Here is a 55,179-nt window from a genome sequence, read left to right on the forward strand (position 1 = left end):
GCATAGTCCAAGTCAAAAGGATCTTGACTTAATTGATATTTGTTTAAAGCCGCTTGAGCCAGTTTTTCCAAATAGTCTTTGTCGTGGTTACTCCAAGACTCTTCTAAAATTTGGGCAATATGATCCTGTGGGTCGAGTTTAGCAAGTGCAATATATTTAGTTGCTGATAAATTAAGCTTTTCACACAGTTTGAGAACGCGGTTAAAATCCATGTGTCCTTGATTATTTTCCCAGCGGGAAAGCATTTGAATGGAACAAATGCCTGCGGCAGCTTCTTTAAGGGTAATATGCTGCATTTTTCTTAACTGTTTAAATTCATTCCCTGATTGCATGATGTTTTTGTCCTTTTAAAGATATTATGGCACTTTTTTCTCATATATGAGAAGTAAAAAAATCTCAAAAATAATTCATGCTTTAATATGCTTAATTTAAAACATTACAATCGTTTTTAATAGTAAAAAAGGAGTAACAAAATGCAATCTTCGTTAAAATTTGCACCTAAATGGAAACTTAGTGCCTACACACTTTTAGCAATAATCAGTGCATTTGGCAATGTGGTAATTGCGTATGTTACTAAGATCATGCTAAATGCAGCGCAGTACCGTCAGGGTAATAGTACTAATTTAATTAAAATTGCCGGTATTGGTGCTGCAACCATCTTAATCATTATGCTGTCCAACTTTGTATACCGCTATATCAAATGCGCTATTATTCAAGATGTTAATGTTTATCTTAAAGAGAAAACGATGAGCTATCTGATTGAACAGCGTAGTGACTCACAAAAGGATGGTTTAAGTCTGATGACCAACGATCTAAAACAAATTGAGACGTCTAAGACTACAAATGAACTAATGATTATTGCAGAATTAGCTTCTTTTCTACTGTCAGTTGTGGTTGGTCTAATCAATTCTTGGATTTTAACTTTAATTTTTATGGTAACTACTTTGATTCCTGGACTAGTGCAAAGAGCATTTACCAAAACAATTCAAGCTAAAGCAAAAGTTTGGGAAACGAACAACGTCGCATACACCCAAAGTGTGAATGACGGATTAAACGGGGCGCAAACTGTCGGCTTATACGATGCCCAAAGTTCGACTATTGTTAAAGTCGTTAATAGTGCCAAGAGAATGGAAGAAGCATTAAAGAACTTAAACTTCACACAAGCCGCTGCGGGAGAAGTTATTATGGCTTTTGCGGATATTTTTAGCTTTATATTACCATTTCTAGTAGGTGCCATTTTAATGCTGAAAGGTCAAATTGGTGTTGGTACTTTAATTATGATAGTGCAATTATCCAATGAATTTATTAACCCGATAGTTAATATTTTTGAACAATTGAACGCAATCAAGTCTACTAAGCCGATGTGGGATAAGGTAGAGCAAGCCTTATCTTTTTCAACCAGTAAAGTTAAAAGCACCAAAGTTGGTCAGTTTACTGGTTTGAAAGTAGAGGATGCCTCTTATAGTCAGGGTGGTAAAGCAATTTTTACTCACCTTAATTTGACAGTTGCTCCGAACGAAAAAATCTTACTTATGGCACCTAGTGGTTGGGGCAAAACCACGCTGTTAAATTTAATGTTAGGAAAAATAAAGCCTAATGCGGGTCATGTCTTTATTGATGATGAAGACGTCACCGGTAATTGGGCCGCAGCCCACGATAATTTCAGTTACGTTAACCAAAAGCCGTTTATTTTTGATGATACAATCAAATTTAATATTCTATTAGGTCGAAAGGTTTCCCCAGAAAGTTTGGCTGAAGCAGTTGAATCGGCGGGACTAACTGAACTCGTGGATGAAAAAGGCTGGGATTATCAGGTTGGTGAAAAGGGGGCAAATTTATCTGGAGGACAAATCCAAAGAATTGAAATTGCACGTGCTTTTTTGTCTGAACGTCCTGTATTGCTCGCTGATGAAGCTACTAGCGCGCTTGACCCAGAACTGTCACTTGCAATTCATAAAACGTTATTAAAAAAGCCTAATTTAGCGGTAATTGAAGTGGCTCATAAAATTTCTGCTACTGAAAAGTCGTTGTTTGATCGAATAATTAATTTGAATGAAAAAAATGGAGAATAAAGAATTATTAATGCGTTATATTGACGCTGATGGTGTTGTTAAAGTATGGCCTGGTAAAGCCAAAAATCGGTTGTTAATTTTAAAGTATTTGGCAACTAAATTTGAACCAACAAAAAAATATTCTGAGCAGGAAGTGAACCTGACTTTAATGCACTTTGTGTCAGACTATGTTACTAGAAGACGAGACCTAATTGAGAATCATTTTTTGAACAGAACGGATGACGGCAGAATTTACTGGCTGAATGAAGCAAATAGAGTAAAGGATTAGGATATAATTGATACTGAAAAGCTGGTATATAAAAAGGATATTAAGACCATAGTTGATGACTATCAAACTAAATAATAAACAGTTTAAAAGGACAAATGGCTGCATGTCGTTTGTCCTTTTTTGGTGAAAAGCTAAAAGCTGATGTAGCAGCCTCTTATGAAGATAGACAACAAGATGGCAAGGCTTAAAATTTATATTTAATTTGATATTATGATACATTCCTAAAAAATAATAATTAAATTTATTGGTTGAAAAATGATTGAGACCGCAACTTTAAAAATTGTTATTTTACTTTTTAAACATATTTTACCTTTTAATTGGGAGTGTCAATAATTATGTGTAAATGGAATTCTCTTCCGCTGTCTTCACTTAATCAAAGTAAGACTCGATTGTATCAAGAATCAATTATTCAATTGAAGCAATGGATTGATAACAAAGTTTTTGCTAATATTCCTACTCTTTTAATCGGTAATTTTTAGTTGTCTGATTGTAAATAAGGCTAAAATTTAGCCTTGTGGATCTAGAGCATGTTTAAGCAACTTATGCTAAAATATAAATGTATAAATAGTTTAGCGATTCCACTGGAATCACAGAAAAAATTTTATCCCAATTGATATGACCCCCAAATTTAAAACAAATTTGGGGGTATTTTTGTGACTAAATTATCTAAGCAAGATACTGTCAGCTTTAGTATGATTATCAAATTTGTCCTGGTGAATTAAATTGGCATTATCAGGTTGGACTACCTAATATTATTATGCGGCCTTTTTAGCAAGTTTTTTAGAACCTTAAATAATAAAAATATGAGATTTAATTGACAATTATGGTAAAATAACATATAATTTTCATAATTTATCGTACAGTGAAGGCTAATAGTAAACTGACTATTGCTGCTAGATTGAGAATCTATTTCAAATGAAAATTATCTGAGTTTTGATTCTTAGCTAAATTGGGGTTAAATCTTTTAGGCGATAAGTTTAAACTGTTTCAAAAATGTTAGGTAATATTCACGGAGATTTCTATGAAAAAAAAGTTTTATGCGCTCTACAAGATTTTTCTTATTAATGCTTTTAGCAACAAAATTGCATTAATGTTTAACATTGTCTTTCCAGTTATATATTTTGCTATATCTAATGCTCCGGTCTTGATTAATAATTATACTGTCAGTAAGGATAAACTAATTAGCGCAAGTGCTTACTATTTTGCCTATATTGCCTTAACAACTACTCTAAATTCAGTGATTCTGGCAATGGTTGAGTATCGTGATTATGGTTATTATAAAGTTATTTACATGGTGACCAATTCAAAGTATCTAGTACTGATTAGTCAATTTTTATCGCAATGGACGTTTTTAATAATAGAATTATTCCTTTTTAACTTAATCACCACACTAATGTTTAAGTCCCTTGCTTATCTGGGCTATTTACTATTGACCACAATAATAGCTGCGATTGTATTTGTTTTACCTTTAACTATGGGCTTATATTTTTTACTTACAGTGAAATTAAGGTTGCAAACTTACAATATTGTGATTACGTTAATTATTTTGCTCTCTTTCATGGTGTCAGCTTTTGAAGCAAAAAACGAAATATTAAATTTATTATTGCTATGTACGCCTGTTAAATACCTAATGACTGGGTATGAAGTAATAATGCAAATGATGTTTTCTAGAGTAAATTGGGCAAATCTTATTAATTTATTGCTCGTTATTTTAATTTATGTCCTATTTGGAATGATTTTTATTGCAAAACAAAATATTTCTACAATTTTTGAAAAAAAATAGTTGGAAGGTGACAATATGGAAATTAAGCATTTGAACTTCTCTTATAAAAAGAAAGAAATCTTTGCCGATTTTAACGCAAAATTTATTGGCGATCAGTTAAATGTGATCATTGGTAGTAATGGTGCTGGTAAAACGACTTTACTTAACCTAATTTATGGCTTTATTGACCGTCCTGCTTCAGCTATGATAGATTTTCCTTCTATGTCTAATATTATTTATAAATTTCAAAACATGTCTTTCTTTGATGAACTGACAGTAAAACAAGTAATAAATTTTTTTAAATCGATGAATGATCATACTGTTGCAGTCACTAATGCACAAGTTAGTTTTTATAATGAGATCATAAAGGAATTAATAAATACTAAACTAAGGTCTTTATCCGGTGGAGAATATCAATCTGTCATGGTTTATTGTACTAGTATAATGGAGCGGGAATTATATTTGTTCGATGAACCTCTTAGTGGAATTGATAGTTATATTGAAAATTTGATTTTAGACTTAGTTGAATCTTTAGTTGTTGAGAAAAAGAAAAAAGTAATTATGACTTTGCACCAGTTGGCTAAATTAAACTCTTTGCAGGCGCACATTGTATTCGTTGGCAACAAAAAGTGTGTTTTTCAAGGTAATCTTAGCCAAATGCTGCAGGCGGCAGATACAGATGATATTGATATTGCATTTAAGAGAATGCGTCAGGCAGTATCTTGTTAAATCAAGAGTAACTATACTTTTAATTTATAAGAGATATAAAATTGATTGAGCTAAACAAACTATTTTGGTTAGGTTTGCTTGGCGTATCAAGCAGAAGCGTATTACTTATATATAAAATGAGGTGACTTAAATAGTATTTTTAAGTCACCTCATTTTTATTCAAATTAATAATAGTGCTACATGAGCAATTCATCTTAAATTCTGATGGTAATTTTTCGACTGCAGTATTTTCTAAGTTAGATTTTCATAGCAAAAGAAGTCATTCTTTTAGCTATATTAACAAAGCCAGCGATTCATAAGGCTGTAAAGCCAAAGTCTTTGGTACTGCGCTTAAATTTCTGTCATAGTTGCTAATTAAAGTTTGCGTTTTTTGTCCTTGATAAGAACCGGGTAAATCGTAGGTTACTTTTTGCCCATAAAAATTATTTATTACTAGTAAGGTTTGTCCCTGATAAAGTCTGCAATAAGCAAAAATTTGCGGATGATCCAAATCAATGGGTTCATAGCTCCCCTTAGCGATAATGGGATAATGTTTTCTCAAGTAAATCAACTTTTGATAATAGGGGAAAATTTCACCATGATCAAGTTCAGCCGCCACGTTAATTTGTTCTTGATCTCTGGGCTTCAGCCAGGGAGTACCAGTAGTGAAGCCGGCATTAACACTATCATCCCAGTGCATTGGCGTTCTGCTGTTATCACGAGACTTCGCTTGAATAATTGTCAGAGCTTTGGCGTCACTTAAGCCTTGTTTTTTAAGGTCATCATAGGCATTAAGTGTTTCTACATCCACATAATCGGTTATCTTCTGGTAGTTAGGATTAATCATGCCGATTTCTTCGCCTTGATAAATATACGGAGTACCGCGTAAAAGGTGCAGCGCAGTAGCCAGCATTTCAGCCGATTTTTCCCGAAAATGTACGGGATCACCAAAACGGCTCAGAGCCCAGGGCTGGTCATGATTATTCCAGAACAAGGCGTTCCAGCCGCCGCCTTGACTCATTCCTACTTGCCAGTCATTTAGGGCCTTCTTTAAAGCAGAAAAATCAAAGGGAATCTTGGTCCATTTTTGTCCATCTTGATAATCAACTTTTAGATGATGAAAAGTGAAAACCATTGAAAGTTCGTGGCTGTCTTTTTTAGTATAAGCAACAGAATTAGCAATGGTCGTTGATGACATTTCACCCACTGTAATGGTATCGGGTTCCTGACCAAAAGTCTTCTGATTTAATTCTTTTAGATATTGGTGGACTATTGGTTGATCCGTATACATTAACTTGCTGGCAGTGTTTTTAGGTGCATCAGTAAGCTGTTCATCTTTGCCAATAACGTTAATCACGTCAAAGCGAAAGCCTTTAACCCCTTTATCACGCCAGAAATTAACTACTTTAAAAAGCTCTGTTCTAACTGCTGGATTATGCCAGTCAAGATCGGCTTGAGTCTTATCATATAAATGAAGGTAGTATTTGCCGGTTTTACCAAACGGTGCCCAAGCGGAACCACCAAATTTAGATGTCCAGTTGTTAGGCAAACTGCCATCTGCTTTAGGCTTTCTAATGTAGAAAAATTTTTGATAATATTCGTCCCCGGCTAAAGCTTTTTTAAACCAAATATGATCAGTGGAGCAGTGATTTAACACCATATCAAGCATCACACCAATATGGTTTTGCACAAGCTTAGCAACTAATTCTTCAAAATCAGCCATTGTGCCAAATAACGGATCAATACCATAATAATTGGCAATATCATAACCATTATCATTTTGGGGAGATACAAAAAAAGGATTGAACCAAATCATATCAATATTTAGTTTCTTTAAATAAGGAATTTTTTGGATGATCCCCCTTAAGTCCCCGATACCGTCACCATTACTGTCATAAAACGATTTGGGATAAATTTGATAAATAACTTTATCTGCCAAACTCATAGAATAAGACCCCCATTTTTGTTTTTCCTGTGTGCAAAGTCTACAAACTTAAATTTATCAGGCCGATGTTGCGAAATAGTGTACTGAAAAAAAGATGTGTCTTTTAAGTAAGTTAAACTGCGTACTACTACGACTAAATTGGTATTGGTAAGCTGCAACTGTTTGATTACACTTGCACTAGCTGGCTCTACCGTAATAGTTTTAGTGGCATAATCAATTTCAAGCCCTAAATCATGCTCAAAATAGTGGTATAACGAGCTTTGTGCCTGCTGCGGCGAAATTTGGGGCACGTATTTTTTTAAAATATAATCTTCGTCAACTACTATTGGTTCATGATTGATCAAGCGCAAACGTTTTACATAAGTCGCAGCAGTTTCTGTTAAGGATAAATGTTTACTGATGGTAAACGGCACACGTGCATCTGTTAACTCAATAATTTTAGTTGCCGCGTGCATTTGTTTTTGCTTGTTGAGTTCGTCAAAAGATTCAATATTAGAAACTGGGAAGGCAATACGAGCGGCATTAATAACCACTGAACCTTTACCCTGTATTTTTTGAATTAAACCGGCATCTGCCAGTTCAGTCAAAGCTTTCCTAATTGTTTCACGTGAAACATTATATAACTGTGATAATGTCGGTTCGCTTGGTAAAAAATCACCGGCTGCATATTGCTCGTGTTTAATTTTATTCGCTAAATCAGCTGCAATTTGGATATACTTAACTGCCATTATTAAAGATCCACCTTTTTTTATTTAATCATACCACCTTGCTTAAAATTATAACCTGTCTAGTATAGTTAATAAATATAAAAAATACTATTACAACAGTATAATAATCAAAATGTTGACACTTGTCTATACAAGAACTATAATTTTTAGGAAAGCGTTATCAATATATGACGACCCATTATGCAGTAATTTCATGGAGGTTTAATTATGAGTAATACGATTAAAATACTGGCACCTGTTGCCGGTCAGGTCATTAATCTTGAAGATGTTAATGATCCGGTTTTTTCTCAGAAAAAATTGGGGGAAGGCTTTGCTGTTAAACCTAGCGCAGGAGAAATAGTTTCGCCTGTAACCGGTAAGGTGGTAATGGTTGCCAAAACAAAGCACGCACTTGGTTTGCAAACTGCAGATGGTGTGGAAGTGATGATTCACTTAGGTATAGATACCGTTGAACTTGACGGCAAACCGTTTGATTTGCAAGTGGCAGCCGGCTCTGAAGTAAAAGCAGGGCAGCAATTAGGGACAATGGATCTGCAGGCAATTAAAGATGCCCAAAAAGATGATACCGTCATTCTGGCGATTACTAATACCGCTGATATTTTAGCTGGTATCGATCTTGCTCTGGGCACTAAGTCTGCCGGTGAATCGGCAGCCACTATTACATTGAAACAGACTAAGTCAGCACCAGTTGCCACTAACAAAAAAGAAAATAAATACCAAACTACAGCTCGCGAAATTGTTAAGGCAGTTGGTGGCGCTGATAATGTTAAAAGTGTTATGCACTGCTTTACTCGTCTGCGCTTTACCTTAAATGATAATAGTATTCCGCAGGATGACGAGGTTAACAACATTAAAGGAGTAATAGATGTTACCCGTGCAAATAACCAATATCAGATAGTAATTGGTCAAACGGTAGAAGACGTTTACGATGAATTAATCAAACTACTTGGACCAAAATACGCTGGGCAGGGTGAGACTACAGCTGCTGCTCCTGCTCCAGAGACTAATCAATCTATTGGTGGCAAGATTAAAAATGGTTTCTTCCAGTTAATAGGTGTAATTACCGGCTCTATGATGCCTGTAATTGGCTTGCTGGCCGCTAGCGGTATGTTAAAAGGTATTCTTAACATTTTAACTAACTTTTGCCACATGTCTACGGCTTCGCCAACTTACACAATTATCAATGCGATGGGGGATGCATCGTTTTACTTTCTGCCTTTAATTGTTGGTTTTACAGCTGCTCAAAGATTAGGTTCTAATCCAGTAGTTGTTTCTATTATTGGCGGTTTTCTGATTTACCCTGATTTAGTAAAAATTTATGCCAGCGGCAAATTCAGTTACTACTTAGCTGGCGTTGGTATTAATGCTAACTTCTTCGGTATTCCAATTCATATTCCACAATATACTTATTCAATTTTCCCAATGATTTTTGCGGCTTGGATGGCTGCTAAAATTGAACCGTGGATTAAAAAATGGATGCCAGTTACATTAAGGCAAATTTTTACTCCACTAGTAGAAATCTTTTTGGTAGGGATGACAGTCTTAATTATTGTAGGGCCCGTAATTTCGTTTATTTCTACGGGAATTGCCAAAGTATTGCAATGGCTCTTAACTGTCAACACTGCACTTTCCGGCTTAATCATCGGTGGTCTTTACCAGATACTCGTTATCTTCGGACTGCACTGGGCAGTAGTGCCAATTATTGCCAATGATATTGCTGCAACGGGACATAGTATTTTAAACGGTATTGTTTCAGTAACTATGATTGCACAAGGTGCTGGTGCCCTGGCCGTTTGGTTTAAGACTAAGCATAATCCCGACTTAAAGGGATTATCTTTAAGTGCTGCTATTTCCGCTGCTGTTGGTATCACTGAGCCGGCAATGTACGGTGTTAACTTAAAGTATGGTCGTGTATTCATGACTTCAAGTCTTGGTGCTGCCATTGGTGGTCTGGTAAACGGTCTGCTTAAAGTTGATATGTATGGCTTTACTGGCAGTTTAATCGGATTTCCATCCTTTGTGCCTAAAGCTGGGCAAGGCAATCCTAATAACCTGCTGAACTTCTGGATTGCCTCCATTGTGACAATTGTTGCTGCATTTGCTTTGACCTACTTCTTTGGTTATAAAGAGCAGGACGCTAATAGTCCTAAGGATGCTCCTAAGAAAAAGAATTTAGCTGATTTATAATTGCTAACAGTTTTTTAAGTACAAAATATTAAAGGGCTCCAAAAGCATGGTCGCTTTCGGAGCCCTTTTTGTCTAATAAATTATTGTACCAACTTAATTGGCACCTTGATAACCGCCTTTTTACATGGCTTTTCATTAACGTCTAAATCTAAGCAAGCTTCATGAGCATCTTCAGGAAATAAAATAATATAATCTCCAGGATGTAAGCAAATTGAAGTTGCCGGACCAGTGAAGCGCTGATAATGCGCCACGTCATCCGGGCTTGCAAGTGCATTATCTATTTCAGTCAGGCCGTCAGGTTTAGTTACCCTTGTTATTTCTGCACCCTTAATTAAATAATGAAAATCAAGGTGGGTTTGATGATTTTCAAAGCGACCCTTTTTTTCGTCTTTCGTATTATATTCCTGAATTTTAACAAAAATGCCATCACTGATATCGTATCTGCCAACAGCTAAATTGGTCAAATCGGTTTTTTGCAGCCATTTAAAAGCCTTATCCAGATACTGATTTTGACGAATGAAAGTAGTAGTTGAATCATTAATATTAGCGTAAATCATATCATTTTCCTTTCTTAAATTCTGAGTTAATTATCTAGCATTTGCTTTGAATTAAGTTGCTGGATCTTATCCACCATTTCATCAAACGAAAGACTGCTCAATTTTTTATTGGCAGTAAACTGAGTATCTTCAAGAGTGTTGAAATCACCTATTAAGTAGTATGCGGTCAGATAGCTTAACAAGAATTTTTTGGCCTCAGGTATTAAGTCTTGTTGAGAATAATTCATCTGACTGGCAACTGTCGCAAAATGATATGCGAATTTTTCTGGATCAATCTGAGTATTTTCGTTAACAGTCATAAAAAACCTTCTTTCATAAAAATACTTTTAATCCTATTCTATATTGCCCAATTAAATTGTTTTAGTGTTTATTGTTTAAAAATAAGACAAAAAATATTCATTTACGAGTGATTTCTTTTTATCCAGTAAATAATGTTTAAAAATAAGACGATATTCAATGTAGTTTAGCTATGATTTTTATTAGCATAAACAATGTAAGCGATTAACCGGTATGTTTTATTTGAGAGAGGTCATTAAAATGTCACAAGCGTACATTGTTTTAATTGTAATGGCTGTAATGATCGTAGCAATGGTTTCTGATAAGTTTGATTTTGGATTTGCGCCAGTTGCCGCCTGTACAATCTTGGTTTTAACTGGAACAGCCACCGTACAACAAGCATACGGTGGCTTTATTAACAATAACACTATCTTAACTGCAGGATATGTAATTATCAGTTCACTTTTTGCGCGGACACGTGCCATTCATAAATTACAGGCATTTTTGTTAAAAATTCAAAAAGGTAAAAGTGGGCTGACACTATTTGTAGTTTTGCTATTATTCACTGTTATTCTGATGACAGTAATGGAACCGGGACCTGCAACCTTATTAATTTGTCTGGTTTTGTCAACTTTACCGGCAGGTGGCGGCATACCGTCGGGACAAATGCTGTTGCCGCTGGCTTCAATGGTCGATATTAGCGCTCGTAAAATTCCTATGGGTATGACCATGGTTTATGTATTAGCGTTAAATAATTTTATTACTAACGCTGGCTTCAGCCATACAGTAAGTATGGGCACTTGGATTATTGCCGGTGCAGTGCCACTTTTAGTTGCATTCGTTTATTCCTTAATTGCGTATCGTGTTTTACCCAAAAAGGAATTAAAAATTGATGCGGGGCAGGATCAAAAAGAACAGGAAGAAGAAGCGACTGATAACTTAAAATCATGGCAGGAAAATTTGATTTACATTTCTTTTGTTGTAACTACAATTGCCATGTTTTTTACCAATCAATTAGGAAATATTGTCTACGTTATTCCATTAGTAGGAATTGGCTTGATGTACTTTTGCAATATTATCAGTTTTAAAGAAATTCGTGAGGGCATGTCCAGTCCCATTATCTATCTTTTAGGCGGAATGTTTGGTCTTGCTGATATCATGGCTGCTAAAGGCGTAACCAAAATGATTGGTTCAGCATTACAAGGAGTTCTGGGCAATAATTCCAGCATTTGGGTCATTACCTTTGTCTTTGCTTTTGCTGCGACAGTCATGGCCAACTTGACCGGCTCGAACATGGGAACAACCATGATTTTAACGCCAATCGCTATTGCAGTGGCTGTTGCTTCCGGACTTGATCCCCGTGCTGCAGGTTTAGCAACCGTAATTGCGTCTAATGCTGCAGTTATTATGCCGATGGATACTGCCATAGGTATTGCTGTTGCCCAAGGACACTATAAAATTGGCAGAACATTTGTCTATACTATCCCGTTAACAATAATTTATATCACCGTCGTTGCCGTGATGTGCTGTGTATTATTCCCAGCATAATTTGGCAGCAGTTTGATAATAACCCAGTTTTTACCGTTTTAAATAGCGCCATAAAGTTGCGCGACTAATGTTTAATTCTTTAGCGGTTTTGGTTTTATTGCCATTATTTTCTTTGAGCGCCTGTTTAATGTCTTGGACGATAATATCATGCAAAGAAAGTCCTCGATGTGCGGGGCTGGCTACCTTTAAAGCCGCTTGTTCTGGCTGTGATTTTTCACTCACAGCCAGCTGAGTTAAGATCAGATCAATATCTTTGCCCTTTAAAATCGGGGCGTCAGCTACTGCTAGGGCAGTAGTCAAAACGTGAATAAATTCGCGGTAGTTGTGGGGCCACGGGTAACTCGATAGATGGTCTAATGCTGTGTCAGAAATTCCTGAAAAAGTTTTACCCGTCTTTAAATTAAAATCGTTGAGAATGGAGTGTACCAACTGATTAAAAACGTCATAAGACATTGCGTTTAAAGGTTTTAAAAAGAGTTCGTTAACTGTGAGGTAATCAGGAAAAGAAATGTTCAACTTTGTTCCATAAGGCTGGGTAATTAAGAAAATCAACTTATTTCTGCCGTCCAAATTCGATTTACGGATAAATTCAAAAAAGTCATTTTGGTCAGAGGCTGGCAATTTCTCTAAGCCGGTGATCTGAATAAGATGGTGATTATCAAAGAATATCGAGTCATTATCAGCAAGAGCTTTGCTTAAGCTTTCATGATCTGACAGAGAAATCTGTATTGGAGCCGCAGCGTCTGTTTCTTTAAAGATTAGGCTGCCTAAATATTCTTTTTCAAGTCCATCCGCTCCGATTATGGCGACGGGGGCTTGGAGGTGAGAATAGTGTCTGAGTAATTTGAAAAACTGGTTATCATAGCAGGTCGAATAGACTGAGGAGATATAGTCCGCATCAAAGTGTGTTTGACTGCTTGATGGAGCTTTTCCTAAATAATCAAGTGTGGCAATTGAAAAGTTGGTTGTCTGCGTTACTACTACGTGCCAGGAGGAATTAGCCCAAGTTACGATCGGTGTGGCGTCACTGAGCGCTTTACGCACCTTTTTTGCCAAAAATGCGGCTTTTTTCTTATTAGTGCTGAACAGAACGTTAAAATAATTATCTTTTTCAAAAAAGAGTGTGTAATTATGAAATGCTGCGAGGGTTTCGGAAAGCAGATTGAAGTAATTAATATTTGTTTCCTTTTCCCTAAGTAAGAGAAAACAGGTTTTAAGTGCTTGATAGACAACTTCGTCTCCCGATTCAATCAGATAAGAATTGAGGTGGTAGATATTGTTGGAAGCGACAATTATGCCTGAATCACAAATTATATTGTGATAACCGCTTGCTGCAAGCTTTGCCATTGCATTTTTAATATCCATTTTTTTCTGTACTACATATTTGGTCATTTTAATATTAAATTGAGCCAAAGTTTGGGAGATAGCTTGATCGAAGGCGTCATAGCAGATGATAGCGGACTTACTCAAGTCGGGAATGCTTTTGATCGTCCGAATAATATCGTACTGGGAAATACCAATATCTATTACAGGTACATTGGTTTGTTTTTCCAAAAAAGCGACAGTTCCACCACGGGAAAGTAATAAGTCAAAATCATTATTCTTAACTAAAGCGGCTAAATTGTTTTTATTCGCTAAATTAGCTAGTTCAATTTGAATTTGAATGTCCAGATCAGCATTTTCTGTTGTTAATTGCTTAAAAAAGTGTTGGACTTTGTTTCTCAAACCGGGATAGGGAACGATGCAGAGAATTTTAGCAGTCATAATAACCTCCGTTTCAATTTTGAACGTATTTTTAGAGTTAGTATACTTCATTTTTAATTCCCTGATAAGTGTTTAAAAGTGAAACAAAAAATATTACAGCTTTGTTCTTAATCATTTTAAGATTATCTATGTAAAGAATATCTGATGGCGGGTGGAAAAATGGCTAAATTTTTGATAATTGCTGATGACTTTACTGGTGCTAATGATACCGGTGTTAAGCTTACAGAAGAAGGTATGCCAGTAAATGTTTTTTTCTCAGCAATTAATATTGTTCCCCACACTTCTTGTGTAATTGATACGGAAACACGAAATGACTCAGAAAAAACGGCTTATGAAAAAACAAAAACAATCTTAAATTCAATTGATATGAACCAGTTCGATTTTGTTTATAAAAAAGTTGATTCGACTTTGAGGGGTAATATTGTTACTGAATTGAGAGCGATTAACGACCGTTTTGCACCAGATTACGTTGTTTTTGCACCAGCCTTGCCGGCGCTAGGCAGGCAGGTAATTAATAAGAAAGTTCTGGTTAGTGGCAAAGAACTGCGCAAAACGGAATTTGCCTGCGATCCCGTTAAACCGGTATTGCAGGATAATGTTGAAACAATCTTGGCCCAAAGCTTTGGCGTTAATAGCGTGCAATATTATTCTTTAAAAGATCTACGGTCTAACAAAGACTTGGATTTGAGCAAAAAGTGCTTTGGCTTTGATACCGAAAATGATGAGGACTTTTGCAAGATTGTTTCTCTATTTCAGGGATTAAAAGGCAAAATCCTCTGGGTTGGCTCCTCTGGTCTAATTGAAGGAATGGTCAAAAAGAGCAGTGTAGCAATACCGGCAATTGCCTTGGTTGGCAGCGTCAGCAGTAAAACTAGAAAACAGATTCTTTATGCCAAAGAAAATGGGCTGGCTATCATTGCCTTGCCGATTTATGAAATTTATAAAACAGAAAATTATTCTGAATACGTTGACCAGGCTGTACGCATTTTAAAAAAAGGCAGAAATTTGGCCCTGGTATCTTCCGCATCACTAAAAAGGGCAGATTTAATAAAAACCAAGACCAGTTTTAATGAGGCTGGCATAGTTGGTACGGAAATGGAGAACACCATTCAAATGATACTGGCAGGTATTTGCCGCCGCGTGATTAAAGAGTTTCCCGTTTCTGGCTTATTTGTTACTGGCGGTACAACTGCACAAAGTATTTTAAGAATTGTGAAGGCGCAGGGAACGGTAATTAGAGAAGAAGTTGCTTTGGGGATGCCGCTATTAACCGTTGTTGGCGGTGAGTTTGACGGCATTAATATGATTTCTAAAGCTGGTGCTTTTGGAGATTCGAGTTTGATTATGTTTGGTTTAAATAAATTACGTTCTTTAGGAAAGAAGGCAGAAATATCATGGAATTACAAGAAAGCTTAACTGCTAAATTTGACAGAACTATGTTGTTGCCAGATTCGGGAATTCAAAGTCATGCTTCCAACTTATTGATATTACCTGATGGTGATACCTTGTGTACTTGGTTTTCAGGTACTGAAGAAGGCACAGACGACATTACCATTTTTATGGCTGAATTGAGAGCAGGAACAGATAGCTGGTCAAAGCCGGTTCCAATGTCGAACAATCCCGGTCGTTCCGATCAAAATCCAGTTTTATTTGCGGCACCTGATGGCGATATTTGGCTACTTTATACTTCTCAAGTTGGTGGAAATGAAGATACGGCGATAATTCAATATCGTGTTTCACATGATAATGGGAAAACATGGAGCCTGCAAAGTAATCTATTTCCAGGTGAAAGTGGTCTGTTTATTCGTCATCCGCTAGTTGTAACTGCTAATGGAGAGTGGCTTTTGCCCCTTTATCATTGTGTGGTTAAAAATGACGGCAAACCGTGGGATGGCAGTTATGATTACAGTTGCGTCCGGGTTTCGCAGGATAGCGGACAAACTTGGAAAGAATACGAAGTCCCTGATAGTCAGGGCTGCGTTCAAATGAGTATTGTCAAGCTACAAAATAACGCAGGATATGTAGGCTTTTTTAGAAGTCGCTGGGCTGATAACATCTACCGTTCTTTTTCTAATGATGGCAGCAGTTGGACGCCACCTAAGGCAATTGACTTGCCGAATAATAACTCATCTATTCAAGCAGCACTGCTGCCTTACGGCAACATAATTTTAGCTTTTAATAAGTCCAGTGCTGAAGATGCAACAGTGAGAAGACTATCATTATTTTCCGAAAAAACCACGGCAAAGGATACGTCCAACAAAAAAGCTGCTAAAACTGCTTTTTGGGGTGCGCCCCGGGCACCATTAACCGTAGCAATTTCAGAAGATAACGGTAAAACTTGGCCCTATGTAAGAAATATTGCCGAAGGCAGCGGTTATGCCCTCACTAATAATTCTAAAGATAAAAAGAATAAGGAATTTTCGTATCCCTCAGTTAAACCGACAATAAACGGCAAAATTGCTTTGACGTTTACCTATTTCAGACAAAATATTGCTTTTGTCGAGTTTACAGAAGACTGGGTCAAAGAAGAAAAGGAGTAAGACTGTGATGAAAGAAGCTTTTTTAAAGTTACCCCAGAGGGTATATCTGGGTGAAAATTTACTGGACAAACTAGGTGAATTTTTGCAAACCAGAAAAAATACGAATGTTTTACTTTTCACGGATCAAGGACTGTTAAAAGCGGGTTTGGTTCAACCGCTAGAAGATTACCTGCAAGCACATGGTATTGCTTATCAAATTGAATCCGAAATTAAACCTGAACCAAGCTATACCCAAGTCGATGCTCTTTTTAAGAAGGTTAGCCAGTTTAACTTCAATACGATTGTAGCTATCGGGGGCGGCTCCGTAATGGATGCTGCCAAACTGATTTCACTATTGCTTCATACCGATTTGAGCGTTAAAGATCTGATTAATGATCCGACCAAAGCACAAAAACACTGTGCCACCGTTTTTATTCCGACTACTGCGGGTACAGGTTCAGAAGCCACAATTAATGCGATAGTCAGCATTCCGGAAAAACAGGTTAAGTTCGGTATTGTAGCAGATGCAATGCTCCCGGATTTAGTTCTGCTTGATGGTAATAATGTTAAAAACCTGCCGAAGTCAATTCTTGCCTCGTCAGCAATTGACGCCCTCAGTCACTGCGTTGAATGTTATACGGCTAAAAACGCCACTGTAATGAGTGACGGTGTGGCACTTCTTGGTGCTAAATTGATTTTTAAGAATATTATTAAGGCCTATCAAGATACAAAGGATATTCAGGCACGTGAAGCGCTGCAACTGGGTGCCTTTTATGGTGGTGTAGCAATCACCGCTTCCGGAACCAACATAGTTCATGCCTTGTCGTATCCGCTTGGTGGCAAATTCCATATTGCTCATGGCGTAGCTAATGCCATTTTATTTAAAGCATGCATGGAAACTAACAAGCCGGCGATTGAAGATCGTTTAGCAGCACTTTGCACTAATATTTGGCCGGAAGAAGGCAGTAAAAGTACTAGTGCAAAAGCCGATTTTGTAATTGCTAAGATTGCAGAAATTGTTGCAAAAACCGAAATACCAACTGATCTTAAAAAATTTGGTGTACAGGAAACAGACTTGGACTTTTTAGTTGATTCAGCACTAGAGCAAAAGCGCTTGCTCAGTCACAATCTGAAAAAATTAACGCGCTCAGAAATTGCTCAAATTTATAAAGCAGTAATGTAGTTTAAAAGGAGGAGTTTTTAAAATGTGTCAGACAAAGATTGCTCAGGGTATTATTGCAGCAATGGTGACCCCGATGGATGAAAATGGTCAAATAAATTATGCAGAGTTGAAAAATCAGGTTGAGCGGCAGATTAATGCTGGCATCAGCGGAGTTTTTACGCTAGGCACAAACGGTGAAGGATATATTCTTAGTCATGATGAAAAATTAAAAGTGATGGAAACGGTAATTAAACAGGCAAATCACCGGGTTCCAGTATATGTGGGCACAGGTTGTGTTTCTACAGCAGAAACAATTCAGTTGTCGCAGCAAGCTGAGGAGCTAGGGGCAGACGCATTATCAGTTATTACTCCGTGGTTTGCGCAAGCTTCACAGGAAGATTTATTTAAGCATTATCAGGCTTTAAATGATGCTGTTCATATTCCAATTTTGCTTTATAACATACCTGCAAGGACGGGCAATGCTCTCGCACCTAAAACTGTGGCTCGTCTGGCCGACTTGCCGCATATTGCTGGTATTAAGGATTCAAGCGGTAATTTCGACAATATTTTACAGTACATTGAATTAACCAGAAATAAGGACTTTGCAGTCATATCAGGTAACGATTCTCTCATTTTGTGGACTTTAAAAGCCGGAGGTACCGGTGGTATTGCCGCTTGTGCGAATGTATTACCGGAAATTATGGTATCAATCTACCGCTACTATCAAGCTGGTAAATGGGAAGAAGCTAGGAAAGCGCAAGATTCTATCCGTCCGTTTAGAAACTGTTTCAAGTTAGGAAATCCTAATACAATTGTTAAGAAAGCAACTAATGTCATGGGCTATCCTGTGGGGATGCCACGTGCACCATTTAATGGTTTAACTAAAGAAGCAGTGACGACCATTCAAAATACTATAGATGAGTATTACAGTGAATATAAAAAGTAGTTGAAAAGGAGACAAAACTGATGGGTAGACCAATTGTTGGTATTACAATGGGAGATCCTGCAAGTATAGGACCGGAAATTTCTTTGAAAACTTTTCAGGATCAACAACTTTATGAAAAATGCCGACCTTTATTGATAGGTGATAGCAATGTTCTCGAAAAAGTAATGGAAATATTACCCGATCGTAAACTGCAGCTTAACCCCATTACTAACGTTAAAGATGCTAAGTTCCAATACGGGACAATGGATGTTTACGATATGCACGAAGTTGAAATCTCTGAATTGCAGTTTGGCCAAGTCAGCAAAATGGCGGGTAACGCTGCTTTTCAATATGTCAAAAAAGTGATTGAACTGGCTAATGCCCATGAAGTTGATGCTACCGTAACGAATGCTCTAAACAAAGAGGCAATGAACTTAGCAGGACACCACTATGCTGGGCATACTGAAATCTATGGTAAATTTACCCATACTCCAAACTACACGATGATGCTCGCCCACGGCAATTTAAGGGTGGTTCATGTTTCTACACACGTTTCTTTGAGAAAAGCCTGTGATTTGGTGAAAAAGCCTAGGGTTGCAGAATGTATTAAGCTGGCTGACGAGGTTTGCCGTAATTTGGGCCTCAAAAATCCGCGGGTAGCAGTTGCAGGGCTAAACCCACATGCAGGAGAAAATGGCTTATTTGGTGATGAAGAAATAAAGGAAATTGCACCTGCGGTTGCAGAAATGCGGGCAAAAGGTGTTAACGTGACTGGTCCCGTTCCTGCTGATACAGTTTTTGCCAAATGTCATGGCGGGATGTACGACATTGTAGTTGCAATGTATCATGACCAAGGACATATACCGGTAAAAGTAATTGGCTTTCAATATGATGAGCAAAAGAAGAAGTGGGATAGTGTTGCAGGAATCAATGTTACTTTGGGTTTGCCAATTATCAGAACGTCGGTTGATCATGGCACTGCATTTGATCAGGTTCTTAAAGGCACAGCTAATGAGGTCAGTTTAAAAAATGCAATTGATTATGCCGTTAAACTAGCTGAAAACAAGTAGTGCAAGATAATACTGCTGTATTGCCTCATGAACTTAGCAGATATAAATTTAATTAGTCTTTTGGCTTAAATATAGGCAAAAAAGAGCTATCAGTGCGATAGCTCTTTTTATTTACCCTTTTTGCAATATTTGTATTTAATGAAAGGCCAGTGCCCAGCAATTTAAACACTGCTAATAATGGTATTTATATTACTAAAAAAACATTATTTTAATTTTGCTCTTGACATAGACGTCTATGAATGTTTATATATAACTGTAAGCGATTACAGTAATTGCGCAAGACAAGCTAATCAATATGAAAGGTGGTTTATTATGTTAAATTTGTCGGATAAGGAATTGGCTTCTAAGATTCAACATACTAATGTTAATCCAGAATTAACGCCAGATGATATAAGAGGTTTGTGTGATGATTGCAAGCACTTTGGCTTTAATGGTGTCATGATTCAGCCGCAATGGGTCACACTTGCAAAGGAGGAATTAAAAGGTACCAACATTCAAGTTGCCACATGTATGAGTTTTCCAATGGGGGCACAAAAGACAGAAGTTAAAGTGTTTGAGGCTCAAAGATGCTTTGCGGACGGGGCAGATCAACTTGACTGGATGCCCAATGTCGGCTTCCTAAAGGCTGGTATGTATGATGAATACCAAAATGAAATTGCCGCTGTGGTCAAGGCAGCAGGCGGCAAGGTTGTTAAAATTATGCTCGAATTTGGTATGTTGACACGCGAAGAAAAGATTAAGGCAGCTGAACTTGCCAGGGATGCTGGTGCCACTTATCTGAAAAACTCTAGTGGTTGGGGTAAAGGTGGTCACGCTACCATTGATGACATCCAATTATTAAAGAGAATTGCACAAGACAAATGTGAAGTGAAAGCTTCTGGTGGTATCAGGACCAGACAGCAGGCTCTATCTTTGCTTGAAGCAGGAGCATCATTGCTGGGTACGAGCGCAGGGCCACAAATTATCACTGGGATAAAGGGAAATGATGATTCTATAGCTGATTAATTTATTTAGCTATATTGCTTTTAGGGCGAATAGTATAATGCTTTATAATAAAAACAAAGATTATACTATAAATAAATAACTTTTAAAGAAGGAATGAATCCCTATGAGTAATATATCAATAGATAATAATTCTCCAATATCCATTTACCAGCAAATTGCGAACCAAATAAAGACAGACATTAATAAAAAAATATTAACACCCGGCGACAAAATTCCATCTGAAAAATGGTTTGTTGACAATCTGGGAGTAGCACGAGGGACTGTTAGAAAAGCAATCTCTTTATTAGTCAAAGAAGGTACTTTGGAAAAAGTTCAGGGTAAAGGAACTTTTGTGACGAAACCGCAGATTTCTTATCCTTTTGCGCAAGAATTAGTCTCGTATGCCGAAACAATGAAAGCCAAGAATATTAATTTTTCCACGCAAGTGATAGAAAAGAAAATTGTGGATCCTACCAAAGAAATCCAGAAAAAGTTAAAAATAGATAAAGAGCAGAAAGTATTATATTTGGTACGTCTCAGAAGTGTTGAAGACACGCCAGCTATACTTACTTTTAATTGGATTTCTCTTGATAAGTGCCCGGAAATAGCAAAAGTAGATTTTAATAATGTTGCTTTGTTTGCTGCAATAGAAAAAGATGCAGGAATAAAAATTAAATATGGTATCAGGAATTTTTCAGCACGTAATCTAAACAAAAAACAGGCAAAAATAATGGAATTGGCACCAAATGATGCTGCTTTAGAATTAAACCAAGTTACTTTTGCCGCAAATGATGAGCCGATAGAATGCTCCGACGCTTTGCTTAGAACTGATCAATATAAAGTCACTTCTATTTTATATAGGTAGGTTACAAATAATGAAGATATTAATTACAACACACGGGAATATGGCAAAAGGCATTTATAGCAGTTATCAAATGCTTGCAGGTTCAAACAATCAGATTAAATATTTAGGACTAAGTCCTGATGATACTGGTCAATTTAAAAAAGAACTTGCTCACATCATAGATCAAGAAACAAATGATTTATTAATCCTTTGCGATATTAAGGGTGGTTCGCCTTATAATGAGTGCTTTGCAAAATATCTTCAAAATCCGCAAAAGATTAGAGTTGTAGCGGGTCTTAATTTGCCTATGCTTTTAGAAGTCGGCTTGTCACTAACTAGCAAGCCAAGTTTAGATGAAATCACAGATTTAGCTGAAAAATTCGGTAAGGAAGGAGTTTGTGTAGCTAAAGAAACAGCGGACACAAATCAAGATATTGAATTTTAGCTAGAGGAAGGTGTTTCTCTATGGCAATAACATTAGCTAGAGTGGATGACCGTGTGATTCATGGTCAAACCACCACGAGATGGTCGAAGGAAAGACCCATAGATGGTTTCTTAGTAGTGGGTGATAAGATCATTCACGATAAACTCAGAACAAAAGTTTTAAAAGCAGCAGCTGGAAACTTAAAAGTAGGTATATTTAGCGATGATAAAGGTCCAGAAATAATTAAAAAGGGGGTACAGTCACACAAAAACTTTTTCTTAATATCAAATTCACCCCAAACTTTTGCTAAGCTTCTGCAAAACGGTGCTGATTGGGGTAATGAACTGAATGTAGGACCAATGAATACGCGTGAAGGGGCAATAGTCGTTGAAAGAACTTTAGCCCTTGATGATAAAGATTATGAAGCATTTGACTACATGTATAACCATGGCATAAATATTTCTTTTCAACTGATTCCGGATGAAAAGAAAAAAACGTGGCCTGAGGTTAGAAAACATTACGATGAGTTGAAAGCCAAGGAGGGATAAAAATGAATATGGCTCTTTTTTGGCAAGCTGCTTTAGTTGGTATTTTCGGATACTTAGGAGCAGTTGATAGTATCGTTATGGGTGGCGTTGCCTACGGGTTCTATATTTTAGGCAGACCTTTAATTGCAGGCTTCATTTGTGGTTTGATTTTTGGAGATGTTAAGGCAGGTATACTTTGCGGGTTAGCTGTACAAGCGGTTTTCATTGCGACAATGCATACTGGCGGAACTTCAAGTACGGAAATCACTTATGCTTCTTATGGCGGCATTGGTTTAGCAATGGCTACAACCAAAGACCCTGCAATTGCAGTTACCCTTGCTATTTTTATTGGTCAAACATTTGGCTTAATTTTTTATAACTTAAGAATGGCAGGTTTTTCCTATTTTAATCATAGAGCGGATCGTGATATTGTCCGTTTTAATAAACATGCCCTTATTATGGACCAAGTCGTTTGGCCGCAAATTATTACTTTCTTAGTACGTGCAGTGCCAATATGGGCGGCAATTTACTTTGGCAGGGGAGCAGTTGAGGCTTTACTCAAAGTAATTCCAACGCAAATAACCAGCATTATCACGGTGCTGGGTGGCTTACTGCCTGCTCTTGGTATTGCAATGTTAATGAATATGCTGATTAAAAATAAGCTACAATTAATCTACTTTCTATTTGGTTTTGCAATGATTGCTTTTGCCAAAATGAGTACTATTGGCTTAGTATTTATTGCCGTTTTAATTGCTTATATTGTCTACCAGATATCCGGTAAAACTGGCAGCAATAATAGTAGTAATTCATCTGGCACAGCAAAAGCGATTCAAACCGAAGATGAATACGAAGATGCAGATTTATTCTAAGGAGGCAAAATAATGACTAATCAAGATGATAAACAAACGTCAGTAGCCCAAGAGGCTAAGCCGGAGCGTTTAACTAAAAAAGAATTACGGTCAATTTTTTTAAGATATATGTTCCTGCCTGAATCTGCAATGAGCTATGAAAAGATGCACGGCGCTGCATGGGCAGTTTCATATATGCCTTTAGGTAATAAATATTATAAAAATAATGATCAAGCCTATCAGCGCCTGCTTAAGCGGCATTCGCCTTTTTACAATACGGAGCCACAAACCGGACAACTGGTTAATGGTATTGTAGCGTCACTTGAAGAACAAATTGGTATGGGCAACACTAATGTCAGTGAGGAGATGCCCGTCGATGTTAAGGCTTCCTTAATGGGCCCCTTAGCTGGTATCGGTGATTCATTGATGCAAGGTATTCTAATTCCTACACTCTTATCAATTGCGATGGGACTATCTAAGGGTGGCAGTCCTTTAGGTCCGTTATTTTACATTGTAACTTATGCGGTGATTATTACTATTGTAGAAATAGTTTGCTTTAAAGGTGGCTACAAGTTGGGCGTATCTGCTGTGGATAAAATTGTTGGTGAAAGTGCTAAACGTCTGACCAACATGTTTACAGTTTTAGGTACAATTGTTATCGGTGGTCTGGCTGCTTCGACAATTGCTTTAAAAACAACCGTCAAGATTCCTTTTGGTTCACAAACCAAACCACTTGAAACTATTATTGATGGGTTCTTCCCGGGGCTATTACCTCTAATTGCAGTTTTGTTTACTTTTTGGCTGATTTCATCTAAAAGGATGAGTGCTAACAAAGTAATCTTAATATTAACAGTGGCAGCTACGGTGGGCGTACTGATAAAATTTTTGTAATAGTTAATTGTAAGCAAAATAATGTAAATGATAAGCTTCAACGCTAAGCAAACGTTGGAGCTTTTTTATTTAAGATATGCGGTATAACCAAAATAGAGGGCTTGACACAAGGAGCGCAGAGCATAATCAGCAGTTATTAGGTTTTCTAGTAACGACAAGCTAAAAATTAGTTGGCAAAAAATGCTCAGTGCAGCTAATCAATTAGACAGTTGCAACTGAGCATTTTTGCTTGTATAAAACTATTTAGCTTTAATTTAAGTATTTTTCGGCCGTTTTGATACATTGATCTATGTCTTGCGAAAACCCGAAAAAGCCGCTGCTGCCGAGAACTAAAATATCAGAACCAGCTGTTTTGAGCTCTGAATAAGTTTCGGCATTACAGGAGCCGTCAATTTGAATTTCAAAATGAAGACTATTTTGCTTACGGTAATCTTTTAGCTGGCTAATGGTTAATAATGCTTCCTTAATGAACTTTTGCCCAGCATAGCCGGGGTCTACGGTCATTACGGTAACCATATCAACCAAGTTAAGATACTGGGAAATATCTGCAATATTTTCTTCAGGATTGATAACGACGCCAACTTGCCTGTCACTTTGCTTAATGAGATCAATCAAGCGAAAGGCTTGTCCGTCAAGCTTTTCCGCATGGATATTTATTAAGTCGGTTCCAGCAGCAATTAAGTCATTGATGTAGTCTTCAGGATTGTCTACCATTAAGTGTGCATCAATAGTTTTATTAGTTAAAGGCCTGATAGCTTTGATAAAATCAACTGATAAAGCGAGATTTCTGACATAATGTCCATCCATAATATCAATATGATAATTATCGGTAAAAGAATTAAGTTTTTTTATATGCTCTGCGACTGTTGTCAAATTCATGCACATTAAAGATAATGATACTTTCATTGATTAAATTAGTTCCTTTCTTATCCTTTATGCTGTATTACCATCATTGATTTACATGAGAAGATTTCTTTATTGTGGATATGCTCAAATAAATCAGTTACTTCATCAATTGCTACCCTCTGGGTGATTAGATCATGGACTTTTAACTCTTTGCTATCAAGTGCGTTTCGGGTGGTTGACCATTCATCTGTAGGATATCTCTTATAAACATCATTATACACTGAAATTATTTTACCTTCTTTTCTCATTAGTTGATCGTAGGTAGCACGTTTTAAAGTCATATCTGAATGGGGATTTCCCAGCAATACTATGGTACCAAATTTTGTGATAGATTGAACGCAGTTATTGAAGGAATGTGTGTTACCGGTTGCTTCAACCACAATGTCAGCTAGCTCTCCGCCGAAGGCTTGTTGAATATTTTCTAAATTGTTTTGACCATCATTGAAGAAGGTATTGGTAAAACCTAATTTTTGTGCAAAGTTAATGGCGTCGTTATCAATATCAAATAAAGCAATATGGTTGGCGCCTGCCAGTTTTGCCCATCTGGCGACCATGATGCCAATAGGGCCAGCTCCATAAACAACCACATTATTACCCAATTTTAGACCAGATTTTTGAATTGCATGTTGAGCAACAGTTGCAGGCTCAATCATTGCCCCTTCTTCATAAGAAATATTGTCTGTTAAGGGCACCAAGTTGAATACTGGTACTGCCAAGTATTCTTCAAACCCGCCGTCATTGCGTGAACCAAAGTATCTGTAATTATCGCATTGGGCATAGTCACCCGATAAGCAGGAACGGCAATGAAAGCATGGCAAAATCGGAAAGACTGCTACTCTTTGATTTAATAATTTTTGATCAACGTTTTCGCCTAGTTCTACTACTTTTCCGGCAAATTCATGACCTATAACGGTGGGAAAATGGTAAGTGCCATTTTGGTAAACGCGGGGTAAATCTGAACCACAGATGCCACAGGCTTTAATTTTAACTAAAACCTCGTCTTTTTTCGGACGTGGCTTTTCTTTTTCAACTAACTCTAATTTTCCAATTGATTTAAGTTCTATAGCCTTCATATTAAGCTCCTACTTGATAATTCCAAAGATATTTAAATAACTAAACGCGATACCAATGATAAAGATAAAGACAATTATCCAGTTAACATTAATCTTTTTTCTGATTAGCCAATATACGAATAATGTTAAAGCCAGCGGAACGAGCCCAGGCATCAAAGCATCCAAAACCTGACTTTGAATGTTCATGTGGACATTACCAATGTTTAACTTTAATGGCACTCTGATTGCCACCCGTGAGGCAGTCATACATCCGACTACCATTAAGCCGATCATGCCAAAAACATCGGTTAGCTTGTTAATTGTCCCTTCACGCATTATTTGTAAAATGAAGGATTTTCCCCGACTATAACCTAACTTATACATATTCCAGCCGATTACAATAAGTAAAGTTTTGTAAACTACCTCAAAGAATAGTGGTCCTAAATAGTTGCCGGCGATTGCCAATGAACAGCCAATTCCGGCTAATATCGGATAAATTATCCCTTGGCTTAAAGTATCGCCAATTCCAGCTATTGGTCCCATTAAACCTGTTCTTAGGGAATTAATAGTTTCATCCGTTATTTCTTCCGCACCGTTGGCCCTTTGTTCTTCCATAGCTGTGGCTATTCCGGGAATAACAGTTCCTATAAAAGACGGTTCAGTATTGTAAAAGATCATGTATTTTTTAAGCTCTTGTGCTTGCTTTTTGGTATCGTTGGGATAGAGTTTTCTCATTATAGGTACCATTGCGTTGGTTTGACCGAGAGCTTGCAGCCTTTCATAGTTATAAGCTGCTTCATTAGAATATATTAAGGCCCAGTTTTTTAGCAGGTCTTTTTTAGATAGTTTAGGCATTTAATTAACCTCCTTCGGGGTTTCATTATTCTTTTTATCTTCCAGAAATCCTGTTTGATAGAATACAACTCCCATTACTACAGCCAGTGCAGTTACGCCGATAATGTCGAGCTTTAAATAAATAGTTAATAGAAAGCCTAAGAAGTAAAAAGGCATTAACTTTTTAGTTCCCATGAAATTAAGCAGCATTGCAATACCAAGAGCAGGCATGATCGCACCTACGACCTGCATAGCTTGAACTAACGAATTAGGGATGCTGGCTAGAAGATTTCTCATAGTCCCAGCGCCAAAATAAACTAAAATAAATGCAGGAACCCCAGTTACCAGGAAATTTAAAATCCCAGAGGGGACAAAATTCATGATTCTCATTGCCCTGATATTATTTTGATCTAAGTATTTTTCGGCACGATGAACCCAAATAGAGTTCAATGACATGGTAATTTGAAAGGTTAATATCCCAAAAAGACTAAATGGTACTGCAAAAGACACCCCCAAACTGGGTTTAGCATTTGCCAAAATAGTCATAGTGGGACCGAAAACGGCTGCAACTGGCAGGTTGCCCGGCATTGTTCCACCTGCAGTGATCCAACCTAAATATGCCAAATTAATGTACGCACCTGCCTGCATTCCCAGCATTGGTTTTCCTAAAGCTAGACCAACTAGTAATCCCGTCCATAAAGGATAAAACCAAGTCCTAGTTAATAACTGACTGGGCCACCAATTTGCGATGGTTGCAATTAAGCACACCAAAATTGCTGATACTAACATTTTTTGCCTCCTTTAAATCCCATCAATGCAGATATTTTTCAGCATCAACTTCTTTTTGATCAGGGATAATATGAATGGTTACTTTGACACCTCTGTTAATAATATTTTGCAAAGACTTTTTTTCTTCGTCGTTCATTGCAATATTGCGATAAAATGGCTGCCGGTCTTTTCTTGCACCCATTCCTCCTATAATTAACTTGCTAATATTGATGCCGCTGACAATAACTTTTTCAATTACAAGTGGTTCTTTGACTAAAATAATGATTTTATCGTCATTAAAATTGTCCAAGTCTTGCAGCTTTTCGATAGCAGTATCAGAATCAAAAACATCTACTTTAATGCCCGTAGGAGCAGACATTTTAAGTACTTCAATCATAAAATCATCTTTGGCGACTTTATCGTCAATGACAATAATGTGATTGGCGTGGGTCTTCTTGACCCAGGCGGTCATTACTTGACCATGAATTAAGCGATCATCAATTCTCGTTAAAACTATTTCTGCCATTCTTGTTACCCCTTTTTATAAAAATCAAAGTTTTGAATTTTAATGGTTTCTGCTGCCATTTGTTGCAAATGCTTGGTGAAATCATCCAGACTTTGATATTGGTTTCTGCTCAATAGTGCTTCAATCAGAATGGGCAAGTTTACGCCGCAAAAAACCTGATATTCGATATCTTTATTTAATTGTGGGTAATTTTGCACCAAAACATTATAAGGACTGGCTCCGAACATGTCACAGAAAGCCAAAACTTTTGCTCCTTTACCAAAAGATTTTAAACTTTGATACACTCTGTCCTTAAAACCATCAATACTATCCGTTTCCGCAAATTCAACGAAACTCACTTGAGATTGCTGACCGACAATCATTTTTGCTGCTGACAGAATGCCTTCAGCGAACTTTCCGTGAGTAGCGACTAATATCCCAATCATTAAAATCTCCTCTAAAGCAAATAGCTTATTATTCATTATTATTAAAAATAGAAACGTTTCCATAAATTAGTATAAATTCAGTGTTGTATTTTTGTCAAGTATGCGTTTACAGGGTAAATATTAGATAAAAAACCAAAAATTAAAGGAAACGTTTCTATTTAAAAATTGCTTGAAACCCTGCAACATTAGTATTTGCCACACGTTGTGTTAAAATAAAAGTTACTGAGACAAGTAATTTAAATCCTTAAATTTTCAATATATTGGTAAACAAAAAAGATGACGGATAAAAACATATCAATTCGAGAAATCGCCAAATTAAGCGGAGTATCAATCTCAACTGTTTCTCGTGTAATTAATAATAGTGGCAGTTATTCTCAAAAGACCGCCAAAAAAGTGATGGACGTAGTCAATGAATATGATTATCACGCTAATAGCATTGCCAAGGGTTTAAGGCAGAAAAGAACCAATTCAATTGGTATTATTGTGCCTAATTTAGGCAATTCTTTTTTTTCTAATTTAGTTGAATTGATTGAAAATCAATTAGCAAATCAAAATTATTCCACTATAATTTGTGATACTTCCAACAATCAAGTTAAAGAACGCAAAAGTATTGATATGCTAAATGCCCGTCTCGTTGATGGTATTATTGTCATTTCTGGGCGTACTAAGTTCCAATCTGAAAGTCTTAATTATTCTGTTCCGCTAGTATATATAGATCGTGAAGCTCAGAATGATACGGATTACTATTTTATCGGTTCAGATCATTATAAAGGTGCAGCTTTAGCAACCAATAAGTTGATATCTGCACACACTAAACCTTTTTTATTTAAAAATGAGAAGGAATATCCTTCTATCAAAGAACGCATCAAGGGTTATGTTGATACCTACAAAAAAGAATTTAACACTTTTGATGCAGACCGAATTTTGGTTGTTCCGAAAAGGGCAAGTTTACAGGAGGAAAGGGCAATTATTCGTTCGCGTTTACGTGGGATTTTTTCCCGGTATTCTGCGCCAATTGGAATATTTGCGACCAATGATTCACTAGCTGTGAATATTATTCTAGCAGCACGTGATATTAACGTTAACGTGCCTAAGGATTTAAAAGTAATTGGTTTTGACGACGCGCCGATAGCCCAATATAGTGTCCCTGAATTAACCACTATTCATCAAGATGTGCAAACTATAGCTAAAATTGCCTGTACCAAGTTAATTGAACAAGTTACAAAGCCTAAAGCGGTAAAAAGGCCGCAGAAAATCATTGTAGATGTTTCTTTAATAGAGAGAGGGTCAGCTTAAGCTGAAACCCTAGCTTTTTGCTTAATTAAAAAATTCACAAGTTCTTTTAAAACCGTATTTTTATTGTGCCTGCTGTTTCAGGATATTTCCTCTGCAGAAATATTCTTAGAAAATGGAGAAAAAGTTTTTTCGTTATGGGTTTTTCCTGACCAAAAGCAAAATTATATATTTGTTAATAGTTTAAATGCTAAAACTGTAATAAAATATGAAATAAATGAATTAAGAATAATGAAAGTAGAAGGTAAGAAGAATGTTTAAGTGGTTTGGCAAAAAGCAGGAGAAAAAAGAAGATTTGACGGTCACTGCACCAATTAGTGGCAAACTTGAAAAAATTGAAGAAGTAAGTGACCCGGCTTTCGCCCAGAAGATGTTGGGGGATGGTTTTGCTATTGTCCCTGAAGAAGATAAAGTAACAGTTTATGCACCTGTAAGTGGTAAAATTGAGGCACTTCCCAAAACGAAACATGCTATAGGTATTCAAACGGCACAGGGCGTCGAGGTACTTATTCACATTGGTATTGATACTGTAAACCTAAATGGAAAGGGTTTTGAAGTAATGGTGAACCAAGATGATGAGGTAAAGCAGGGACAAAAACTAGAAGTGTTTGATAAGAACGTAGTAACTGAAAATAAACTAGATCCAACTGTTATTGTTGTATTCACTAGTGGCTATGAAAAAGAAGTCAAATTGAATCAGGATAATGGTGCAGCAGTTAAAGCCAACGATTTATTAATAGGATAAACATTTTTGCTATATAAAAACAGGTTTAATTTCTAAAATAGGGAATTAAACCTGTTTTTTAGTATTGTCAACATGTGCATTATATAATTAGGCATAACTTAAATTCAACTATGGCTTAACTTTTTTTATTCAAAAAAGTTTTTTGATTATTTTAATATATTATATTCTGTAGTAAACTTAAATAAAATTATTATTAGAATAAAAAGGAGGGGCAATGCTAAAGGTAGAACATTTAAGTAAAAAGTTTGATACTTTTCCGGCGCTTCAAGATGTCAACTTTACAATTCATCCTGGTAAAATTATGGGTTTGATTGGTCAAAATGGGGCAGGGAAAACCACGACTTTTCATAGTATTTTAAACTTTCTGCACTATGAAGGAAAAATTACTTGGGAAGATCAGCCCATTACTGAAAAAACTTTTGATACTATCGGCTATTTGCCGGAAGAACGTAGTTTACTACCCAAAATGACTATTGAACAGCAAATTGTTTATTTGGCGGAGCTAAAAAGCTGTCCGGCGAAAGAGATAAAACCGCAAATTGATAAATGGTTAAAACGCTTTGATGTCCAGGGCAAGAAAAGCGACAAAATAAAAACACTTTCGAAAGGTAATCAGCAGAAAGTGCAATTAATTTGTACTTTGATTCACCAGCCAAAATTAATTATTTTGGATGAACCATTTAGTGGTTTGGATCCGGTAAATGCAGATTTACTTAAAAACGCAGTTTTAGATGCTAAAAAGAATAATGCAGCAATTATCTTCTCCAGTCATGATATGTCAAATGTTGAAGAAATCTGCGATAGTTTAATCATGTTAAAAAAAGGACAAGTTGTTTTAAGTGGTACAGTTGACGCTGTTCGTGACTCATTTGGTAAAACGGAAATTTACTGCAAAACTACCAAGTCGCTTGCAGAATTGCAACAGCTTCCTCACGTTGAAAAAGTGGAAAAGAAGTTGCATGGTCAATATCTTTTACGAATTGACGATGAAAGCAGCGGCCCGGGAGTCTTTGACGCTTTGACCAACGGCGAATATGTTGAGGAGTTCCGGCAACAACCACCAACACTTGACGAAATATTTAGAATGGAAGCTGGTGAACAACATGAATAAGTTATGGACCGTAACGCTGCAAACTTATTGGCATCAAGTTAAGTCTTGGTCTTTTCTGCTTTTGATTCTGGGTCCATTTTTCATAATTGGTTGTGGTGCTTTAGGAGGAGCTATCGGTGCTAGTTCTGATCCAGACAGTCAGATTGCAGTTATCAGTTCCAATGAGCAAGTTCGCCAAAACTTTATTAAAAATAATGATAAATATGTTGATGCTAAAATTAAAACCGCTGAATCCGCTAAAAAGGCTGTCAAAAAAGAAAAAGTTGATGGCTACTTGGTATTTGAAACGCAAAAAAATCAGGTTAAGGCGGTTTATCACGGAGCATCACCCATTGATGATGAATTGAAACCCAAAGTAAAAAGCTATTTACAAATGATGCAAAGCCAGCTTAATTTGCAGCAAGCGCAATTAGCACCACACCAACTCAAAGCCTTGCAGCAGCAACCGCAATATAGTGAGATACTCCAGAAAAATCATCAGGGAGATAAATTGGTTAAAATGGTGTCATTAATTATTGTGATTATGGTCGTTTACATGGTTTTGATGTCCTATAGTAGCATTACAGCTCAAGAAATAGCTTCTGAAAAAGGCACGAAGATTATGGAAATCATTTTTTCCAGTACAACTGCTGCAAAATATTTTTTAGGCAAAATTTTGGGTATTTTCGGCGTAATTATTACTCAACTCGCAATCTATATTGTAGGCGGTTGGGCAACTTACCGCTGGGCATTGCATGCAAAAATTACGTCTTCTTTCATGCATAACAACCAAGCAGTCATAAATAAAATTCTGGGCAATTTGGTAAATGTCAATCTCGTTTTCCTGATTCTCGGTGTAATTATTTATACGATATTAGCAGCTTTTTCAGGAGCTTTAGTAGCTAAGCCTGAAGATTCTTCAAAAGCTGCTCAAGGTACTACAATGCTTTCCCTCATTGCATTTTTCCTGTCATTTGCGCTTATTACTAACCCAGAACAAATTCTGCCGCAAATATTATCCTACGTGCCATTCTTTTCTTCATTCATGATGCCAATTCGTATAATTAATGGTCATGTGGGTAATGTGGAAGTTATTCTGTCGCTGGCGATTTTAATAGTAAGTATTATTGGCTTGACAATATACATTAGTAAAATCTATCAAGGCGTAATTTTACAAACAGAAGATACCAGCTTTTGGAAGAGATTAAAACGAGGACTGGCATATAGTAAAGCGTAAATAATATAAAAAAGATTAGGATGAAAAAATCCTAGTCTTTTTTAGCATATTGCTTTTAATGTTTAAACAGATTGTAGCTGGCATTTATAAACCTTAATTAGAATTCACAGCTACTTTTTTGAATTTTTAACTTGGTGTATAATAAAATAATATTCAAACCAAATACTGTATTTTTTATGATTAGTCTTTAGTGGATATCATTTGAATATATTTAAACTTTGTATGTCCAATGGCTGGATTTTAGTAACTGAACAATGTCTAGTTACTGGTAATAACTATTTCTCTGACTTTTTAATTGTGGCTGCAAAGACCAAAATATTAATAATAGTTTTAAACAAAATTTGTCATTCGGAGGAACCATGATTATCAGTAATATTTGGTTGATTATTTTTGCCACTATTTCTTCATTTTCCAGGGGAATAATATCAGTTATTGACCGTTACCAAATGGGGTATCGGAAGCAAAGCTCAATTGATGTGAACTTTTTAAATAATATTTGTAGTTCGGTTTTAGTAACTTTCTTTCTAATTTACGTCCTGCACAGTTTTCCTAGTCCTAGAATAACCAACAACTATCTTATTAAAGTCCTTTTATATGCTTTTTTGGCTCAGGTCGTCGCTTATGGCTATAGTTATGTGTTTAAAAAAGTTTCAATTATGCAGTCTGTGCTTTTGAGTAAAGTGACCGATCTTTTTATTCCTTGGGCTATCTTGCTGACTATGGGTTACTTTAGCAAATCTTCATATCTGGTTTCGATTATTTCCACGGTGATCGTGGTTATTTATATTGTTTTCGAACAGCGCCACAATAATTTAAATTTGAAAAACCTGTTGACTACTTTTGCTGTAATTGCGCCCTTATTGATTATTCAAGCTGCACTTTCGCCGTTATTAACCAAAGGCCTTATCAAACCGATTGATCTGGTCTTTTTTACTATCATGACAATTTATGTGCGCTGTTTAATTACCCTAATTACTTTTATTTATAAAAATAGAACTCTCAAGATCAGCGCTGAAAATCTCAAAGGTAAGGTTTATCTAATTTATGGTTCCCGGGCGGTTTTGACTCTTTTAGCGCAAGTAACTTATACTTTGGCAACGTCTTCACCCAACTCAAGCATTGCCTGGATCTTTTTAAACATGACCTCTTTATACAGCGTCATCTTTGGCGATATTTTCCTTAAAGAAAAGATGAAGTTCGCAGATATCTTGGTAATTGTGGCCATTTTTATCTTGGCTTTGTTTTCAAAGTAACTGCAGGAGTTTGGAAAAATAAGAATTAAGCGCTATAATGGCGCTATGATTTGGAAACGCCGGTTCAAGGTGAGTGCTGGTTTTTATTTGGGGATGAAACCTGCACTCTGAATTAAGTATTGGGGAATAATTAATGATAATTGAAACCAAGAACCTGGCGAAACGGTATCGTAAGGTGAAAGCAGCTAAGCTGTTTCACAAAGAATATCGCATTTTTGACGCAGTAAAAAATGTTTCTCTAGAGATTTATCAAGGAGATCATGTTGGCTTAGTGGGGTTAAATGGTTCCGGCAAGTCGACTTTGATCAAAATGATTTTAGGTATTTTGCAGCCTGATGGCGGCAGTATCAAAACTTTTGACAAAGATCCGCTTAATAACAGACAAAAAAATGCGACCAAAATAGGGGTTGTGTTTGGGCAAAGAAGCCAATTACGTTGGGATTTGCCCGCAATAGACACCTTCAAACTCAACCGTGAAATATATCAAGTACCGGAGGATATTTTTACCAAACGGGTAACAAAGTTAGCGCGGATGTTGCAGGCTACCGAGTTTTTAACGCAACCGGTGCGCACCCTTAGTTTGGGTCAAAGGATGAAAGCTGAATTTATTGCAGCTCTTATTCACGATCCTGAACTGCTTATTTTAGATGAACCCACAATTGGACTTGACGTTCTGACTAAAAATAGCATTACGCAATTTTTACAACAATTAACTGATAAAACGATCATTTTCACTTCGCACGATCTCGATGAAGTAGCTAAAGTATGCTCACGCATTTTAATTTTGAATAAAGGGCAGTTGGTATTAGATCAAAGTAGTCTACAACTAGCAGAATTAGATGTGCCCACAACGGTCACGTTTACCAGTGCAGATAAATTAAGTGCTGATTTAATTAACCAATGGCCCAACATGATGCAGCTTAAAAACGGTTCATACCAGATTGCAGGCATTAAGCAAGAAAATCTGAAAGAAGTGTTAAGTACAATTACTGCCCACATCCCAGTTGCCAATATTGAAGTTAAGAGCAATAAATTGGCATATTTATTAGCGCACCTCAAACAGCAGGAGGTGCAGCAATGAAATATAGGCTAATGCTCATTAAAATAGGAATAAAAAAAGGTCTAGCCTCAAAATATGCTTTGATTTTCTGGCTGTTTTCATCTTTAATTTCGCTTACCGTACAGTATTTTTTGTGGCAAGCTGTTCTAACTGGCAAGCCAAACGGTGAATTTAAACAAACAATTAGTTATTTGGTATTAATGCAACTTTTGACCGTGCTTTTTCCTAAAACCAGCTACGATGTGAATGATAAAGTTCGTTCTGGTGATATTGCACTTGACCTGTTAAAACCAGTAGCATTTGCAACGCAGCTACTGTGGGAAAGCATCGGCTATTCAGTTGTCAAATTTGCAGTGATTGGTACAGTGGATTTATTAGTTTGTTTATGGATTCTGAATTTTCAAATTGCAGTGGGCACAATTTTAATGGTCTTAGTAACAACCACTTTGGCGTATTTATTGTATTTTGAACTGGAACTGCTTTTAGGGACATTTTCTTTTTACACTTATAGTATTTGGGGCATCTCCACTTTTAAAGAAGCAATACTATTGGTATTAGCTGGCAATATTTTTCCGGCCAATTTTTATCCTGCCGTAATTAAAAAGGTGGCATCTTTTCTGCCATTTCAGTATTCATTTGGTGCAGTAGGAATGCTGGCGCAAAAGCCATCGTGGAGTTTATTTATTCAAGTAGTTTTGATCCAGCTAACCTATATTGCTCTGTTCAACGTGCTTTTTAAATTCTTGTTTAAGCGCTCCGTTGTTTCAACTGTGATTCAAGGAGGGTAATAATGAGATATTTAAAATTGTTAGCCACTTATTTAAAAGTAAATTTAAAATCACTTGCTGTTTATGACCTGGACTTTTATTTTGCGCTAGCAGGGATGATCATTCAAAACTTGCTTAATATCCTCGCTTTAAGATTTATTTTTAATATTGTGCCCCGCATCAAAGGCTATAATTTTGCACAATTGCTTTTAACTTACGCCTTGGCAACTTTAGCTTTTGCCATTTTTCGCTGCTTTTTTATCAATGTACTCAACATTTCTGATTATATTCATGACGGGCGCTTAGATACAATCTTAATTAAACCCGTCAATCCTTTATTTCAGCTTGTTAATGAACGAGTCGATGAAGATGCGTGGGGTGATTTAATTGTTGCGCTGTTGCTGTTGATAATTGTGGATATGCAGTTACATAATCCGTGGTATATCACGGTCATGTTTATTTTTATCTCACTTTTTACTTCGCTCATCTTTTTGGGATTGGCCGTATTAGGTAATATAGTTGCACTACTTTCTAATGGTTTAGCCAACTTGGCAGAAACAACATTTGACTTTTTTGACATGAGTAAATATCCGTTAGCGATCTATTCGTCGGCTTTAAGGCTAATTATGACCTTTATCTTGCCAATCGGCTGGGTTGCTTCAATTCCACAAGAAAAAATTGCAGTTAAGCATGAGTGGGTCTGGCTACTGTTAGTTCCTGCCGCGTGTGTATTCTTTTTTATCCTAATTTATCAGTTATGGCGGGTATTTTTACAAAAATACCAAAGTACTGGCAGTTAGAAAAAGCCCTGTAGTAATAGCTACAGGGCTTTTAAAGTCTATGATATTCTTTTTCTTTTCATTTTTTTGGCATTAAGTATTATTACTTAAAAATTGATTCCTGCAGTAATTTTAAAAATAATTCTGCGACTGGTGATAAATTAACACCGTGTTTCCAAACTACTTTGATAGCTTGGTGCAGCGCTGGCTGTAATTTTCTAAATGTAATGCCTGAGCCTTTAGAGGTATCAGCTAATTTATCTAAAGTAAGCATTAATGCGGCGTGATTTTTGACCATCAAGGTACCGTTAAAATTTAAATTATAGCTGCCAATAAAATTGACTGAATCATAGTAATTTCCTAGCCAGTTTTGAAAAAGGTGCATTTTTTGCGCTTGCTGCGAATTTAGTAAAGAGCGCCCTTGTAAGTCTGCCGGTCTGATCACTGCTTTTTGCGCTAAGGGATCATTAGTAGGCATTAAAATTCCCCAAGTATCTCTTTCGGGTAAGGTTAAAGAGGCGTAATTAGCTAAAGGAACGTTCCCGATAATGACTGCAAAGTCAACCGTCCCGTTATCTAGCTTGCGTTCGGCATAACTGTAGTCTCCGCTTAATAGGTGAATTTTAACAGAAGGGTGCTCTTTAATAATTGCGCTGACCACATTCATGACCCGCTGCATCCCGAGGCTTTCTCCCGCAGCAATGTTCAAGTCGCCACTGACAAAAGAATCTTTTTCGATATTTCTTTTAGTTTTGGCAGTTAATTCCAATATCTCTTGTGCCTGTTCTAATAAATATTGTCCTGCTGGAGTTAAAGCCAAGCGCCGTGACTTACGGCTAAATAATTTAACGCCAAGTTCAGCTTCCAGGTCAGCAATTTGCCTTGATAACGCTGGTTGAGAGATAAGCAGCTTTTTGGCAGCACGAGTCATATTGCCTTCTTGGGCGACGGCTACAAAATAATTCAAAACTCTTAATTCCATGATACCTTCCTTTTATTACTAGTGGTTTTAACTATCACAGACATTTTTTAATGCAAGCAGGTTATAAAAACTCATGTTTAATAAGTATTTTACATAAAAAGCTGATATGACTAAAATTTTAATTGTTAAGTAAGATTACTGTTCTTACATTAATATATTTTTTAGATAATACTTAAACTTAGATCTAAGTTTAAATTCATTAGGAAGAGCAAAATATAATGAAAATATCAGAAGTAGCTGAAAAAGTAGAATTAACGCCTGTAACTCTCAGATATTATGAAAAGATGGGCTTAATACCCGAAGTCAAAAAAGAGCACGGTGTTAGAAATTATGAGGAAAAAGATCTTACTTGGATTAGTTTTATTAAGTGCATGCGGCAGGTGAAAATTCCAGTGAAGGATTTACTTGAATACACCGAATTATTGCAGCAAGGCAGTGATACTAAGAAGTCCAGACGGCAGATTTTAGTTAAAGAATTGCATAGGCTAGAAAAGCAAGACCAAAATATTCAGGCTACAATTGCCCGGTTAAAAACTAAAATCAATTTATATGATCAAGGCAAAATTCAGTAGGATAAATTACCAGAGGAAGTTGACTAATAAACGGTCAACTTTAGTATTTTCGTGCAATTTACTGTGTTGAGCGCGAGGACCTTTTATTTCTTGTTCTTGGTATGAGTGAGCGCGTTTACTTACTAAATAGCGATAAGAGCGAGCAGAATTAACGGTGACGTCACCATCACTGCCAGAACCTGTGTCACCATAGATATTTAAGACGTCAGCGTTTTGAGGAAACTTCCTTCTTAAACTTAAAAGTTCGCGGTAATCCGCACTCATTTTTTGCGGTTTGCCAGCGTGATTTAAGATAGTTTTATTTGGTGCTCCTTGTTCACCAATATAACCGTTATAATGACCGGCAATTGAAACCTGTTTATTTAAGTGGGGCATGTGCGAATTAGTCGCATTATTGTGTAAGTAATAGGCAATTTGTAAATTGCCCATCGAATGTCCTACTAAGTTAATTCGCTTAAAGTGATACCTTTTTTGCAGTGCAATGATCACGTCTTTAATATAATTGCTGCTCTTGTTCATGGCAGCAATTTGATTATTCGTTCCAGCAAAAATGCTCTTATTATTTTGGAGGTTGACTTCAACTATCGGGTTCTTGGCCCGCTTTTTTATTGTTCCTATTAAGATGACTTTACCAGTAGAGCTAACGTCGGCTCGAATGACAGAATTAGTAGCATGATGTTTTTGTGCATAAGCCACCATACTTTCTTCAGCGTGGTAACTGCTGCCCCAGCCATGTACAAAAAGTGTTGGCGTATTGATGCGAATACTTGCACCATTTTCTTCCTGATAGTTGTTTTTAAATATGCAAACGGCAAGTAGCAATAACGTTAATAGCAACGTGCCTGTTATGATAGATTTTCTTTTTGTAGTCATAATTAATCAGCTCCTAAAGAAGGATCAGTTGCAATTATAAAATTTGCTGCACATCTGCAACATAAAATTTTATAATTATCAAAATTGTAGTACTTAAAGTTAAGGTTAAGTCAAATAGTAAAGTGATTTTTTAGTTAAATATCGTTTACACTATAGTTGCTAAGTAAATTTGAACATTGTGAAACCGAAAGGAAACATAATGACAATTGGAGAATTATTGAAGCAATTTCGCATTAAAAATTTAAAAACACAGAAAGAATGGGCGTCTGGCATAGTTAGTCCCTCATACTATGCCAAAGTAGAAAAAGGGCTTCACCGCATTACTGCCGAAGACTTATTAGCGATTTTAACTGCTAACCAGATTAAACCGGAAGATTTTTTTAACAAATTAAGTGCTAATCAGGAGCATGACAATGCAGCCAGCTTTATTGATCGTGAAGTAAACAGGGCATATTATCAGAATAATCCTGCTAAAATCAGAAAAATCAGGGAGTATGTAGCAGATAGTGATTTTAAAGATAAAGAAAAGATACTATTGCTGATTGATTTCGAATTGGCCGATGTGGAAAATAAGCTGGCAGATTTGAGTGAAACTAAAAAAAGCAAACTCAAAAGTTGGCTCTTTGACCAAAATGATTTTGACGAGAGAGCGTTGCGAATTTACATTAATTTAATCCCAATTTATGATTTAAAGAGCAATTTGCTAATAGGTAAAAAGATAGTTGAAAAGTTAAAGAATGTTTCAAAACCGCGCCAGCAAGAAGAATTGTTAGATGTTATCTGCAATATCTTGATCATGTGTATTGAGCAAAAGTCATATACTGAAGCACAATACTTTATTACTGCTGCTGAAAAGGTGAAGATGATTCCTGAACTCTTTTTCTGCAAAAATATGCTGGTTTTATTGGAAAACATGGTCAATTATCATTTTGTGCATAAACCTGAATATATATCTAAGTGCAAGTGGGCAATCAAGAATTTTACTTTATTAGGGATGCCGGAATATGGTGAGCAGGCAGAACTTTTTGTTAACGAAAACCTAAATAAATAAAAACTCTACTTATTAAAGATAAGTTAGTGGTATGATTAAATTATTAAGAAAACGTTTTATTTAATAGAGGAGAATTGATTATGAAAATAGGTTTTATTGGAACTGGAGTTATGGGAAATGCCATTTGCCTTAACTTGTTAAAAGCTGGTCATCAATTGTGGGTTTATAATCGCACTAAGAGTAAGACTGATAACCTGGTTGCAAAAGGTGCTACTTGGTGTGATAATCCTAAAGCTGTAGTTGAACGGACTGAGACAATTTTCACTATTGTGGGGTTTCCCGCTGACGTTGAACAAGTTTATTTCGGCGATAATGGTATTTTGCAAGCCGAAGTTAAGGGCAAAAATCTGGTAGACATGACCACTTCCAAGCCTGCTTTAGCACAAAAAATTTTTGCTGCAGGTGAAAAGCAGGGCGCTAAAGTGCTAGATGCTCCCGTTTCAGGCGGTGATTTAGGTGCTAAAAATGGTACGCTGACCATTATGGTTGGCGGCGATGAATCTGCTTATCAAAACTTGGAACCTGTTTTTAAGGATTTCGGAAAGCAAGTTCACTTTTTTGGACCAGCTGGTGCAGGTCAGAATACTAAAATGGCTAATCAGATCATGATTGCAGGCACCATGACCGGTATGACAGAAATGCTGGTTTATGCAAAAAAGGCGGGGCTTGACCTTGAAGCAGTCCTTAAAACGGTCGGAGCAGGCAGTGCTGCTAACTGGAGCTTGAGTAATTATGGTCCGCGGGTCTTAAAGGGTGACTATACCCCCGGCTTTTTCAGCAAACACTTTTTGAAGGATTTGCGCATTGCTCTAGAGACTGCTAAAGAAATGAAAATTGAGCTGCCAGCAACCGAAGAAGCTAAAAAGTTATACGAAACATTAGTTGATGAAAAGCACTTGGGTGACTTGGGGACTCAAGGACTAATTAAATTGTGGTGGCAGTAAAATATTAATTTTAAACAAAATAAAAACGGGGTAGTTTCAATTACGAAACTATCTCGTTTTTTGGGCTTGCTTACTTAATTTTACTTTTGACTTCTGGCACACCGTCTAGCACGTTAGCATAACGAGCTAAGGTAAAGAGGTAGTCTGACAAGCGGTTGATGTATTCCAAACAAGCGGGAGCAAGTTTTTGTTCTTCAGCGTTTAGTTTTACCATGGAACGCTCGGCTCGTCTGGCAACTGTACGAGCATAGTGTAAGTGAGTGGCAGTGATCGAACCGCCAGGTAAAATGAAATGGGTTGTTTGAGGAATTTGTTTATTAAGTTTGTCGATCTGTTTTTCAAGTTCTGCTACTTTTTCAGCCGTAATTTCTTCGTGTCTTTTGACAACAATGTCACTTTCCAGTTCATATAAGTCTCGTTGCAAATTTTGTAAAGGAGTATGCAGCTTCTGACATTTGGCAGACAAGTTGGCAATCACAACGCCCAGGTAAGAATCAAGTTCATCAATATCACCGACAGCGATAATCTGCAGATCATATTTGGGAACCATTTTGCCGGTTACCTGTTTGGTAAAACCTTGATCGCCCACCTTAGTGTAGATTTTAATTGTCATAATAGCCTCCGTTTGTAATGATCAAGTGCAATATTTAACGGCTTGTATAAAATTGGGTAAAACACTAGGTTGCCGACAGCATGATAAGTATCAAAGACCAGACTGCCTGCCCAATAAGCTAGGAACGCATTGAAGCCGCCAAATATAGACATGCCGAAGTCGACAAAGCAGCCATATTCCCAGCCGAGAAAAACAGCAAGAATAAGTTGCAGTGTAAAATGTTTTTTAAGTGGCGTAAATTTACCGAGCAAAGCCACAGTTAAAACACAGCCGCCATAGGCTAAGACTTGTGATACTGTCCAAATGCCAAAGCCCAAGTAAATGTTGGAAACTACCATAGTTAAAAGTGCTAAAACAAAGCCGAAATCAAAGCCAATATTTAAAGTTACAATCATCAAAATATCGGTTACTGGTTGAACATTGGGCACAGGAATAATTTTAAATATTCTTAGTGCCACACACATGGCTGTTAAAATTGCTAATAACGCTATTTTCTTAGTTGAACTGCGGACCATAGCAATTTTAGAAGTTAACTTTTGCTAAAGTAAATTTAATTTTATCTTTGTTAGCAAGCTTCTGTATTGCCGCACCTTTTTGTGCAAACTTGCCGTTAATGGTGTAAGTCCAATAAATCTTCTTGCGCTTATTTTGGCTCTTACCAGCTATTGAAGTAATAAGACCGTGATCACTCTTTATTTTCCAGCACTTTTTCAAACCGCGCATTACTGTTGAGTTCTTAGGCAATTTAATAGTCTTTTTCTTGTAATTCTTATTATGTACTTTGAGGGTGTAAGTAACTTTGATTTTGCTGCTGGCGTCTACCTGTTGGACATTTTGGGTTGTTTCGTAGCCAGCAAAAGTAAAGGTAAAAATAGTGGCTATTCCGGTTAAAACTGATAATTTGCTTTTCTTCATAATATACTCCTAATCTATAGATTTTTGTGCAAGCACTAAAAACTTCGTACTTAGCTGCTTGCACGGCACTAGTTTAATTTAAAAAACTTATTTAACTGGACATGCACCAGATTCACAGTCTGTTTGGTCAACTAATTCCAAATCTTTTTGATCATCATTTTGTTCTGCAAATACTTGGGCTACATCACCGGTAATTTCAGCTTTTCTTTCCTCATATTTAACTTTATCGATTGGTTCTTTTGGCGCTTGTTTAAGTGAACCACCATAGTATGGCAATAAGGAAGTTGACTTAATTACATGCCGGTATTGTTCAAAGAGTGGGGTAATCTTGTCACCTTCATTGCTTTGGAAAGTAACGGTACAGCTAACTGCATTATCTGACCAATAAGTTTGCAAAAAGGCTTGTGTTGCAAATTGTTCTTCAATTGAAACTGTACCGGCAGAAGCAAAGTTCTTGCTGTCGGCGTGAGCAGCACGCAATGGAAATTCAACACAAGTTGTGTTTGGTGAGTAAATATCAGGTTCTGAATAGTAACCACATGCGTCCAATGCTTTAAGCAATGGATCAGAAGCTTGGAACCTAATTCTTTGAATTAAGTAGCCGGCATAGTGGAAGTGCATTCCTTCAGAGGCCCCAGCCAATTTGGCAACAGTACCAGAAGGCTTAACAGTTGTGTGCTTGATTGACTCATTGCAGTTTAAAGTTTTGCTGTATTCTTTATCAGCATCAATGACGGCTTGGTAAGCTTCAGTAACCATTTTAATTCCCTGAGGGTCGTAAATTGGTTTTTTAATCTTTGCGCCGGTTTCTTCATCAGTGCTGTCTTCAAAGCCGGTGACAACCCGGTGACCCAAATCATTTAACAGCCAGTCTTGAATACCTGACATTGAAACACCGATTCTACGATTCTTATAAATGATGTTGCGGGAAATTTCCCAGTCGTAGTCACTAAACGTTACCCGTTTGGCGTAGCGAGTGGCCAACCTGAAAACGTCCTTTAGTTTCCAACCTTGTTGTTCTGCAATGTATGGGAATACTTCAAACAGGTTGCATGGCTCACCGTTAGCCAAGGAAATCTCTCCGCAAGGGTTGGTGCCTTCAACGTCGCCGTCAATATCTTTTTGATAGCCGTCAATAATACGACCATAGTTACGAGATAAGTCAAGGTTAACTATTCCTGGTTCACCGTTTTCTCTAATACCGTTAGCAATTGGTTCATATTCATCAAAGTTAGAATCAATTGCTACACTGTTGTTTGATGCCCAACGGTGGTGGTAGAGTTTGTCTTTATCCTGTTTCATCGTGATGAAGTCTTGGTCGGTACTTGTACCTAAAGCCAGTTCAGCTGATCTTCTCACATTGCCGGCAACGACTGTTTTACCAATCAAGTTGCAAATATCCGTACAATCAACAGAAGTTAAATTGCCGCCAACCCGATTGTTAATAATGTTGTTAATATCAAAAAGCATTTCCACTAACGGCATAGGTCCAGAAGCAGTACCGCCAAAACCGTGAATTTTAGCCCCGTAAGGACGAATTCTGCTGATGTTCAGTACCAGTTTGGTCTTGTTTTCAGCATTGGTTTGATTAAAATGCATGTCAACTAAACGAGCATTGGCCAAAACCCAACCTTCACGGGTATCAGGCAAGTTGTAGTATACGTAGTCAGACTTGCCGTCATTTTGCTTTGCCCATTCGTCTTTGTCCGTTGCACCCAATTTAACCGAATCCGCGTATGAGGCACTCTTTTTGTCGATCACGATTGTTAAATCGATTTTGTTATCAACTGTTGGGATCTTTTGAATGTTGTCTTGAACAACAGAAAAGCCAACGCCGCCGCCTTTCATTAGTTGGTCAAAAAGAAATGAAAATGGCATTGAAACTGCTTCTTGCGTTTGCCCTAAATAGTCTGGCACTATATGGCTGTCACCGTATTTTTGGGGACGAATAGCTATAAACCAGCAATTATTCAACGAATCACCATTACGCTTTTGGTAATCTGTCCCAGAGACCCAGAGGTTACGACCAGAAGGCGTTGCGCCTAAACCGTAAACCAATTTAAATAGGCTCTTGGCCTCATCAGTTAGTTCATCAACTACTTCATTTGCAGGAGAATCTTTGAGACGAGGATCAAGATTAATATTGCCTTCGATTACGCGTTTAACCGTTTCATCCCAATTTTCGGAACGATTTTTTTCAGGAAGCCATCTGGCGTAGGTCCGTTTATAAGTAACCCAGCCAAGCTCTCCCCAGTGGGGAGTGACAGTTTGTTTCACTTGATCAATGTAACCCTGATCTAAGGTTATGCTCGTATTTTTCATATTCAAAGTTACTCCTTCAACTAGCAAATTGTTCCACAGACACATCATCTATGGCTACAAATAGAACTATACCACAATATCTTGTATTTACTAGAGGAAAGTTTGCTCTTAAACACAAGTAAAAGTCACAACTTGATGTGCGAGTAAGTTATCGGGGATAATAAAAAAACATATAGAATTCGAAGATATAAAAAAAGCATAATAAGCTAAAAATAGCGTTTATTATGCTTGAATATATTTTTGTTTTTAAACTAAAAATTAGTGCCTAGCTAACGTGAAGAAAAGGAAAATTAAGCCAAGAATAACGACTATTGGCACTAATAAATGAATAAAGAAAATAAAGGCAAGTGTGCAAGTTAAAATGAAAAATAAGATTTTAAATATACCAACGCCCAGTTTTATAAATAACCAAATTAACAAGAATGCTAGTAATAGTCCAACCATGCTTAATCACCCCTTTTATCAGAATTAAGTGATATTATAGCTGATTTTTAAGAAGAGTAATAGTAATGCAAGCAAAATTTAAAAATAGTTAATTTTGTTCCCAATGTGTGAAATATTGTTATAATAGACCTCCACACTAATTTTTAGTGAATACGCATTTTATTCTGCGGAATAATTGGAGAGGAAGAAATTGCTTGCGTTATAAACAAATAATTTTTGATGTTGATGATACTTTGATTGATTTTGCTGCTACAGAAAATTTTGCTCTGCATAGTCTTTTTCAGGCTCATCATTGGCAGTTAACAGACAACATGCAGCGTGATTATCATGCATATAATCAAGGACTTTGGCGTAAGCTGGAACAAGGTAAAATCGATTATAATCAACTCAGCAAGACTGTCTTTAGCGAATTTATCAAAGAAAATTTAGGCATTGATATTGACGGAATTGCAATTATGAACGAATACCGTTCTTATTTTAGTGAAGCTCATAAGTTGCTGCCCGGTGTGATTGATACTTTGCGTTTTGCTAAAAAGCACAATTACGTTTTAACTATTTTAAGTAACGGTGAAGCCTTTATGCAGAGGCACCGTTTGCAGTTAGCGGGCATTGATAAATATTTTTCGCTGATTGTGACATCAGAAGAAGCCGGCTTTGCTAAACCGGATACCCGTATCTTTGATTACTTTTTTGCTCATACTGAAATCGGCCCTGAAGAAACTGTCTTCTTTGGAGATGGGCTGCAATCCGACATACTGGGTGCAGAAAATTACGGCTTTGACAGCATCTGGTATAACCACCGTAAACGGAAGAATAATATGAATCTGCATCCCTTATATGAAGTAGCAACATATCCGGAATTTGTGGCTTTGCTCAAGGGTGATTTGCAAAAGCAACCGCAATAATTGCTATCTTTTCCTGTAGAAGTATAGTTCAATCCTGTATAATAATTATTAGAGGTGAGAATAATGACTTTAAATATTCATTCTTTTAATGATACTTATGAATTAAATAATGGCGTTAAAATACCAGTCATTGGTTTAGGAACTTGGCAAACACCTGACGGTGAAGTAGCCAAGAACACTGTGAAGGATGCACTGGATCTGGGCTATCGCTTAATTGATACGGCTGCAGCTTACGGCAATGAGGAGAGCATCGGACAAGGAATTAAACAAAGCGGGGTCAATAGACACGACTTATTTGTAACCACTAAATTATGGAACGATCATCACGGCTATCAGGCAACTAAGGCTGCGATTGATGAAAGCTTGACTAAATTAGATTTAGATTACCTTGACTTGTATTTGATCCACTGGCCTAATCCAGCACCTGTGCGTGATCACTGGGCTGAATTAAACGCAGAAAGCTGGCAGGCAATGGAAGAAGCTGTTCAGGCAGGTAAAATTCGCGCAATCGGAGTATCGAATTTCAGACGGAAACACTTGGATGAGTTGCTGAAGACCGCCAAAATTCGTCCTGCTGTCAATCAAATTTACCTTAACCCAAGTGATATGGAAGAAGATGTGACTTCTTATAATAAAGAACTCGGCATCTTGAGCGAAGCATATTCACCACTTGGCAGGGGCGGTTTATTTGCTAATGAAACTGTCGTTTCTGTTGCGCAACACTATGACAAGTCTCCAGCGCAAGTCTTATTACGGTGGTCTTTGCAACACGGCTTTGTCCCATTACCAAAATCTGTCCACCGCGATCGGCTTGAATCTAATTTACAAGTTTTTGACTTTACAATTAGTGATGCTGATATGGCTAAACTTGATGGTTTGCATGGAGCAGCTAAATTAGCAAATGATCCAGATCACACGGACTTTTAAAAAAGGTGGTAGCTGATGAAAATTGGTTTTATTGGAACTGGTAAGATTGGTTCCGCTATCATTAAGGGCTTGTTAAATGCTAAAAATTCAAGCCAAGATATTTATGTTTATGACGGTGGTCATAAGTCCGCTCAAAAAATTGCTGCTGAATTTAATCTGCATTTAGTTAATAGCTACACTGAATTTAACGCTTGCCAGGCAGTTATAGTTGCTGTGAGTGGATCCAGTGCTGAAGCTATACTGAAGCAGCTGGGGCAAAAATATCACGGTATTATGTTATCAACGGGTGGGGGCGATTTAACTCAGATTAATAGTGGACTTGCGCAAGATACCACATTTGCCAAGATAGTTCCTAATACTCCCGTTCAAATAGGTAGCGGAATTACAGCCATCAGTTTTATTCCTGATGAAAAGCCGGAAGTGATTGCTACTGTAAAAAAGATTTTTACTCAAATGGGTGCAGTTTACGTTGTGCCTGAAAATCTGCTAGGCATTTATGGTACAGTTGCTGGGTGCACGCCTGCTTTTGTCGATCTTATGATTGCAGCGCTGAGTGATGCCGCAGTGCAAAACGGTATTAAGCGCGCAGATTCATATCAGATAATTGAACAAATGCTTTTGGGTACCAGCCAATTGGCACTTGCTAGTAAAAAATTGCCGGAAGAATTAAAAGACGAAGTTACCACACCGGGTGGTTCAACTATTAGGGGAGTAGCCAAGCTTGAAGAAACGGGCTTTAGAAATGCGCTTATTCAAGCCGTAAATGCTGCCGCAAATTAAAATAATCATTAGAAAAGACACCAGATAAATTTATCTGGTGCCTTTTATTGTTATTTAAAGTGTATTTAAGAAGGGAAATGAATTTTACAAATTAAAATTCTTTGTTCAAATCAACAGGAGTATCAGCCTGCTCGCCATTAATTAACTTCAAGTTGTTATCAAAGGCTTTAATAACCATGTTGCGCACAGCGTGAGTAGTGTAGAAAGCCGTGTGTGGCGTTACCAAAACATTTGGCCGTGCGATTAAATCAGCTAAACGCTTGTCAGGGAAATCTTTGCCACTGAAGTCGCTGTTGAAAATACCAACTTCATTTTCGTAAGTGTCCATTACGAAGCCAAAGATCTTGCCTGAGTCAAGACCACGAATAACGGCGTCTGTGTCAACTAATGGACCACGAGAAACGTTAACGATAACAACGTCGTCTTTCATCTTTTTGATTGAGTCGTCGTTGATCATGTGGACATTTTCCGGAGTATCAGGAACGTGAAGTGAAATAACGTCAGACTTAGCGTAAAGCTCATCCAAGTCATCAACGTAGTAGCCCTTCTTTTCTAATTCTGGGTTCTTGAAAATGTCATAGGCAATGACTTTAGCGCCAAAGCCTTCCATAATTCTCATGAATACTTGACCAATGTGACCAGTACCGATAACACCAACTGTTTGGTCACGTACTTCACGACCGATTGTTGGTGCCCAACGTAAATCATGCTTAGCAATTTTTTCGTCCATTGCCTTATCTTGACGTAAAACTCTGGCAGCTTGAATAGCAGCGTGTTCAGCAATTGCGTCTGGTGAATATACCGGAACATTAGTTATTTTAAAACCTAATTCTTTCGCCTTTTTTAGGTCAATGTTGTCAATACCAACGTTACGGATTGACCAATTATGAATGCCTAATTTATCTAAAGCTTCAATAGTATCAGCCTTGTAATCTAGTTGCTGGTAAGTTACAACACCATCAGCACCCTTAGCTAATTCAGCTGTTTCAGGGGTGAGAAGTTGATCAGTAAAATCAACATCAACATCCTTGTGAGCTTCCTTCCATTCATGAACGTATGGTTCTTCGTCTTTACGAATGGCGTAAGCATAAATTTTAGTCATAAAATCTAACCTCCAAAGATTATTATTGTTGTCTCTTGTGCTATTATACACTTGCTTAACTAGATTTAAAAACATAAACTTGTGAAAATAATATTTTTATCAAAATGGCGTTCTGTTAGTAATCGCTTACAATAATATGGCACAAGGACTAACGCTTAATCAAAAAAGTTACAAGTATTTTTTGCCAAGATAGTGAAAAAAATAACAGCAATTTCACCTCAATATGATCACCTCAAACTTGGAATTGGAAAAAATCAGGGTGACAGAAGTTTTGTGTCCCAGCTAAAAAACTATATAATGAAAGAAATGAATAAAAAGGAGCAGAAAATGATCTTAATTTCGTGGAATATCGACTCATTAAATGCAGCTTTAACCGGAACTTCTTCCCGTGCAGTAGCAACACGCAAAGTTTTAGAAAAAATACATGCTGAAAATGCTGATATAGTTGCAATTCAAGAAACTAAATTACGTTCAACTGGACCAACTAAAAAACACATGGAAGTATTAACAAAAGAATTTCCAGAATATGATATTGTTTGGCGTTCATCAGAAGAACCGGCACGTAAAGGTTACGCTGGAACCATGTTTTTGTATAAAAAAGAACTCAAGCCTCAAGTGACTTATCCTGTAATTGGTGCACCGGAACCGATGGATCATGAAGGCAGAATCATCACTTTGGAATTTCCTGAGTATTTTGTCACGCAAGTATATACGCCAAATTCTGGCAATGGCCTTAAGCGTTTAAGTGAGCGTCAAGTCTGGGATGAAAAGTATATTAATTACTTGCAAAAATTAGATCAAGAAAAACCGGTTTTGGCTAGTGGCGATTATAATTGTGCTCACCACGAAATTGATCTGAAGCATCCGGACACTAATCACCATTCTGCAGGTTTTACAGATGAAGAGCGAGCAGATTTTACCCAATTGCTTAAAGCCGGCTTTACAGATACATTTAGAAAACTCAACGGCAATGTTGAAGGAGTCTACTCATGGTGGGCTCAAAGGGTAAGAACTGCAAAGGCTAATAATTCCGGCTGGAGAATTGATTATTGGCTAACTAGTAATAGAATTGCAAATAAGGTTAAGCGTTCTGAAATGATGGATACGGGAGAACGTGCTGATCACTGCCCAATTTTATTGGCAATAGATTTATAAGTAGTTGAAAAAAAGGGATCCAGATGGTTGGGTTTCTTTTTCTTTTGTGTAAAATAATTTTGAGGTGATGAGTATGAATGAGCCCTTGCAAGACGCCATTCTTAATGGTCTGTACGACCCTAAATATCCCGGTCATGAATTATTAGGGCCAAAACTGCTGCAAAATAATAAACAGGAGAATATTTGGCTGACGCTGCGCCAAGAGCTGCTTAACTGTCAAAATTTTACTTGGGCTATAGCCTTTGTTACTCAAGATATGCTCGTTCCCTTTAAAGTAGTTATGGCAGATTTAGCTAAGAAAAACATCTCGGGTACATTAATTACGGGTGACTATTTAGGATTTAATAATCCCAAAGTTTTTCGTGAGTTACTTAAAATTCCCAACTTGACAGTTAAAATTACGCCTCAAAGCGGATTTCATGCTAAAGGTTATCTCTTTGAACATGAGGACTGGCAAACTTTGGTTATCGGCAGTGCTAATTTCACCCGGTCGGCTTTACTTAGTAATTACGAATGGGCCTTAAAAATCAGCTCAAAAAATAATGCGACGTTGACAGAGCAGATTGCCAGGCAATTGCATGAGTTAAAAAATGATAGTATGCCACTATCTGAAAGCTGGATAAGAGAATATGAGCAAAATTGGGTGAAGCCGCAAGTGCAATCTCAGGTTCATGTTAATGAAACAACTAAAATTGTGCCAAATAAGATGCAAGAAGAAGCACTGCAGGAACTACAAGGCTTAATTAAAAATGGACAAAAGCGGGGTCTGGTAGTTTCAGCTACTGGAACTGGCAAAACCTATTTAGGAGCATTTGCTGTCAAAGATTTTAAACCACAGAAGTTTCTTTATGTAGTTCATCGTGAACAGATAGCTAAAAAGGCTTTAAAAAGTTTTCACCAAGTAATTGGCGGGAACTTAGCTGATTATGGTCTATTAACCGGGCATAAGCACCAGCTTGAACGCAAATATATTTTTGCCACCGTGCAGACTTTAAGTCAGCCGGAAGTACTTGCTAGTCTAAGTGCAACAACTTTTGATTACATTTTGATTGATGAGGCCCATAGGGCAGCTGCACCAAGTTATCAGCGCATTTTTGCCAAGTTTAAACCGCAATTTTGGCTGGGAATGACTGCCACTCCGGAAAGGATGGATGACCAGGATGTATACCGCCTCTTTGACTATAATTTAGCTTATGAGATTCGTTTGCGCGAAGCACTGGAAGAAAAAATGCTGGCTCCTTTTCATTATGTAGGCGTTGCAGATTATGAGGTTGATGGTGCTACGATTGACGAAACCACTAACTTGCGCAGACTACTGGCGCCAGAGCGGGTTGACTATGTTTTAAAGCAGCTGGATTATTACGGTTATTGTGGTTCTCAAGCTAAAGGATTGGTTTTTTGCAGCCGCCAAGAAGAAGCGCGTGAATTAGCGCAGGCCTTTTCAGACCGTGAACATCCTGCTATCGCCTTAACTAATGAAGACAGCGAAAAAAGAAGGCTGCAAGTAGTTAAGCAGCTGGAACAAGGACAAATTGATTACATTATTACCGTTGACCTCTTTAATGAAGGAATTGATATTCCGGCTTTAAACCAGATCATTATGTTGCGTAATACGCAGTCCAGCATTGTTTTTATCCAGCAGCTAGGCCGCGGTTTGCGTAAATATCCCGGTAAAGATTATGTCACGGTCATCGACTTTATTGGTAACTATAAAAATAATTATTTAATTCCAATTGCTTTAAATCAGGATGACAGCCGCTCGCAGGATAAGGCACGCGAGGAAAGCTTGCTTCCCAGCTTTATTGATGTTTCAACGATTAACTTTAGCCAAATTGCTTCTGCTAAGATTTTGGCTTCACTTGATCAGATTAAACTGGATAGTATTAAGGAATTGCGACAGTCATACCAGGAACTAGCGGAAAAAATAGGGCGTCCACCCCTGTTATTTGATTTTTACCGTTATGGCTCAACTTCACCCATGGTATTTGCCAATAATCATAGTCTTGAGCATTATGGTGAGTTTTTAATAAAAATGGGCGAACCTGTGAAGCTAAGTCGGTATGAAAGTGCTGTTTTGTCTTTTGCCACTAAAGAGTTATTGAATGGAAAAAGACCGCATGAACTGCTACTTTTAAAGCTGCTTTTAGAAAAAAAGCAGGTTAGCCAAGAAGAATTTGAACAAGCTCTGCATGATTATGGTGCTTATATTAATGAAAGAGTGTTAACTTCAGTTGAAGATATCCTTTCTTTAAGTTTTTTTGACATCAAGCAGGGAAAGACAACTAAAAAGGAACAATATGGCGGACAGCCACTTGTGGTTAAAGCAGATTTATTAGATTATGCGTTAGCACCTAAATTGGCACAATCTCTTTTGCAAAATGAAACCTTTAAAAAACTTTTTACTGATGTTATCAAAACTGGCTTGGCATTGAATCACAAGTATGATAATCAGAAGCAATTTACTCTTTATGAGCAATATGACCGTAAAGATGCTTGCCGATTATTAAATTGGCCGTTAGATGTTTCCGCACCGATGTACGGCTATCGTGTGGATGAACATGAGACCCCCATTTTTATTACTTACCAAAAAGATTCAAAGAAAAAACGCAACGCTTTATACCATAATACTTTGGAAGATGGCCGCTGCTTGCGTTGGTATACCCGCACCCCCCGTCATATCAACTCCGCCGAGGTGCAAAAATTACTTAATACGCCCCAGATGAAGCTATTGCTGTTTGTTAAGAAAAGTGATGCAATTGGCAAGCAGTTTTACTACTTAGGTCAAGTGCACATTCAAAAGGACACAGTCAAAGAAGAATTGCTGGGGCCGAAGAAAAAAGCAGCGGTAGGGATGAATTTGTTGCTGGAAAAGCCGTTGAATACAAAAATGTATGAGTTATTATTTGATGAATAAAAAAAGTCTAAGAATTAATTTTCTTAGACTTTTTCTGTTGGCTTTAGCACTTTAAAAGAGAATATCATAGAGTTTTCTGCCAGGTAGCACAAACGATTAATTAAAAATATTAAATAAAGATTAATTAAATCATTTAATTTGGCAATATCGTGTTAAAATAATAATAAATTTATAAGAAGATTTAATAAAAAGGAGGTAATAAAAATGGCAGAACATGACCTTAAAAACGCGGATCAAAGTAAAGCAATTCATAGTATTCGTCGAGAACATCGAATTAACAGAGTCGCTTTACCCCTTGCGGTCTTTTATGTATTCTATTTAATGTGGACAGTCTTAACAGATTTAGGTTTGTTTCTTAGAATTGTTACGGTCGCATTTTTTATTACACTTGTCTATTTTACTATCTCTGGGACTATGTATTTGAGTGACAAAATAAAAAAGAAACGTGAAAAATGATTTTCAATGTTAAAAACTTTAATAGAAAAGGCTAATAAATCACATTGGTAAATGTTGACTTATTAGCCTTTTGCGCTATAACTATTCAATTTTTAAAGTGACGAAACGTTGTTACAACCCTTTTGAACAAGAACCTAGCGTTTAACAAAAGTATTAGGTTTGATATGCTGTAAAATTTCGTAACCTACATCTTTTTCGTCATTTTCATTATCATCAGTTTGATTTAAAAACATGACGATACCGTTTTGGTTATCGGCAGTTAATTGCATCCAGGTGCCAAAATGTTGCCCCATAAAACTGCCATACGCATTTTTGATATTGTCTTTATTATATAAGTACAGTCCACCAGAGTAGTTAATTACCTTACTCTTTAGGTGAGTCATGTAGTAATAATCGTCTTTACTTAAAATAGAGCCGTCTGCTAATCCAACTTGGATTTTATAATATTCTTCTGGAGTCGAAAATAGATTACCCGCACCCGGGATTTGAGAAACTAGACTTTTCTTAAGATAAGTAGCATTTTGATAATTTTTACCTCCGTTTGAATAATATGAAATGGGATCTGTCATTGTTTTAGGGATATTTTGATAAAGGTATGTATTTTGTAAATTCAACTTATTAATAATACGAGTCTGCAGATTTTCTTCATATGACTTGCCTGTAATCTGCTTGATAATACCGGTCAGAAGAATGTAATTGCTGTTATTGTAATGATAATTGCCAATTTCATCGGATGATGAAGCATTAATATTATTGATCACCCACTTAATAGCATTATCTTCAGAATAGTTATAGCCGCGATCTATCTCTGTACCAGTAGCCATAATACCTGATGTATGAGTTAACAAGTTGCCCACTGTAATGCTATCAGCATTTTTAAGATTGGGATACCAGCGCGAGATTTTAGTGTTTTGGGTAAATTCTTTATTGGTTCCCTTAGTTTCATTAATTAGTTGGACTACCATTGCTGCAGTTACTACTTTTTGCAGAGAAGCTGTTGGGTAAACAACTTTACTGCTGCCATTACCAATTCTTTTGCCATACCAAGCATAGCCGTAACTGATTGTTTGTGGTACTCCGTCTTTTACAACCATAACTATGCCGCGTACATGATGCTTTTTAAAAGTGTTTCTGACAAAATTGTACATTTCAGTTTGTTTATTAGTTGTCGTTGCTGCTTTAACTTGATTGGCACTAGTAACAAGGGGCGTAGTAGCCATAAATAAAGCGGTTGTCAATGTCATAATTTTATGCTTCAAGATAATTTTTCTCCTTAGAAATATAGTAGTATTATAAAACTTTTAAATTAATAAAAGTATGCGAAAGGGTTAAAATTACTTAACAAACTTAATAGCCTTTGTAAATTTGTAAAATAGCCAAAATAGATATTGAAAATGGATGATTAGAGGAGAAATAAGCAAAAATTTCGATAAAAAGTCTTAGATACATAAGGGCTTATTGACAGAGTGAGAAAAAATAT

General features: G+C 36.9%; 54 protein-coding genes (1 of these 54 cut by a window edge). 34 read left to right on the forward strand and 20 right to left on the reverse strand.

Annotated elements, in window-relative coordinates; genetic code table 11:
* Positions 1 to 332: the 5' end (the start) of a helix-turn-helix domain-containing protein gene (locus JF73_RS00220; RefSeq protein WP_046326502.1), read on the reverse strand. 505 nt of this gene lie to the left of the window's left edge; 332 of the gene's 837 nt are visible here — the first part of the coding sequence; its start codon is at positions 330 to 332; its stop codon lies off the left edge, out of view.
* A 141-nt stretch (positions 333 to 473) separates the two neighbouring features.
* On the opposite strand from JF73_RS00220, the gene JF73_RS00225 reads away from it, so the two are divergent.
* The 4 genes from JF73_RS00225 to JF73_RS00240 all read left to right on the forward strand — a co-directional run bounded on the left by JF73_RS00225 (position 474) and on the right by JF73_RS00240 (position 4,831).
* Entirely contained in the window at positions 474 to 2,072 is a 1,599-nt protein-coding gene (locus JF73_RS00225) for an ATP-binding cassette domain-containing protein (RefSeq protein WP_046326503.1), read from the forward strand.
* A gap of 10 nt (positions 2,073 to 2,082) precedes the next feature.
* Entirely contained in the window at positions 2,083 to 2,340 is a 258-nt protein-coding gene (locus JF73_RS00230) for a DUF2087 domain-containing protein (protein ID WP_179853362.1), read from the forward strand.
* A gap of 1,021 nt (positions 2,341 to 3,361) precedes the next feature.
* Positions 3,362 to 4,123 carry a hypothetical protein gene (locus JF73_RS00235; RefSeq protein ID WP_046326505.1) on the forward strand — a complete coding sequence of 254 codons (762 nt, stop codon included), beginning with the start codon at positions 3,362 to 3,364 and terminating at the stop codon, positions 4,121 to 4,123.
* Positions 4,124 to 4,138: 15 nt separating this feature from the next.
* Positions 4,139 to 4,831 carry an ATP-binding cassette domain-containing protein gene (locus tag JF73_RS00240; RefSeq protein ID WP_046326506.1) on the forward strand — a complete coding sequence of 231 codons (693 nt, stop codon included), beginning with the start codon at positions 4,139 to 4,141 and terminating at the stop codon, positions 4,829 to 4,831.
* A 271-nt stretch (positions 4,832 to 5,102) separates the two neighbouring features.
* On the opposite strand, the gene treC is transcribed toward JF73_RS00240, so the two are convergent.
* Positions 5,103 to 6,755, reverse strand: coding sequence for an alpha,alpha-phosphotrehalase (treC, locus tag JF73_RS00245; RefSeq protein ID WP_046326507.1), 1,653 nt, complete (start codon positions 6,753 to 6,755; stop codon positions 5,103 to 5,105).
* Positions 6,752 to 7,483, reverse strand: coding sequence for a trehalose operon repressor (treR, locus tag JF73_RS00250; protein ID WP_046326508.1), 732 nt, complete (start codon positions 7,481 to 7,483; stop codon positions 6,752 to 6,754). Before treR ends, treC begins: the two co-directional genes overlap by 4 nt.
* Positions 7,484 to 7,690: 207 nt before the next feature.
* Here treR and JF73_RS00255 point away from each other — a divergent pair, with 207 nt between their 5' ends.
* On the forward strand, positions 7,691 to 9,670 hold the full coding sequence (locus JF73_RS00255) for a PTS sugar transporter subunit IIABC (protein WP_046326509.1): 1,980 nt from the start codon (positions 7,691 to 7,693) through the stop codon (positions 9,668 to 9,670).
* Positions 9,671 to 9,750: 80 nt separating this feature from the next.
* On the opposite strand, the gene JF73_RS00260 is transcribed toward JF73_RS00255, so the two are convergent.
* Positions 9,751 to 10,227 (reverse strand): NanQ anomerase/TabA/YiaL family protein, encoded by a 477-nt coding sequence (locus JF73_RS00260; RefSeq protein WP_046326510.1) that lies wholly within the window; start codon positions 10,225 to 10,227, stop codon positions 9,751 to 9,753.
* 26 nt (positions 10,228 to 10,253) lie between these two features.
* A complete protein-coding gene (locus JF73_RS00265) occupies positions 10,254 to 10,526 on the reverse strand; it encodes a hypothetical protein (protein ID WP_046326511.1) in 273 nt (90 codons plus the stop codon).
* Between the two features lie 238 nt (positions 10,527 to 10,764).
* Here JF73_RS00265 and JF73_RS00270 point away from each other — a divergent pair, with 238 nt between their 5' ends.
* Positions 10,765 to 12,051 carry an SLC13 family permease gene (locus JF73_RS00270; protein ID WP_046326512.1) on the forward strand — a complete coding sequence of 429 codons (1,287 nt, stop codon included), beginning with the start codon at positions 10,765 to 10,767 and terminating at the stop codon, positions 12,049 to 12,051.
* Positions 12,052 to 12,081: 30 nt separating this feature from the next.
* Here JF73_RS00270 and JF73_RS00275 read toward each other — a convergent pair whose 3' ends face one another.
* Positions 12,082 to 13,815: a PrpR N-terminal domain-containing protein gene (locus tag JF73_RS00275; RefSeq protein ID WP_179853363.1), complete on the reverse strand. Its 1,734-nt coding sequence runs from the start codon at positions 13,813 to 13,815 to the stop codon at positions 12,082 to 12,084.
* A 159-nt stretch (positions 13,816 to 13,974) separates the two neighbouring features.
* Here JF73_RS00275 and JF73_RS00280 point away from each other — a divergent pair, with 159 nt between their 5' ends.
* From JF73_RS00280 to JF73_RS00330, 11 genes are all read left to right on the forward strand, one after another.
* Positions 13,975 to 15,231 carry a four-carbon acid sugar kinase family protein gene (locus JF73_RS00280; protein WP_179853364.1) on the forward strand — a complete coding sequence of 419 codons (1,257 nt, stop codon included), beginning with the start codon at positions 13,975 to 13,977 and terminating at the stop codon, positions 15,229 to 15,231.
* Positions 15,210 to 16,355 carry a sialidase family protein gene (locus JF73_RS00285; protein WP_046326515.1) on the forward strand — a complete coding sequence of 382 codons (1,146 nt, stop codon included), beginning with the start codon at positions 15,210 to 15,212 and terminating at the stop codon, positions 16,353 to 16,355. The genes JF73_RS00280 and JF73_RS00285 overlap by 22 nt, the downstream gene beginning before the upstream one ends.
* A 7-nt stretch (positions 16,356 to 16,362) precedes the next feature.
* On the forward strand, positions 16,363 to 17,517 hold the full coding sequence (locus tag JF73_RS00290; protein ID WP_038520557.1) for an iron-containing alcohol dehydrogenase: 1,155 nt from the start codon (positions 16,363 to 16,365) through the stop codon (positions 17,515 to 17,517).
* 22 nt (positions 17,518 to 17,539) lie between these two features.
* On the forward strand, positions 17,540 to 18,442 hold the full coding sequence (dapA, locus tag JF73_RS00295; protein ID WP_046326516.1) for a 4-hydroxy-tetrahydrodipicolinate synthase: 903 nt from the start codon (positions 17,540 to 17,542) through the stop codon (positions 18,440 to 18,442).
* A gap of 20 nt (positions 18,443 to 18,462) precedes the next feature.
* The gene (gene pdxA / locus JF73_RS00300; RefSeq protein ID WP_046326517.1) at positions 18,463 to 19,491 is read left to right on the forward strand and encodes a 4-hydroxythreonine-4-phosphate dehydrogenase PdxA; all 1,029 of its coding nucleotides are present in this window, start codon (positions 18,463 to 18,465) and stop codon (positions 19,489 to 19,491) included.
* A gap of 312 nt (positions 19,492 to 19,803) precedes the next feature.
* Positions 19,804 to 20,496 (forward strand): deoxyribose-phosphate aldolase, encoded by a 693-nt coding sequence (deoC, locus tag JF73_RS00305; protein ID WP_038520567.1) that lies wholly within the window; start codon positions 19,804 to 19,806, stop codon positions 20,494 to 20,496.
* A 103-nt stretch (positions 20,497 to 20,599) separates the two neighbouring features.
* Complete coding sequence (locus tag JF73_RS00310; protein ID WP_046326518.1) at positions 20,600 to 21,340, forward strand: GntR family transcriptional regulator; 741 nt, start codon at positions 20,600 to 20,602, stop codon at positions 21,338 to 21,340.
* 10 nt (positions 21,341 to 21,350) lie between these two features.
* A complete protein-coding gene (locus tag JF73_RS00315; RefSeq protein WP_046326519.1) occupies positions 21,351 to 21,764 on the forward strand; it encodes a PTS sugar transporter subunit IIA in 414 nt (137 codons plus the stop codon).
* Between the two features lie 20 nt (positions 21,765 to 21,784).
* Entirely contained in the window at positions 21,785 to 22,291 is a 507-nt protein-coding gene (locus JF73_RS00320) for a PTS sugar transporter subunit IIB (protein ID WP_038520575.1), read from the forward strand.
* Positions 22,292 to 22,293: 2 nt separating this feature from the next.
* Positions 22,294 to 23,139, forward strand: coding sequence for a PTS mannose/fructose/sorbose/N-acetylgalactosamine transporter subunit IIC (locus JF73_RS00325; protein ID WP_046326520.1), 846 nt, complete (start codon positions 22,294 to 22,296; stop codon positions 23,137 to 23,139).
* A 12-nt stretch (positions 23,140 to 23,151) separates the two neighbouring features.
* Complete coding sequence (locus JF73_RS00330) at positions 23,152 to 24,009, forward strand: PTS system mannose/fructose/sorbose family transporter subunit IID (RefSeq protein WP_046326521.1); 858 nt, start codon at positions 23,152 to 23,154, stop codon at positions 24,007 to 24,009.
* A 249-nt stretch (positions 24,010 to 24,258) separates the two neighbouring features.
* Here the strand turns inward: JF73_RS00330 and alsE are convergent, their stop codons facing one another.
* The 6 genes from alsE to JF73_RS00360 are packed head-to-tail and all read right to left on the reverse strand — an operon-like array spanning position 24,259 to position 28,520.
* On the reverse strand, positions 24,259 to 24,915 hold the full coding sequence (gene alsE, locus JF73_RS00335) for a D-allulose 6-phosphate 3-epimerase (RefSeq protein WP_046326522.1): 657 nt from the start codon (positions 24,913 to 24,915) through the stop codon (positions 24,259 to 24,261).
* Between the two features lie 20 nt (positions 24,916 to 24,935).
* Positions 24,936 to 25,988: a galactitol-1-phosphate 5-dehydrogenase gene (locus JF73_RS00340; protein WP_046326523.1), complete on the reverse strand. Its 1,053-nt coding sequence runs from the start codon at positions 25,986 to 25,988 to the stop codon at positions 24,936 to 24,938.
* 9 nt (positions 25,989 to 25,997) lie between these two features.
* Positions 25,998 to 26,822: a PTS system mannose/fructose/sorbose family transporter subunit IID gene (locus JF73_RS09905; RefSeq protein WP_046326524.1), complete on the reverse strand. Its 825-nt coding sequence runs from the start codon at positions 26,820 to 26,822 to the stop codon at positions 25,998 to 26,000.
* Positions 26,823 to 27,590 (reverse strand): PTS mannose/fructose/sorbose/N-acetylgalactosamine transporter subunit IIC, encoded by a 768-nt coding sequence (locus JF73_RS09910; protein WP_038520594.1) that lies wholly within the window; start codon positions 27,588 to 27,590, stop codon positions 26,823 to 26,825. It abuts the gene before it with no gap.
* A 22-nt stretch (positions 27,591 to 27,612) separates the two neighbouring features.
* Entirely contained in the window at positions 27,613 to 28,095 is a 483-nt protein-coding gene (locus tag JF73_RS00355; RefSeq protein ID WP_046326525.1) for a PTS sugar transporter subunit IIB, read from the reverse strand.
* Positions 28,096 to 28,100: 5 nt separating this feature from the next.
* Positions 28,101 to 28,520, reverse strand: a complete 420-nt coding sequence (locus JF73_RS00360) for a PTS sugar transporter subunit IIA (protein WP_038520599.1) — start codon at positions 28,518 to 28,520, stop codon at positions 28,101 to 28,103.
* Positions 28,521 to 28,796: 276 nt separating this feature from the next.
* On the opposite strand from JF73_RS00360, the gene JF73_RS00365 reads away from it, so the two are divergent.
* The 8 genes from JF73_RS00365 (at position 28,797) to JF73_RS00405 (ending at position 36,765) form a co-directional block, all read left to right on the forward strand.
* On the forward strand, positions 28,797 to 29,816 hold the full coding sequence (locus tag JF73_RS00365; RefSeq protein WP_038520602.1) for a LacI family DNA-binding transcriptional regulator: 1,020 nt from the start codon (positions 28,797 to 28,799) through the stop codon (positions 29,814 to 29,816).
* A gap of 250 nt (positions 29,817 to 30,066) precedes the next feature.
* Positions 30,067 to 30,558 carry a PTS sugar transporter subunit IIA gene (locus JF73_RS00375; RefSeq protein WP_046326527.1) on the forward strand — a complete coding sequence of 164 codons (492 nt, stop codon included), beginning with the start codon at positions 30,067 to 30,069 and terminating at the stop codon, positions 30,556 to 30,558.
* A 214-nt stretch (positions 30,559 to 30,772) separates the two neighbouring features.
* Positions 30,773 to 31,669, forward strand: a complete 897-nt coding sequence (locus JF73_RS00380; protein WP_046326528.1) for an ABC transporter ATP-binding protein — start codon at positions 30,773 to 30,775, stop codon at positions 31,667 to 31,669.
* Positions 31,662 to 32,885 carry an ABC transporter permease gene (locus JF73_RS00385; RefSeq protein ID WP_046326529.1) on the forward strand — a complete coding sequence of 408 codons (1,224 nt, stop codon included), beginning with the start codon at positions 31,662 to 31,664 and terminating at the stop codon, positions 32,883 to 32,885. The genes JF73_RS00380 and JF73_RS00385 overlap by 8 nt, the downstream gene beginning before the upstream one ends.
* A 359-nt stretch (positions 32,886 to 33,244) precedes the next feature.
* Entirely contained in the window at positions 33,245 to 34,138 is an 894-nt protein-coding gene (locus JF73_RS00390; protein WP_045927307.1) for an EamA family transporter, read from the forward strand.
* A 133-nt stretch (positions 34,139 to 34,271) separates the two neighbouring features.
* Entirely contained in the window at positions 34,272 to 35,219 is a 948-nt protein-coding gene (locus JF73_RS00395) for an ABC transporter ATP-binding protein (RefSeq protein WP_046326530.1), read from the forward strand.
* On the forward strand, positions 35,216 to 35,986 hold the full coding sequence (locus JF73_RS00400) for an ABC transporter permease (protein WP_046326531.1): 771 nt from the start codon (positions 35,216 to 35,218) through the stop codon (positions 35,984 to 35,986). Before JF73_RS00395 ends, JF73_RS00400 begins: the two co-directional genes overlap by 4 nt.
* On the forward strand, positions 35,986 to 36,765 hold the full coding sequence (locus JF73_RS00405; protein WP_046326532.1) for an ABC transporter permease: 780 nt from the start codon (positions 35,986 to 35,988) through the stop codon (positions 36,763 to 36,765). Before JF73_RS00400 ends, JF73_RS00405 begins: the two co-directional genes overlap by 1 nt.
* Positions 36,766 to 36,847: 82 nt before the next feature.
* Here JF73_RS00405 and JF73_RS00410 read toward each other — a convergent pair whose 3' ends face one another.
* Complete coding sequence (locus JF73_RS00410) at positions 36,848 to 37,726, reverse strand: LysR family transcriptional regulator (RefSeq protein ID WP_046326533.1); 879 nt, start codon at positions 37,724 to 37,726, stop codon at positions 36,848 to 36,850.
* Positions 37,727 to 37,944: 218 nt separating this feature from the next.
* Between JF73_RS00410 and JF73_RS00415 the strand changes: the two genes are divergently transcribed.
* Complete coding sequence (locus JF73_RS00415; protein WP_046326534.1) at positions 37,945 to 38,298, forward strand: MerR family transcriptional regulator; 354 nt, start codon at positions 37,945 to 37,947, stop codon at positions 38,296 to 38,298.
* Positions 38,299 to 38,304: 6 nt separating this feature from the next.
* Here JF73_RS00415 and JF73_RS00420 read toward each other — a convergent pair whose 3' ends face one another.
* On the reverse strand, positions 38,305 to 39,171 hold the full coding sequence (locus JF73_RS00420; RefSeq protein ID WP_046326536.1) for an alpha/beta hydrolase: 867 nt from the start codon (positions 39,169 to 39,171) through the stop codon (positions 38,305 to 38,307).
* 199 nt (positions 39,172 to 39,370) lie between these two features.
* Between JF73_RS00420 and JF73_RS09665 the strand changes: the two genes are divergently transcribed.
* Complete coding sequence (locus JF73_RS09665) at positions 39,371 to 40,222, forward strand: helix-turn-helix domain-containing protein (protein ID WP_046326537.1); 852 nt, start codon at positions 39,371 to 39,373, stop codon at positions 40,220 to 40,222.
* 80 nt (positions 40,223 to 40,302) lie between these two features.
* On the forward strand, positions 40,303 to 41,166 hold the full coding sequence (locus tag JF73_RS00430; RefSeq protein WP_046326538.1) for an NAD(P)-dependent oxidoreductase: 864 nt from the start codon (positions 40,303 to 40,305) through the stop codon (positions 41,164 to 41,166).
* Positions 41,167 to 41,236: 70 nt separating this feature from the next.
* Here JF73_RS00430 and JF73_RS00435 read toward each other — a convergent pair whose 3' ends face one another.
* The 4 genes from JF73_RS00435 to nrdJ all read right to left on the reverse strand — a co-directional run bounded on the left by JF73_RS00435 (position 41,237) and on the right by nrdJ (position 45,016).
* On the reverse strand, positions 41,237 to 41,779 hold the full coding sequence (locus JF73_RS00435) for a cob(I)yrinic acid a,c-diamide adenosyltransferase (protein WP_046326539.1): 543 nt from the start codon (positions 41,777 to 41,779) through the stop codon (positions 41,237 to 41,239).
* Positions 41,776 to 42,294 carry an ECF transporter S component gene (locus tag JF73_RS00440; protein ID WP_046326540.1) on the reverse strand — a complete coding sequence of 173 codons (519 nt, stop codon included), beginning with the start codon at positions 42,292 to 42,294 and terminating at the stop codon, positions 41,776 to 41,778. Before JF73_RS00440 ends, JF73_RS00435 begins: the two co-directional genes overlap by 4 nt.
* 7 nt (positions 42,295 to 42,301) lie before the next feature.
* On the reverse strand, positions 42,302 to 42,694 hold the full coding sequence (locus JF73_RS00445) for a DUF4430 domain-containing protein (RefSeq protein ID WP_046326541.1): 393 nt from the start codon (positions 42,692 to 42,694) through the stop codon (positions 42,302 to 42,304).
* A gap of 87 nt (positions 42,695 to 42,781) precedes the next feature.
* Entirely contained in the window at positions 42,782 to 45,016 is a 2,235-nt protein-coding gene (gene nrdJ, locus JF73_RS00450; protein WP_046326542.1) for a ribonucleoside-triphosphate reductase, adenosylcobalamin-dependent, read from the reverse strand.
* A gap of 638 nt (positions 45,017 to 45,654) precedes the next feature.
* Here nrdJ and JF73_RS00455 point away from each other — a divergent pair.
* The 3 genes from JF73_RS00455 (at position 45,655) to proC (ending at position 48,072) form a co-directional block, all read left to right on the forward strand.
* The gene (locus tag JF73_RS00455) at positions 45,655 to 46,365 is read left to right on the forward strand and encodes a YjjG family noncanonical pyrimidine nucleotidase (RefSeq protein WP_046326543.1); all 711 of its coding nucleotides are present in this window, start codon (positions 45,655 to 45,657) and stop codon (positions 46,363 to 46,365) included.
* 63 nt (positions 46,366 to 46,428) lie between these two features.
* Entirely contained in the window at positions 46,429 to 47,292 is an 864-nt protein-coding gene (locus JF73_RS00460) for an aldo/keto reductase (RefSeq protein ID WP_038520650.1), read from the forward strand.
* Positions 47,293 to 47,307: 15 nt separating this feature from the next.
* Positions 47,308 to 48,072, forward strand: a complete 765-nt coding sequence (gene proC, locus JF73_RS00465) for a pyrroline-5-carboxylate reductase (protein ID WP_046326544.1) — start codon at positions 47,308 to 47,310, stop codon at positions 48,070 to 48,072.
* Positions 48,073 to 48,163: 91 nt separating this feature from the next.
* Here proC and JF73_RS00470 read toward each other — a convergent pair whose 3' ends face one another.
* Positions 48,164 to 49,174: a D-2-hydroxyacid dehydrogenase gene (locus tag JF73_RS00470; protein ID WP_038520664.1), complete on the reverse strand. Its 1,011-nt coding sequence runs from the start codon at positions 49,172 to 49,174 to the stop codon at positions 48,164 to 48,166.
* A 327-nt stretch (positions 49,175 to 49,501) separates the two neighbouring features.
* Between JF73_RS00470 and JF73_RS00475 the strand changes: the two genes are divergently transcribed.
* The 3 genes from JF73_RS00475 to JF73_RS00485 all read left to right on the forward strand — a co-directional run bounded on the left by JF73_RS00475 (position 49,502) and on the right by JF73_RS00485 (position 53,699).
* Positions 49,502 to 50,329: an exodeoxyribonuclease III gene (locus JF73_RS00475; RefSeq protein WP_046327355.1), complete on the forward strand. Its 828-nt coding sequence runs from the start codon at positions 49,502 to 49,504 to the stop codon at positions 50,327 to 50,329.
* Positions 50,330 to 50,402: 73 nt separating this feature from the next.
* Positions 50,403 to 53,243 (forward strand): DEAD/DEAH box helicase, encoded by a 2,841-nt coding sequence (locus JF73_RS00480; protein WP_046326545.1) that lies wholly within the window; start codon positions 50,403 to 50,405, stop codon positions 53,241 to 53,243.
* 204 nt (positions 53,244 to 53,447) lie between these two features.
* Positions 53,448 to 53,699 carry a hypothetical protein gene (locus tag JF73_RS00485; protein ID WP_046326546.1) on the forward strand — a complete coding sequence of 84 codons (252 nt, stop codon included), beginning with the start codon at positions 53,448 to 53,450 and terminating at the stop codon, positions 53,697 to 53,699.
* Between the two features lie 134 nt (positions 53,700 to 53,833).
* Here the strand turns inward: JF73_RS00485 and JF73_RS00490 are convergent, their stop codons facing one another.
* Positions 53,834 to 54,919: a serine hydrolase domain-containing protein gene (locus tag JF73_RS00490; RefSeq protein WP_046327356.1), complete on the reverse strand. Its 1,086-nt coding sequence runs from the start codon at positions 54,917 to 54,919 to the stop codon at positions 53,834 to 53,836.
* Positions 54,920 to 55,179 lie beyond the last annotated feature (260 nt).

Origin of the sequence: Lactobacillus helsingborgensis (assembly GCF_000970855.1) — a bacterium.
GTDB lineage: Bacteria > Bacillota > Bacilli > Lactobacillales > Lactobacillaceae > Lactobacillus > Lactobacillus helsingborgensis.

Bases quoted from the DNA above. Each gene is read 5' to 3' on its own strand.
- JF73_RS00480 (WP_046326545.1), top strand. From the start codon at position 50,403: ATGAATGAGCCCTTGCAAGACGCCATTCTTAATGGTCTGTACGACCCT.
- JF73_RS00240 (WP_046326506.1), top strand. From the start codon at position 4,139: ATGGAAATTAAGCATTTGAACTTCTCTTATAAAAAGAAAGAAATCTTT.
- JF73_RS00315 (WP_046326519.1), top strand. From the start codon at position 21,351: ATGAAGATATTAATTACAACACACGGGAATATGGCAAAAGGCATTTAT.
- proC (WP_046326544.1), top strand. From the start codon at position 47,308: ATGAAAATTGGTTTTATTGGAACTGGTAAGATTGGTTCCGCTATCATT.
- JF73_RS00460 (WP_038520650.1), top strand. From the start codon at position 46,429: ATGACTTTAAATATTCATTCTTTTAATGATACTTATGAATTAAATAAT.
- JF73_RS00320 (WP_038520575.1), top strand. From the start codon at position 21,785: ATGGCAATAACATTAGCTAGAGTGGATGACCGTGTGATTCATGGTCAA.
- JF73_RS00415 (WP_046326534.1), top strand. From the start codon at position 37,945: ATGAAAATATCAGAAGTAGCTGAAAAAGTAGAATTAACGCCTGTAACT.
- JF73_RS00475 (WP_046327355.1), top strand. From the start codon at position 49,502: ATGATCTTAATTTCGTGGAATATCGACTCATTAAATGCAGCTTTAACC.
- JF73_RS00440 (WP_046326540.1), bottom strand. From the start codon at position 42,294: ATGGTCCGCAGTTCAACTAAGAAAATAGCGTTATTAGCAATTTTAACA.
- JF73_RS00270 (WP_046326512.1), top strand. From the start codon at position 10,765: ATGTCACAAGCGTACATTGTTTTAATTGTAATGGCTGTAATGATCGTA.
- JF73_RS09905 (WP_046326524.1), bottom strand. From the start codon at position 26,822: ATGCCTAAACTATCTAAAAAAGACCTGCTAAAAAACTGGGCCTTAATA.
- treC (WP_046326507.1), bottom strand. From the start codon at position 6,755: ATGAGTTTGGCAGATAAAGTTATTTATCAAATTTATCCCAAATCGTTT.
- JF73_RS00235 (WP_046326505.1), top strand. From the start codon at position 3,362: ATGAAAAAAAAGTTTTATGCGCTCTACAAGATTTTTCTTATTAATGCT.
- JF73_RS00255 (WP_046326509.1), top strand. From the start codon at position 7,691: ATGAGTAATACGATTAAAATACTGGCACCTGTTGCCGGTCAGGTCATT.
- JF73_RS00435 (WP_046326539.1), bottom strand. From the start codon at position 41,779: ATGACAATTAAAATCTACACTAAGGTGGGCGATCAAGGTTTTACCAAA.
- alsE (WP_046326522.1), bottom strand. From the start codon at position 24,915: ATGAAAGTATCATTATCTTTAATGTGCATGAATTTGACAACAGTCGCA.
- JF73_RS00390 (WP_045927307.1), top strand. From the start codon at position 33,245: ATGATTATCAGTAATATTTGGTTGATTATTTTTGCCACTATTTCTTCA.
- JF73_RS00375 (WP_046326527.1), top strand. From the start codon at position 30,067: ATGTTTAAGTGGTTTGGCAAAAAGCAGGAGAAAAAAGAAGATTTGACG.
- pdxA (WP_046326517.1), top strand. From the start codon at position 18,463: ATGGGTAGACCAATTGTTGGTATTACAATGGGAGATCCTGCAAGTATA.
- JF73_RS09665 (WP_046326537.1), top strand. From the start codon at position 39,371: ATGACAATTGGAGAATTATTGAAGCAATTTCGCATTAAAAATTTAAAA.
- JF73_RS00485 (WP_046326546.1), top strand. From the start codon at position 53,448: ATGGCAGAACATGACCTTAAAAACGCGGATCAAAGTAAAGCAATTCAT.
- JF73_RS09910 (WP_038520594.1), bottom strand. From the start codon at position 27,590: ATGTTAGTATCAGCAATTTTGGTGTGCTTAATTGCAACCATCGCAAAT.
- JF73_RS00225 (WP_046326503.1), top strand. From the start codon at position 474: ATGCAATCTTCGTTAAAATTTGCACCTAAATGGAAACTTAGTGCCTAC.
- JF73_RS00285 (WP_046326515.1), top strand. From the start codon at position 15,210: ATGGAATTACAAGAAAGCTTAACTGCTAAATTTGACAGAACTATGTTG.
- JF73_RS00265 (WP_046326511.1), bottom strand. From the start codon at position 10,526: ATGACTGTTAACGAAAATACTCAGATTGATCCAGAAAAATTCGCATAT.
- JF73_RS00380 (WP_046326528.1), top strand. From the start codon at position 30,773: ATGCTAAAGGTAGAACATTTAAGTAAAAAGTTTGATACTTTTCCGGCG.
- JF73_RS00290 (WP_038520557.1), top strand. From the start codon at position 16,363: ATGAAAGAAGCTTTTTTAAAGTTACCCCAGAGGGTATATCTGGGTGAA.
- JF73_RS00310 (WP_046326518.1), top strand. From the start codon at position 20,600: ATGAGTAATATATCAATAGATAATAATTCTCCAATATCCATTTACCAG.
- JF73_RS00280 (WP_179853364.1), top strand. From the start codon at position 13,975: ATGGCTAAATTTTTGATAATTGCTGATGACTTTACTGGTGCTAATGAT.
- JF73_RS00420 (WP_046326536.1), bottom strand. From the start codon at position 39,171: ATGACTACAAAAAGAAAATCTATCATAACAGGCACGTTGCTATTAACG.
- JF73_RS00470 (WP_038520664.1), bottom strand. From the start codon at position 49,174: ATGACTAAAATTTATGCTTACGCCATTCGTAAAGACGAAGAACCATAC.
- JF73_RS00260 (WP_046326510.1), bottom strand. From the start codon at position 10,227: ATGATTTACGCTAATATTAATGATTCAACTACTACTTTCATTCGTCAA.
- JF73_RS00230 (WP_179853362.1), top strand. From the start codon at position 2,083: ATGCGTTATATTGACGCTGATGGTGTTGTTAAAGTATGGCCTGGTAAA.
- JF73_RS00400 (WP_046326531.1), top strand. From the start codon at position 35,216: ATGAAATATAGGCTAATGCTCATTAAAATAGGAATAAAAAAAGGTCTA.
- JF73_RS00340 (WP_046326523.1), bottom strand. From the start codon at position 25,988: ATGAAGGCTATAGAACTTAAATCAATTGGAAAATTAGAGTTAGTTGAA.
- JF73_RS00430 (WP_046326538.1), top strand. From the start codon at position 40,303: ATGAAAATAGGTTTTATTGGAACTGGAGTTATGGGAAATGCCATTTGC.
- treR (WP_046326508.1), bottom strand. From the start codon at position 7,483: ATGGCAGTTAAGTATATCCAAATTGCAGCTGATTTAGCGAATAAAATT.
- JF73_RS00360 (WP_038520599.1), bottom strand. From the start codon at position 28,520: ATGATTGGGATATTAGTCGCTACTCACGGAAAGTTCGCTGAAGGCATT.
- JF73_RS00490 (WP_046327356.1), bottom strand. From the start codon at position 54,919: ATGGCTACTACGCCCCTTGTTACTAGTGCCAATCAAGTTAAAGCAGCA.
- JF73_RS00325 (WP_046326520.1), top strand. From the start codon at position 22,294: ATGAATATGGCTCTTTTTTGGCAAGCTGCTTTAGTTGGTATTTTCGGA.
- JF73_RS00275 (WP_179853363.1), bottom strand. From the start codon at position 13,815: ATGACTGCTAAAATTCTCTGCATCGTTCCCTATCCCGGTTTGAGAAAC.
- JF73_RS00395 (WP_046326530.1), top strand. From the start codon at position 34,272: ATGATAATTGAAACCAAGAACCTGGCGAAACGGTATCGTAAGGTGAAA.
- JF73_RS00410 (WP_046326533.1), bottom strand. From the start codon at position 37,726: ATGGAATTAAGAGTTTTGAATTATTTTGTAGCCGTCGCCCAAGAAGGC.
- JF73_RS00330 (WP_046326521.1), top strand. From the start codon at position 23,152: ATGACTAATCAAGATGATAAACAAACGTCAGTAGCCCAAGAGGCTAAG.
- JF73_RS00365 (WP_038520602.1), top strand. From the start codon at position 28,797: ATGACGGATAAAAACATATCAATTCGAGAAATCGCCAAATTAAGCGGA.
- dapA (WP_046326516.1), top strand. From the start codon at position 17,540: ATGTGTCAGACAAAGATTGCTCAGGGTATTATTGCAGCAATGGTGACC.
- JF73_RS00355 (WP_046326525.1), bottom strand. From the start codon at position 28,095: ATGGCAGAAATAGTTTTAACGAGAATTGATGATCGCTTAATTCATGGT.
- nrdJ (WP_046326542.1), bottom strand. From the start codon at position 45,016: ATGAAAAATACGAGCATAACCTTAGATCAGGGTTACATTGATCAAGTG.
- JF73_RS00445 (WP_046326541.1), bottom strand. From the start codon at position 42,694: ATGAAGAAAAGCAAATTATCAGTTTTAACCGGAATAGCCACTATTTTT.
- JF73_RS00385 (WP_046326529.1), top strand. From the start codon at position 31,662: ATGAATAAGTTATGGACCGTAACGCTGCAAACTTATTGGCATCAAGTT.
- deoC (WP_038520567.1), top strand. From the start codon at position 19,804: ATGTTAAATTTGTCGGATAAGGAATTGGCTTCTAAGATTCAACATACT.